Origin of the sequence: Streptomyces sp. NPDC059003, from assembly GCF_042740445.1 — a bacterium.
Lineage (GTDB): Bacteria > Actinomycetota > Actinomycetes > Streptomycetales > Streptomycetaceae > Streptomyces.
In genome coordinates this window covers 1-47,781 of sequence record NZ_JBHYJH010000068.1, presented here as the reverse complement: position 1 = coordinate 47,781, position 47,781 = coordinate 1, and the positions used below count along the sequence as shown (strand labels likewise).

Below are 47,781 nucleotides of genomic sequence, written 5' to 3'. Positions count from 1 at the left end.
GAGCCGGACCGGCTCCGTGCCCGCACGCCCACAAGCCACCTGCTACCAGGGCAGGTTGTGGAAGCCGACGCTCTCCTTGATCGGCCCGTCGTAGCGGATCTTCTTGGTGATGCCGTCGAAGATCAGCAGACGGGTCTGCTTGAAGAGGCAGATGTTGTTCTCGTTGATGTACAGCGCCGCGTCGAGGTCGGTCTGGTAGTACGGCGGGATGTCCTCGAAGAGGGGGTGCTGCGCGATCAGGCCGTCGTAGATGAGCTTGTTGTTGTCGACGGGGCTGATGACGGACACGCGGTTGGCGACCTCGCTGGAGCCTTCGGGCTTCCCCGCGAACAGGAAGAGCTCGTAGATGCTCCGGGACAGGATGGCCTCGATGAGCTCGACGTCCTTCGGGACGTTCTGGAAGGTCGAGTACTCCTTGAAGGGGCCGTCGAAGCCGGTCTCGGCCGTCTCCAGGTTGAAGACCACGAGGTTGTCCTTGTTGAAGAGGCGCACTTCCTCCTCGCTGACGAACTGGGCCGTCTCGACCGAGGAGGCGACGGTGGGCGGCAGGTCGCGGTAGGGCGGGTAGCCCGTGATGGGACCGTCGTAGACGAGGTTGTAGTTGTTGCCGGGGTCGATGATCGCGAGCCGGTTGTCCCGGTACTTGAAGACCTGGAGTTCGCGACTGCTGCGGAGTTTCGCTGTGTCGATGCGTGTCACGGTCTTCTCCCTCTTTGCTGCTTCGCGGAAGTGGAAGGTGCGACGCTACGGAGCGGACGGTTCTCCTTGCAGAGGCAGAGCGGAATGGGCGGGAACAGGTCGGCACCTTTCCTGAACCCAGAACTGGCAGTACTCCCACCGAATTCAAGAACATCCCGCTCTTCAGGCAACGGAATGGACACTACTGCGCACCGTCCGCACCGCCAGACTCGTTTTCGGCCTTCCCGCGACGGAACACGCGATACGTTTGATAATTGGTGGGCCCATTGTGCGGCTTGCGCCAACGGTTGCGTACCGCATCTGGCGTGATGAAAAAGCCCGGGCCGAAATTTTCGTGACGGGATTCCACTCCGCCGGATCAGGACTGCGGCGCGACCGGTGAAGACCGCCGGATCTTCGAGTTTGCGTTCGTAGCGGCACCGCGGACGACGGACGACCGGGCGGGACCCTCGTGATCGTCTACCCGACAACACGAATATTGACGATGCGCCATGGACCGGGCGCCCCGGCCTGCCCTAGCGTCCTTCAGCATCAGGAGGCGACTCTGCGCACCACGGTGAGGCCCTGGTGGAGATCCCCGAGCACGTACTGAAGGAGGCCGTCCGTGCTCTTGGATGGTGAGGACTGGCGCAGGTTCTTCGACACCTTCGAGCGCGAGGCCTGGCGGTTCGAGGCGCAAGCCACCTACACCATGCCCAGGGAGCAGGAGAACGTCGCCCGCTTCCTGCGGGGCGAGGACAAACCAGTCGACCACAATGCCCGCTGGCACGACCGGGTACGCGGATACGTCGAATCCGGCAAGCGCGTCGGCCGCGTCCGCATCGTGCGCCAACCGCTCACCGACTACCAGCGGTATCAATTCGCATGGGGCATCCCCGGCAACATCGCGGCCGGTGAGGACATCCGCGTCCTGGACGTGACGCGGGAGGACTACGGATTGCCGCTCACCGGGCGCGACTGGTGGCTTTTCGACGGCACCCGCATCGCCCATCTCAACTTTCGCCCGGACGGTACGCAGATCAACCGCGAGGCATACGAGGGTGATCCGGCGCCCTATCGGGAGTGGAGACGAATCGCCCTGGAACACGCCGTTCCCTTCAAGGAGTACGTAAAGGGCTTTGACGTTTGACCCTGGGCAGCTGGGCCAGTCGAAAGCTGACCTGGCGGAGAAAATCCGCACGATGCGGAAGCGAGCCGGCCGTACACAGGTCTGGCTCGCTCGACGCTGCAACATGTCCCAAACCAAGCTCAGCACCATCGAAACCGGCCGGGTCACGCCGAGCCTTGTCGATGTGGAGCTGATTCTCAGGGCCCTTGACGCGCCTCCGGAACTCGTGTCGGAGGTGGCCACGCTCGCACGACTCGCCCATACGGAGTGGCAGGGCAAGCGGGCATCGTGGCGTAGGGGGTTGGACAAGCGGCAAGCGGAATTGGCGAGCCTCGAAGCGGAGGCCACGGCACTCCGCTACTTCCTGCCCGCCATGTGACGGGCCTCCTGGCCACGCCCGAGTACATCAGGGCCAGCCTCGGCCACTCGCCGGTGGATACTTCCCGGACGGTGGCCAGGAAGCTGGAGAGGCAGGCGGTCCTTTACGACCCCACGAAGCGATTCACGTTCCTGCTGACCGAGCAAGCCGTGAAATGGGCCGTGGTCCCACATGCTGCGATGGCCATACAGATCGACCGCCTCGTATCGATATCCCATCTCCGCAACGAACGACTGGCAACCGTAGAGACCTTCACAGGGCGCATGGTGTTTCAGGATGCCAGGGACATCTCGGAACACCTGGAAGTGTTCAACCTGCACGAGGGCGTTGCCCTGTTCGGTGACGAGGCCAGAGAAGCGCTCAGGGAATGGTCTAGCGCTTTCCGCTCGTGATCTTTTACCCGGCAATGGGAGCCGACCTGTACGCGCTCGATATTTCCGGGGCCGCTTTCGTGAGGGCGTGCGGTGGCCCGTGCACCGAGGGGTGCGTGACCCTCGCCCGGATCGGTGAGGGCACGTGGGCGCTCGCCGACAGCAAGCGGCCCGGCATGGCGCTGCATCCGGACCCGCCACCCTCACCGGCCCCCGGCGACGCCGCCGCCCAACGCCTCGCGGAGCGGTATCGCGAGGTGGTGGCGGAGTTCCGTACGACAGGTCTGCCGCCGCTGGAGACCTCGTACTGGCTCATCAAGCCGCGCTCGCTGGTGAGTGGTACGTGGGACGAGGCGAAGAAGGCCGCGGCCTGGCTGGCGGAACGGCTCGCGGAGTACGCGCCCCGGTTCGCCTCGGCGGCGGAGCGGGACACCGCGTACTTGGCGATGCTGGCCAACTCCGCTGCCGAGCGGCTCTGCCGGGGCGGCGACGTATCCCACGGCTTCTACCTCGAACGGCCCGCATTTCTGTCGGTGTCTCTGGTGTGCTGCTCCCAGAACCGGACAGTTCCTGTCCTGGATTGTCCACTCAGGTGGTGAAGCTCAACGGCGAAGAGATCCAACGAAGTGGTCCAGGCGTGCGATGACTTGCCGTACTACCTCGACGGATCCCGTTGCGTCGTGTGCGAGTTCCAGGGCGTGGTCGGCCTCGGGGATCTCCAGCACCTCGTGCTGGCGTAGGGACTCGGCCACCCGTGCGTCCCACAGTTCGTCGGCGCTCCCGCCTACGAGGAGGGTCGGTGCCTCGGCCTTCTGGAGGGCGCGGGCCACGTGGTCGACGGTCAGGACAGGCGTGAGCCAGGCCGCCGCCATGTTCCGCTCGGCCGCGAGGCCGCAGGCGAGCGAGCCCAGGGACTTGCCGACGATGAGGTCGCAGGCCCCGGCCTCGGCATCCATGGCCTGGGCGACCTCCCGCTCCACCCACGCGATCCGCTCCTCCTCCGTGAACCGCGAGAAGTCATCGGGGATCCGCCACCACAGCTCCTGCACCGTCCAGCCGTGCTGGAGGAGCACGGCCCGGGCGAAGTGCAGCAGCGGCCTGGCGGGCGAGTATCCGACACCCGGAACGACCAGTGCGACACGGTCACTTGAGCCTTCGAATCGGCTGGGCGCGGCGAAGGGCGAGGGATCAGTCATGCGCGCAGGCTACGTGCGGGACGCCCCACACACATCACACCCTCACCACACGCCGGACGGGCTATTCATAGCCCGTCCGGCGTTTGAGGACGAGCGCGCAGCGCGGATAAGAGGGGTCCTAGGGGCGGATCCCCTAGTTTCGGGAAGGGGCGGGTCAGGGGCGCCCCCGAGAGGCAAACCCGGGAACCCGGACACAGCGAAGGCCCCCTCGAAGTGAGGGGGCCTTCGTTTATGGAGCGCCCGGCAGGCCTTGCACCTGCATTTCCCATCGGATGATGGACGTCTTTCCTTGGACCACAGACGCGTGACTCCCGTGCCCTGCACCGGAGTTACACCATGATCGTACACGACTGGCGGAGCTTACGGTTTGTGGGTGACCCAGAGCAGTTCCGCCGGCCAGCGGTGTGCCCAGTCGGGTGGGTCGGTTTCGTTGTAGCCGTTGGGTGTTCCGCGTGTGGGCCGCGGCTCGATGAGGTCGTCGATGAGGAGGCCCGCGCCGCGCAGGACCCTGACCCAGTCGCCGTAGGTGAGCTGATAGCTGGTCGCGCCGTCGCCTTCGGCGATGGCGTTCAGCCCGAAGTAGTCCCGCTGGAGCCTCGTGGTCACGCGGCTTGCGGTCTCGTCGTAGCAGGCTTCGAACCAGGGGCTGGCGACGTTGAACACCAGGCGCCCGCCTCGCGCCAGGACGCGTGCGGCCTCCGGGACGGCCAGGTGAGGGGGCGCCCAGCTGAGCCCGCCGAAGTCGCAGAACACCAGGTCGAAGGTGTCGTCAGCGAAGGGGAGCTGTTCGGCGGCGCCTTGCACCAGCGAGTAGCGGTCCGCTCCCATCGCGCGCGTCGCCGCCGCGAGTTGGGCCTCTGACAGGTCGATCCCGACCACGGTCGCGCCCTCGGCGGCCAGCGCCCTTGACCACTGGCCGGCGCCGCAGCCGAGTTCGAGGACGCGCTTGCCGGTGACGTCGCCCAGGGCGTCCAGGTGCGCGTCGGGGATGGAGTACATGCCCCACAGCCGGGGCGCGGCGCCGATCTGCGGGTCGTGCTCCTGCTGGTAGGAGCTGCTGATCCGGTTCCAGAGCCGCCGGTTCGCGGGGATGCTGTCCACCCGCCGACTCCAGCACCGCCTGCCGAGGGCGGTCAACAGGATTAGGGGGTCCTGCGTCCCCTTCACGCATTCCAGGGGCCCCACGTTTCCCCTGGTCAGGGGCCATTCCAGTGTTCCGGCGTCCCACATCCCTTGTCCGGCATGGCGGCTGGGACGGATCACCCCACACGCTTCAGCCAGCCAAGACGAGGAGAAGTTGTTCATGCTCAGGAACACCATCAAGCGAGCCCTGGCCACCACGGCCACCGCCGTCACCCTGGCCGGCGGCCTGGGACTCGCCACCGCGGGCACGGCCTCGGCCGACGACCCCGGGTGCTACAGCAGCGGCGGCAAGACCGCGTGCATCGGGGAGAGCGGCGGCTACACCGTCGCGAGCGCGTACACCGATTTCGCGTCCAACGCCTGCACGGTCGACGTCGTCCTGTGGAACGAGCGGACCGGCGAGAACTGGCACCAGTGGTCCAGGTGCGGATCGGGCCACACGTACTACGCCGGTCCCAGTGTGCCCAGGGACGGCGGCGTGTACCGCCCCGAACTGCGGGTGTACTGGGACGGCGGCAGCGGCTACGAGAGCCAGACCGGCCCTGCCACCGCGGGCTGAGCCTGCCGCCAGCCACCGGATCGGCCACGGAGCTTGGGCGTGGCCGATCCGGTCGGCGAGCCGCCCTAGGCGTCGATGACGTGCGGGCCACGCACCCGGCGTATGAGCGCGGCGAGGCCCTCCGGGGTGGTGCGCAGGTGACGAGCGGGCTCGTCGCTCTCTCGGAGGAGGACGACGTCCGCCTGGGCGGCGAGCTCAACGCAGTTGGCACTCTCCTCTTCGCCGGAGAACGAGGACTTCTGCCAAGGGCGGGCATCTGCCATGTCGGGGCCTTTCACATGTGCCGAACCAGGTGGTGGACGAATTCCCTCGACTCTATGACCCCCAGCGCCAACTTCTTCACCTCGACGAACGCTGCCCGGTACCGGTCGAGCTGCGCCTCCGCATCCAGAAAGGTGCTTCCGTGCGGGCTGTCCATCAGAACGGTGTCCAGCTGTGGGACAGGGCCGCTCAGGATCAGTGGGGCGTAACCGATGTTGAAGTCGTCTACATCGAACGGTACTACCCGCAGCGTCACTTGCGGCCGTTCGGCCTGATCCAGAATGTGCAGCAGCTGCCGTCGGGCGACCCCTCGATCGGCTCTCCTGACACGTAGGGCCGCCTCATGGATAACGGCCTCGTACGCGAAGTCGTCCCGGTCAAGAACTTCCTGGCGTCGCAGGCGGAATCGCGTACGCAGCTCACGCTGCTCCGCAGCCATCTCTCGTGCACCACGGCCGTAGATCGCTCGCACTTGTTCATCGGTCTGCAAAAGGCCCGGGATGTGCACCATCTCGAATGTCCTCAAGCATGTGGTGTGGTGCTCCAGCTCAGCGATGTCGAGGAACCCTCGGGGGAGCAGTCCGCGATACTCCTCCCACCAACCGCGCCCCCGCTCAGTCGCCATAACAGCCAGCGCGTCGACGAGCGGGGTGTCCCCGACTTCGTAATGAGTGGCCAGGAACCGGACGCGTGCCGCACTCACACCCACTCGTGCGGTTTCGATGTTGGAGAGCTTGGACTCGTTGATCCCTGTCGAGCGAGCCGCCTCCCGAAGGCCGAGTCCCGCCTGCTCCCGTAGCTTGCGCAGCTCCTTACCCAGGCGCTCCTGGCGCACCGTGATGACACTCCTAGCGACCATGTGCCCCTGCTTTCACGTGAGTTGAGGCCACGATAATCCGGGAGTAGCTTGACCCGGGTCAAGCTACTCCCCTACCGTGAGTGACGCACCACACACCCGCGGAAGCGCACCACGGCACGCTGCCATGACGAGCCACCGCACCCCCACACACCTCCCCGCCCACCCGGGAGCACCCATGCCCACCAACTGGGAGTACACCCTCCACATCCCCCACGACCCCCGCGCCGTCGCCGTCGCCCGGCACACGCTCGCCCACATCCTCACCACCCACCACCTCACCCCCCTCCTCGACCCGGCCCAACTCCTCACCTCCGAACTCCTCGGCAACGCCATCCGCCACACGAACGGCCCCGCCGCAATGAAGGTCGGCCAGCGCGGCGGCGCCGGGCTCCGCCTGGAGGCGTGAGACACCGACCCCACCCCACCCGCCACACACCGGCCCCCGGGGCAGGAGAGCGGAAACGGGCTGCACCTCGTCAACGCCTACGCCGACACCTGGGGTTGGACCCGGCTCGACGCGACCCACGGCAAATACGTGTGGTGCGAGCTCGGCCCCAACTCCCCATAACGACAACATAACTTCACCCCGCCCCCACACAACCCCCACACCCCATCGGCGGTCTCCCCTACCCCAAGGTCCAGGCCAACGCACAAGCAAACGCCCGGACCACACCTCGCAAACGCATCCGCGACAACACCGCAGGAGAGATCACCGCATGGCTCAGCGCAAGCGCACCGCCTCCCGCGACACCCGCCCCCACAGACCCGGCCGCCGCGCGCTGCGACTGGCCGCCGCCACGGCCACCGTCGCCTTGACGGGGAGTCTGCTCACCGTCGCCGTACCGACCGCGACGGCGGCACCCCGCGCCGCGCTCCCGGCGTCGGACGCCGACTTCGACAACGACGGCCGCGCCGACGTCGCGACCGCGGCCTCGTTCGCGTACGTCAACGGCAAGGAGCGCGCCGGCGCCGTCGTCGTGACGTACGGGAAGGAGGGCGGCGTCGGCCGCAGCGTCTCGTACTCGCAGCACAGCCCCGGTGTGGACGGGGCCGCCGAGAGCGGGGACCACTTCGGCAGCGACCTGGCGTACGGGGACTTCGACCGGGACGGCTACGACGACCTCGCGGTCGGCGTGGCCGGGGAGGACGTCGGCCGGGACAAGGACGGCGGCTCGGTGCAGATCCTGTGGGGCTCGGCGAGCGGCCTGAAGGGCGGCAGCACGCTGAAGGACCCGCGCCCGTCGAAGCACGACTTCTTCGGCGGATACCTGGAGGCCGCCGACTTCGACGGCGACAAGAAGACCGACCTGGCCATCGGCACCGGCAGCACGGCGACCGTGGACATCCTGCGCGGCGGCTTCACGCGCAGCGGCGCGACCGGCGGCCGCTACACGGTCACGCCCCGCATCCACGGCAACGGCCAGGTCGGCGTGCAGAACCTGCACTCGGGCGACGTCAACGGCGACGGCAGCGAGGACCTGATCGTCAACGGGTACGAGAACGACACCCAGCGCGGCTACAACGCCAACTGGTGGATACCCGGCTCCCGTTCGGGCCTCAAGGTGTCCGGCGCCAAGAAGCTGCTGCCCGGCGTCATCACCGACCTGGGCGACGTCAACAAGGACGGCGAGGACGACATCGTCATCGGCAACTTCTGGGACAGCGGCATCCCGGGCGCGGCCAAGGGCGGCGCCGTACACGTGGTGCTCGGCACCTGGCGCGGCCCGAGTGCCCAGGACCGCTACCGGATCACCCAGGACACCGACGGCGTCCCCGGCAGCGGCGAGAAGGGCGACTCCTTCGGCAACGAGCTCGACCTCGGCGACATCAACGGCGACGGCCTCCTGGACCTCGTCGTGGGCGCCCCCGGCGAGACCGTCGACGGCGTCAAGGACGCCGGCGCGGTGACCGTGCTGTGGGGCAGCAGCAACGGCTCGGACGGCATCCTCATCACCGGCGACGGCGCGAAGCTGCTCACGCAGAACACGCCCGGCGTGCCGAACGCCGACGAGCGGCACGACTTCCTCGGCACCGACGTCCACGTCGACGACCTGAACGGTGACGGCCGCGGGGACGTCGTACTCGGCGCCTACGGCGAGAACCGCGGCAACGGCGCCGTGTACCCGCTCCTCACCCAGGAGGACGGCAGCCTCAGGGGCACCTCCGGCATCTACCCCGGCACGGCCGGCATCCCGGCCACGGGCACCCCCCGCCTCGGCTCCAGCTTCGCCGACTGACGCACGGCGCCACAACCTTTGGCCAACTCCGGATGTCCCACACGTGAAGACCTCGCGTCACCCGAAGAGTTGGAGCACCCGTGCGCGCAAGAACCCTCGCCCTGGCCGCCGCCACCGCCCTCGCGGCGACCGGCCTCACCCTGCCGGTCGCCGTGGCCGCGGGCGCGGCCCCCGCGGCCCCCGCGGACGCCACCAAGCCCGCGAAGGCCGACTTCAACGGCGACGGCTACGAGGACCTCGCCGTCGGCGTCCCCTCCGCGACCGTCAGCGGCAAGGCGAAGGCCGGGTACGTGAACGTGGTCTGGGGCGGGCCCAAGGGCCTGGCCGCCAAGGACAACGTACGGATCAGCCAGGCCACGGCCAACGTGATCGGCACCCCGGAGGCGGGCGACCGCTTCGGCGCTGCCGTCGCCGTGACGGACGTGGACGGCGACGGCTACACGGACCTGGCCATCGGCGCGCCCGGCGAGGACTACGACGGCAAGGCCGACGTCGGCAACGTCACCGTCGTCTACGGCAGCAAGACCGGCTTCGAGGACGCCAACAGCGCGGGCCGCGGCGCCAAGGCCAAGGACAACCTCGGCAACGCCCTGGCCGCCGGGGACTTCAACGGCGACCAGAAGAACGACCTGGCCATCGGCGCCACCGACAAGGTCCTCGTGAACTTCGACCCGCGCGCCACCAAGCTCGTGCCGGGCACCGGCGACCGCATGGGCGGCCGCGCCCCGGTCCTCGGCACCGGCGACTTCAACGGCGACGGCCGCACCGACGTGGCCGTGACGTACTACACCAAGCAGCAGCCGTACACCCAGTCCCACGTGCAGCTCCTCGGCTACTACGAGCCGGAGAAGCGCATGGCGTCCTTCTGGAACAACAGCAACGCCACCCCCTCCGCCTTCGCCGCCGGTGACTTCAACGGCGACGGCCTCGACGACCTCGCCTTCGGCAACTGCCGCGAGATCGCCGACGAGAACATCGACGACCCGTGCGGCCCCGAGGAGCTCACCAAGGGCGGCGGCGTCCACATCCGCTACGGCAGCCCCAACGGCTCCTTCGGCGCCCGCGCGCAGACCCTCAACCAGGACACCCCGGGCGTCCCGGGCGTCGCCGAAACGGGTGACGGGTTCGGCCAGGCCGTCGCGGCCCGCGACGTCAACGGCGACGGCCGCGACGACCTGATCGTCGGCGCGCCCGGCGAGGCCATCGGCGCCAAGAAGAACGCGGGCAGCGTCACCGTCCTGTACGGCGGCAAGAAGGGCATCCTCGACGCGGACGACGTGCTCGGCGACGGCGTCGCCAGCGGCTACGCGTACCAGCAGGACACGTACCAGGTCCCCGGCACCGCCGAGACCGGCGACCGCTTCGGCGCCGCCCTCGCCACCGGCGACTACGACAAGGACGGCAAGCCCGACCTGGCCGTCGCGGCCCCCGGCGAGGACGCCTCGGCCGGTGGCGTCTGGACCTCGCCCGGCGCCGTCCCGCCCGGCACCACCACCCTCACCCCCAAGTCCCTGCGCCTGCCGTCCTCTTCGACCCCGCTGACGTACGGCGGCGTCCTCGGCCGCTAGGGACACCGCAGGTCACTGACGCCACCGGGGGCCCTGGGGCCAGCACCTCAGGGTCCCCCTAGGGGTTGTTACAGGTCAGCCGCAAAGCCGCTCTCCTCCACAGGACGGACGCGGGCGCACCGCAGGACCAGGTACGTTCGATTCCGTGGCTGGATTCAGGATCGGACGCGGCGGCCGGGACAACCGCGCACAGCAATCGGGACGCCCCCAGGGACACCAGGGGGGACACCAGGGACCGGGGCAGAGCCCTCAGCAGGGTCCCGGGCAGGCCCCGTACGGACAGCGGCCCCCGCACCAAGGCGGCGGCCAGGCGCCGTACGGCTACCCGCCCGCGCCCTCGTCGCCCCAACCCCCGTACGGCGGCCGACCGCCGCACGCCGGCGGCCGCGGCCAGTACGGCGGCGGTGGCGGCCCCCAGCAGTGGCCGCAGCCCCCGGGCGGCCACGGCGAGCCCGAGTACTTCGGCGGCCAGGGCGGTCACGGTGGCCAGGGCGGGCACGGCGGTCACGGCGCCCCGCAGGGCGGCGGCGGCCACGACCCGTACGCCGCCAACAACCCCGGCCACACCCAGGCCTTCTCCCTGGGCGAGGACCCGTACCCCGGCGACGCGTACACCAGCGGCGACACCTACCGCGCGGGCCAGGCACCGGCGGGCCCCATCGGCCCGAAGCTGCACTGGAAGGACCTGCTGCGCGGCATCGTGCTGCGCCCGGGCCCGACCTTCCTGCAGATGCGGGACTACGCGATGTGGCCCCCGGCCGTCGTCGTCACGTTCCTCTATGGCCTGCTCGCCGTCTTCGGCTTCGACGAGGCCCGCGAGGACGTGCTCAACGCCACGCTGTCCACGGCGATCCCGTACGTCCTGACGACCGGCGTCGCGATCACGATCAGCGCGCTCATCCTCGGCGTCGTCACGCACTCCCTCGCCCGCCAGTTCGGCGGCGACGGCGCCTGGCAGCCGACGGTCGGCCTCTCCATGCTGATCATGGCGATCACGGACGCGCCGCGCGTCGTCGTCGCCCTGTTCCTCGGCGGCGGCAACGGCTTCGTGCAGCTGCTCGGCTGGGCGACCTGGCTCGCGGCGGGCGCGCTGCTCACGATGATGGTGAGCAAATCCCACGACCTGCCGTGGCCCCGCGCCCTCGGCGCGTCCGCGATCCAGCTGCTCGCGATCCTGTCGATCATCAAGCTCGGTACGTTCTGACGCTGCCGCGTACGGCAGCGGGGCCCCGGTGGACGCGTCCACCGGGGCCTTGCTCATGCCTGCCTCCGTCACGTACCTTGCAATGCAATGTTCCAGGCAAAGCAAGGAACCGAAGGGGGGTGAGAGGGATGACTGACCCACTGCCGAAGGCCGACTCGCTGACGAAGGCCGCGAGCCAGCTGCGCAAGGGCGTACTGGAGTACTGCGTCCTCGCCCTGATGCGCGACGGCCCGCGCTACGGCGTGGAGCTGGTGGAGGAGCTCTCCGCCGTCGCCGTGATGACGACGAGCCAGGGCACGATCTACCCGCTCCTGTCCCGACTGCGCCGCGACCGCCTGGTGGACACGGAGCTGCGCGAGTCCCCCAGCGGCCCGCCCCGCCGCTACTACACGCTCACGCCCGAGGGCCGCACGGCGCTCGCGGACTTCCACACGAGCTGGCCCCTCTTCCGGGACGCGGTCGACCACTTCCTGGCCCCGGCGCCCCGCACACCGCACGACCCGTACCACCCGTACGACACGGAGGACCCCCATGAAGGCACCTGACCACGCCCTCATCCTCGCCTACCTGACCGACGTGGCGCGGGCGACCACCGCCCTGGACCCGGCCCGCCGCGCCGAACTCCTCGCCGACCTGCGCGAGCACATAGAGGTCAGCCTCGCCGAGGCGGGCACGCGGGACGACGCGACGGTGCGCGCGGTGCTCGCCCAGCTGGGCGACCCGGTGGCCATCGCGGCGTCGGCGCTCGCGGAGGCGCCGCCGGTGCCGGCCGCCCCCGAGCAGGACCGGCTGCGCACGCGCCTGACGATCCTCGTGCTCGCCTGCACGGGCCCGCTGACCCTGATCGGCGGCCCGCTCGCGATGGTCCTCGCCGCGGCGGTGGGCGTCTATCTCCTGTCCACGTCCACCCGGTGGACCACACGGCAGAAGCTCGCGGGCGGCGCGCTGACGCTGTCGCTCCCGGCCCTGCTCCTCGTCGGCGGCGTCGCGGGCGCGGGCCGCATCGGCCCGATGGAGCTGCTGCTCCTGCTGCTCCTGAACGTGCTGCTGCCGGTGCTCGGCGCGCGCCTCCTGTGGCGCGCGACGCGGAACGCCCGCGCCGTACCGGCGCGGGCGTGATCCCTCGGAGCTCCGTACGAGGTTCCGTACGGGGCTCCGTCAGGCGTCGAGAACCTGCCCGTGCCGCTTCACGACGGGCGGCTCGACGCTCCACGGGAAATTGATCCACTCGTCGGTGCGCTTCCACACGTACTCGCACTTCACGAGCGAGTGGGACTTCTCATAGATCACGGCGGACCGGACCTCGGCGACGTGGTCGAGGCAGAAGTCGTGCACGAGCTTCAGCGTCTTGCCGGTGTCGGCGACGTCATCGGCGATGAGCACCTTCTTGTCGGTGAAGTCGATGGCGCTCGGGACGGGTGCCAGCATGACCGGCATTTCCAACGTGGTCCCCACACCCGTATAGAACTCCACATTCACCAGGTGGATGTTCTTGCAGTCGAGGGCGTACGCGAGACCGCCGGCCACGAAGACACCGCCGCGGGCGATGCTGAGGATGATGTCGGGCTCGTACCCGTCGTCGGCGATGGTCTGGGCGAGCTCGCGGATCGCGCCGCCGAACTTCTCGTACGTAAGGTTCTCGCGCACGTCACTCATGGGGGATGTCACACCTGGGTCCGATGGAAGTTGAGGAAGGAACGGGAGGCGGTCGGCCCGCGCTGGCCCTGGTAGCGCGACCCGTACCGCTCGGACCCGTAGGGGGACTCGGCGGGCGAGGTCAGCCGGAACATGCACAGCTGCCCGATCTTCATGCCCGGCCACAGCTTGATCGGCAGCGTGGCGAGGTTGGACAGCTCAAGGGTCACGTGACCCGAGAAGCCGGGGTCGATGAACCCGGCGGTGGAGTGGGTGACGAGCCCGAGCCGCCCGAGGCTCGACTTCCCCTCGAGGCGCGACGCGAGATCGTCCGGGAGGCTGATGACCTCGTAGGTGGACGCGAGCACGAACTCCCCGGGATGCAGGATGAACGGCTCGTCGCCCTCGGGCTCGACGAGCCGGGTCAGATCCGCCTGCTCGACGGAGGGATCGATATGCGGGTAGCGGTGATTCTCGAACACCCGGAAATACCGGTCGAGCCGCACGTCGATGCTCGACGGCTGCACCATGGATTCGTCATAGGGATCGATCCGTACCCGCCCGGCGTCGATCTCGGCCCGGATGTCCTTGTCTGAGAGAAGCACGCACCGAGGATACGCAGAGCGCGCGGGAAGGCCGCAATTCGCGCATTGCGCCACCCCGCGCGCTCCTGGTATCGGTCCGTCTCCGCTAGCGCTTCTCCAGCTCCACCGGCACGGCGTACCGGAGCCGCGCGCAGCGGGGACAGCGGATGAGCCGGCCGGGGCCGAGCCGGTCGGCCTGCTGCATCGGGAACGAAGCGGTGCTGAAGACGTGCCCCTCGGCACAACGGACGACGGTGCGCTCCATCAAGTCCTTGAGTCCCTTCCCCAAAGCCGTAATTGCGGACGACGAAAGCCACATTACGGGATGAAAGGGACGTCACTCCAGGCGGCACTCCGACCTCGCCGGGACCCCTCACGGGCCCCTCACACCTCCCCCGCGAAGCACCCCACCGTACGCCCCAACTCCCTTTGCGCGCAGTCACGCAGACCCCACACAGCGCAGCCGGGCCCCGGGGCGACGGCGCCCGGGGCCGGGGATGAGGTAGAGTGTGCGACAGTACGAAACCGGTTCAACCGGTGTACTTGTGCGGGTGTAGTTTAATGGTAGAACATCAGCTTCCCAAGCTGAGAGCGCGAGTTCGATTCTCGTCACCCGCTCCATGTGAAACCCCCAGGCCATAGGTCGGGGGTTTCTTTGCGTTCCGGATCCGTGGGGCCGATCCCGCCCGCCACGGCCAGGCCAGGTGAAAGCATGGTCGGGTCGGAGGGGAACAGGGGGCCGGATGGAAGACCACGGACGCGTGGCCCTGCTCATCGGCGTGGGTGAGAACCCGGGAGCGGTACACGTTCTTCCGTCTCTGCGGGCCACGGTCGACGCGGATCTGCGCGTCCTGGGCGATGCCCTGCGCGGCAGCGGCTACGCGGTGGAGACCCTGCTGGATCCCACCCGGAACGAGATCACCGAGCGCCTCTCCTACCTCTCCGCGAGCGCGCCGCCCGGCAGCACCCTGCTCCTCTACTTCACCGGACACGGCGTCCGGATCGGCACCACCGACTACTTGGTGCCGTCCGACGCCCGCGCCCCCGCCGACGACGGCGGCGGCGCGGCCGGGTGGGAGCGGCCCCACGTACAGGAATCGCTCCTGCGGGCGGACATCAGCCCGTACCTGGCCAACTGCTCGGCCGGCACCGTGCTGTGGCTGATCGACGCCTGCCGCGGGGCGGTGGACGAGCAGACCCCCGCCTTCGGCAGCACCATCGTCCACGGCCCGCCCCACAGCGGCTTCGCCATGATGACCAGCTGCAGCCCCGGCGAGCTCAGCAGCTTGGCGGAGACCGGCAGCTTCTTCACGTCGTCGCTCGCCCGGGCCTTCGACCCGCTGACCGAGGCCACGACCGTGGAGCAGGTGTACGAGGCGACCAGACGCGAGACCCAGGCACTCGCGGCGCGGGCGGCGGCCGGGCCGCAAGCGGTGCTGATCCGCTACGGGAACGACCTGGCGGAGAAGACCCGGTCCCTGGAGGTCGCCCGGGGCAGACGGCTGCTGCAGGCCTGGCAGGACGCCGTTCGCACACCGGCCCTGTGGGAGCGGGTCCCGGACTGCGACACGGACACCGTGGCTCATCTCCAGGACTGCCTGTCCGCCCTGGCCACGCAGGCCGCCCGACACGTCCACCGGGCTCAGGAACGGCTGCCCGATCCGTGGGCCGACGACGAGTACCCGGTGCGGCTGCTGACCGACCGCCTCCCGCTGCTGCTGCCCAAGGGCGCGGAACTGTCCGCCCTGGAGGTCACCGCGCTGATCGCCGGCGTCCTGCTGCACGAGACGGCCTGGGCCGCGCGGCTGAGCCAGGCAGCCGAGTTCCATCCGCGACTCGTGCGGCGCAGAACCAAGGCCGACGCCCAACGGCGGCACTACGAGCAGATCACCGAGCACTACCCCCAGATCGCCGAGAAGCTCTCGGACGCGTACCTGTGGCTGGGGGACCCCGAGGACGATCGGCACGCCGTCGCGCTCTGGCTGGTGCACCGCTGGATCGAGGAACGGTTCGCGACCGACGAGGAGGCCGTGCCCGCGGTCCTTGTCGACAGCTTCGTGGCCCGGCTCCTCGACGTGGCACCGCCGACACCGGGCGAGCGGCTCGGCAGCCGGGCGGAGGCGCTGTCCACCGCGCTGCGCGCGATCGCCGCGGGCCTCGCCCTCGGGGCTCCGCCGGACGACCAGCGGCTGCCGCCGGACCGGCACGTCGTCCGCCGAACGGCGTGGCGCCTGCGCGTACGGCCCCTTGCGGCGCTGCTGCGGCTCGCGGGACTGCTGGCCTTCGACGCCCGGTGCCTGCCGGAGGTCCTCGCCGAACATCTCGCCGTCTCCGATCCGGTGGCGCCCCGCGAGGTGATCACCGTGCTCCGGGACGCCCTCTGGGACCTCGACCAGGACGGGAGCGCACCCTCGTATCTGCATCTGGACGCGGTCTGCCCGCATCCGGCGATCCACGCGGCACTCGCCTCCGTCGTCGAGGACGCCGACGACCTCGGGTACGTGCTGCGGGAGACGGCCCGCCAGCTCCCGCAGGACGAGGCCGCGCTGCTCCGGGGGCTGCCCGCCCGGCTGTCCGACCACCGGCTCCGGCCGGACCGTGAGCGCGGCACGGACGCCTACGACGTACCGCTCGCCCGCTTCTCGCTGGCACAGACCGAGATCCGTCGCCTGCTGATGGGCGAGAAGCTGTACGACGGCGAGCCCGAACTCGCCCTGCGGGAGCTGTACCAGAACGCCATGGACGCCTGCCGCTACCGGGAGATGCGCGTCCGGTACCTGCGGGCGCTCGGCCGTGAGCCGGCACCGTGGGCGGGCCGGATCCGCATCGAGGTGGGTGAGGACGGCCGCGGCACGTACGTCGAGTGCGTGGACAACGGCGTCGGCATGACCGCCGACCAGCTGAAGAGCACGTTCACCCGGGCCGGCCGCCGCTTCGACCAGTCGCACTCCTTCCGCCGGGAGCAGGCCATGTGGCTGCGGCACGACAGCTCGCTGCGGCTCTACCCCAACAGCCGTTTCGGCATCGGCGTCTTCAGCTACTTCATGCTCGCCGACGAGATGACGATCGTGACCCGGCCGGTCGGCCAGGACGGCCGCCCGGCCGACAAGGCGTTGCGCGTCGAGATCCCGGTCAGCGGCAGCCTCTTCCGGGTACGGGAGGACGACGAGCGCGACGGCACGGCGCTGCCCGACGGCGGCACCCGCGTCCGCCTTCACCTGCGCCGCGCGGGGGCGCTGCCCGGGGGCTCCGCCGTGTCGGTGCTGCGCTCCCTGGTCCTGCTCAGCGAGTTCCGCCTCGAGGTGTGCGACCAGGACGGTGCCGAGGAGACCTGGCTTCCCGGGCGGCTCAAGTCCGGTGACGAGCCGGGCTCCTTCTCCACCCGGTTCGCCGTCGAGGCGGTGCCGGGCACGTTGTGGTGGGTCTCGGGCGACGGAGCGATCGTGTGCGACGGGATCGCCACGGACAAGCGGACGTTCGGGTACGTGCTCAACCTGTCGGGAGCGCACGCGGGCGAACTCAGTGTCAACCGCAAGACGCTGGAGCGCTACGACGTCCTCTGGGCCGAGGAGCGGCTGCGGGAGGGCGCCCACGCGTTCGTCGCCGGGGCGGGACTGGACCTGGAGTGGCTGTGGAGCATGGAGTCGCGCGACCCCTCGACCGCCCGGGTTCTGTGGGAGGTCCTGCGGGGACGCGGGGTGCCGGCGTCGGTCGGCACCGGCCGGCAGGTGAACCTCGACGAGGTCGGCTGCTTCAGGCTGGACGCCTCCCTGGGCAGCCCGTCGGGGCGGCGTGAGAGCAAGGAGGAGACGCTCTCCGAGACCGTCCGGCCCTGGCGCCTCGCCGCCCTGCGCCCCGGGGTCCGGGGCCGCAAGGAGGCGCTGCCCTCGTCCCTCTCGGGCCACCCCGTGCCGCAGGCCGGATGGTCGGACATCGCGGCCAAGGTCGACGGCGACTGGCGTACGGCAGTCCTGATGGCCTATGAACAGCAGACAACGGTGGCGGAGGTGCTCCGCGCGACGCGGGGCATGCGCATCGCCCATCCGCGGCTCGCCGGTCCTGCCGTCCTCGGCGGCGGCGATCTGGACTGGACGCCGGACTTCACCGACTGGTGCATCGTGAACGGGCTCCTGGGCAGCAAGCCCGATCCGCTGAACCGTCACTTCGACATCACCGTCTGGGGGCGCCCCCTGCGGCGCAGGGAAGAGCCCGCCCCGACGATGTACTACCGGCACCCGCCCGACGACCTCTCCGGCATCACTCGCGCCTCCGCCAAGTTCCGCAAGCCGCTGGGCGAGCTCGCCGAGGCATGCTCCCGGTACGCGCCGTTCGTCGGCGGGGAACTGGGCGCCGCCCCGGCCCGGCACCGCGACCACGTCTGCACGGACGCCGAGTTGAGGATCCTCTACCTCCAGGAGGACGAGGACCACTGGCGGCCCGCCGTACATCCCTGGGACGTACCGGTGGTGGCCGCCGCGACAGGCGTCGACGTCGGCGAAGTGCACCGGCGGATGGCCGAGTTCGCCTGGCTGGGCCGCCCCGTGCCCGATCCGGTCCTGGCCGCCCGGTGGGGCGCCGTGCCGCCCGACGTCCTTCCCGTCCTGCGCCGCTACATCGAGCACGGCGCCGACGGCCGTCCCGTGCTGCCCTGGGCCGCCACCGTCGAACTGGCCGCGGAACACGAGATCTCGGTGCGGGAGGCCGAACGCGCCCTCGCCCGCGAGGCCGAAGCCCTCAGCGTGGTCCACCGTCGGCGCTACACCAAGCGCTCGCCCGGACGGGACGTGGTCCCCTCACCGGACACGGGCAACCTCGTACGGTGGCTGCACGAGACGGACATCCGCCTGGAGGACGGGGTCTCTCTCAGAGATCTCGCGTTCGCGCGCTCCCACGAGACGTCGTGGGAGGAACTCTCCTGGTCTGCGGACGAGTTGCGGGAGGCCGGAGTGGACCTGCCGGACGCGGCGAAGCTGCTGTGCTCCTGGGACGACCTGCCCACGCCCAGCAGGTACGCGTTCTCCGGGGAGGATCCCAGCTGGGACGGCGCCGACTATCCCGTACCGGCGACCTCGGCCGTGCTGTTCACCGGCAGCCAGCGGCTCCGGCAACAGCTGTCGGTCCTGTGGGACACCGCGTACCAGGAAGCCCGGAACCTGGGGCTGAGCGCCGGTCTCGTGGCCCCGCGACCGCCCGGGGAGCTGAGTACGTTCGTCCCGACGTGGGAGGAGACGGCGGCGCTGATCGCCGACGGGCCGCACGAGGACGTGGGCTACGAGTGGTTCGAGACGCCCCGCTGGGCTCCGCTCACCGCGCAGCGGCTCGTGGCGTACGCCCGTGTCCGCACTCTCGGTGCACGGGCCGCGTACCGGGCGATGGCCCCCTTGCGGGCCATCGGCGCGCTCGTACCGGAGCTGTCCGCCGAGGCGGAGGCCGCCCTGCCGGACGACGTGCCCACCGTCCACGATGTCGTGGCGGTCGATCCGGCGTACCGCGTCTCCGCTCCCGGATCCCCGCTGCTGCCGCTCGACCTGGTCAGCGTCGCCGGCCGCCTCGGCGAGTCCGTACGCCACACCTGGCGGCGCGTCGTGCCCTACCTCGCCCTGGAGGCAACACCGCCGCCGTTCACCGACGTGCCCGACGCCGTGCCCTGTTGGCAGGATCTCGCGATCCTCTCCGAGTGCCTCGACGGCACGCTCCCCGCGCTGACAGGACCGGTGGGGCAGGACCGGATCGAGCACTGCGCCCGGGCGGTGGGCGAGCCGCCCGAGTGGGTGCGCCAGCGCCTGGAGGTCTACGCGGGCCTGTTCGGACTCCGGCTGGCGCCCGCCGGCGAACAGGGCCCGCTCGCGCGCGGCGGTGGTCAGGCTCCGGACGCGCGGACGTGACCGACTGCCGACGGTGCCGCGCTCCACGGCTGCGAGATCTCGCCGTCGGGCTCCCAGCCGTACCGCAGCATGCGCCGCGCGTCCTCCGTGCGACCGGCTGACCGCAGCAGTTCCGCGTACTGGTGCCAGGCGTCCGGGTCGCCGGCGTGCGCAGCGCGGCGGAGGCGGTCGAGTGCCTCGTTCATGTGCCGAGTGGTGTGGAGGACCTCTGCCCCGGCGGGCCGCTGATCCGGGCGGCCCTGCTGCTGCCCGGGCGCATCGGCGACGCTCGGGCCCCGGGCCTGGTCGCCCTTGGCGAGCTCCTCCGCCTGATCCAGCACGGCGGTCAACTCCCCCCGCACCGGGTCGTCCTGTGCCTCCTGATCGACAAGACTCCGCAAGCGGTGCCGCAGCGTCGCGTCCACGGCCAAGTGCTTGAGCAACGCGCCCCACGCCCACGGAATCCTGGGACCGTCCTTCCCGTCCTCCTCCGCTACGCGCGGCAGCAGCCAGGACAGGACGGCGGCGCCGCTGTCGCCTCGCTCCCGCATCAGGGCAGCCGTCTGCATCACGGCGTACCCGCCGTTGGCCTCGGCCTCCTGCCGGTGATGGGCGAATGCCTCTTCCGTACGCCCCACCCTGTCCAGCAGGTAGGCCAACGACCCGTGTCCGCTGGTGACACCGGCAGCGATCGCGCGGCGGTAGCAGGCCTCTGCGTCCAGGTGTTCTCCGGCCTGGTGCTGGAGCATGCCCGCGTAGAGCCAGCCGTTGTGATGGCCCGCTTCGGCCGCTCTCTCGTACCAGGCGACGGCCTCGGCCCGTCGGGGCTTCTCCATGAGCCCGGCCGTCTGCACCATGGCCTGGGGGTCCCCGGCTTCCGCGAGAGGCAGGGACCACAGCAGCGCCTCGTCGTGCCGCCCCACCCCCTCCAGGAGTCGGGACGCCGATAGGGCAGCCCCCGGCACCCCCGCTTCGGTCGCGGCCGCGAGCAGCCGCAGAGCGATCCGCAGGTGCCCCCGTTCCCGGGCCGACTCGGCCAGGGCGGTCAGCGACTCCCCCGCGGCGTGGTCCGTCAGGGCGTCCCACAGCCCGGCCGGTGGGGCCTGGGCGTGCCGTTCCTTCCTGCCGTACTGGTCCAGGTAGTCCGCGAGCCTGACCTTGTCGGTGGTCAGGCGAGGCCGGCCGGGTTCGCGGAGGGTGACGGGCGTGAGGGGGCCGCGGGCGCCGTGCGACGGCTCGGCCAGTTCCGCCAGGGCGTGCTCGATGTCGCCGTCCGCCACCATGTCGTACTGATGGCGGGTGAGGTAGCCGCGGAGCGCCGCTTCCAGCAGGAGCTGGGGGAGAGCCGTGTCGTGCCCGAGGCGGCGGGCGTCCATGGCCGACTCGATGAGGGCCCGCTGCAGGGCCGTGGCGGTTTCGTACCGGTCGACGAGAGCGCGGCCACCGGCGAGGTACTGGGTGATCTGCCCCTGCTCGCCGTGGGCCAGCGCCTCCTGGAGCCGGAGGTCCGCGGCGGCGAGGCGCCGCAGCTCGGGCAGGTCCGCACCCTCGAAGGTGTCGGGTACGCGATGGTGTCTGCCGGTGAGCAGAGCACGCGCCTGTGCGTGCGGATCCCTGCGGTCGCCGACCCTGCGCGGCTTGACCAGGTCCCGCCACAGGACGGGCCAGGTCGTGCCCAGGGCCAGCAGCGGGCCCCGCCGCGGGTCGGCGAGCACCTCGCGCAACCGGGCGGCCGCCTGCTCGCCCCGGTCGCCGCCCAGGAAACGGTGGATCTCGTCGAGCCACAGGACCGTGCGGGGAGCGATGCCGTCCAGCGCGGCGAGCAGTGCTTCGGCGGGACTCGGTACGAGGGGATACACCAGCCGCCAGTCGGGGGGAAGCAGGCCGAGCGTCTCCCAGCACGCTCTTGTCTTTCCCGTGGAGGACTCACCGACGAGAACGGCGAGGGCGCTGGTCGGCTCCCCTGCGCCCTGCCCGGTGACGCCGTCCACCACGCCGGACAGCCACCGGTCGTGCCTGCGGCGGGCGTACAGCGGCAGCAGCGGCAACTCCGGTGCACCGCCGCCGTCGATGGCCTCGTGCACCTCCAGAGCGAACGGATCGGTGACCTCACGGACCGGCCGCCCGGGTCGGGCCGGCGTCGCGCGGAGACTCCGCGCCGGCTGCGCCCTCTCCAACAGGTCCCGCCAGTCACGCTCGTTGAGGACCTCGCCCGCCCAGGAACTCCACAGCCGCACCAGCGCCACTACGTCGTCGCTGCTCCTGTCGCTCGGGACCTGAGGGTCCCTGTCCGCGGTGAGCGGCACCCAGGCACTGATCCGCTGGTTGTCGACCGCCCTGTTGTACGGCGGCTTGCCGAGCGCCTGGCTCACCTCCCGCCGTGAGTACGCCCGACCGGCCCTGCGGCGTGCGGTCCGCGCCCGCTGTTCCAGTGCGCGCAGCTGCTCGACCAGTTCCCGTGCCCCCCGGGAGCGTGCCGTCACCCGCGGTCCCCCTCCTGCCCGCCGCCCCGTGCCCGCCCGCAGCGGGCACGGCGGGCACCTCGTCGAACAGCAGCGTAGGACGAATACGCCCGGCCCTCCCGCTCATCCGGGCCTCTTTCACGGCAACCGCAGAAGACTCCGGCCGACAGCTCGAAGCAGCAACACGACTGACCGGAGGAGCAATTGATGAGCAGGCCCGAGCAACGAAGGCGACGGCGCACCGCCCGCCACGTGGGGCGTGCCGCCCTGTTCGGCGCCGTACGCGGGATCGCCACCGCGGCGGGCTCGGCTCTCGTCGCGTGTGGCCTGGCGTGGTGGCAGAGCCGATGAGCGCACCGGTTCAGGGCCACGCCCCGGAGAGGCGTCGTGTGACGACCGCGCTGAGGATGCGGACGCCTCGGGTCGACGTCGGGGGGATGCCGGTGAGTTCGCGGACTCGGCGGAGGCGGTAGTCGAGGGTGCGGGGGTGGACGTTCAGGGCCGCTGCCGTGGTGGCGCGGTTCATGTCGTGGCGGTAGTACGCGTCCAGGGTGGCGACGAGGTCGGGGCCGGGGTCGAGGCGGCGGGCGACCGCCCTGAGCCAGTCGTCGACGTGCGGGATGTCCGCGGTCGCGAGCTCGACGAAGACGTCCGCCATCGTGTGCGCCTCCAGGGGGGCGGGTGCCCGGCGCAGCGGGGCCGCTCTGCTGATCCGTCTGGCCCGGTCGAGGGCGTCGGCGAGGTCGGAGAGGGGTGCGGTGGCGGTGCCCGCGGCGCAGGGGCGGCCGAGGGTCTGGGCGAAGTCGTGGACCAGGTCGTGGACGAGGGGGGTGGGGGTGAGGGGGTCGGGCACGAGGTTGTGCGGGCCCGGCGGCAGGGGGATCAGGGCTATCAGTTCGCCGCCCCTGCCGTTGCTCCTTCCATTGCCGGTGCCGGGGCCGGTGTCGGTGGCGGTGGCGGTGGCGGGCTGTGGGCACCACATCAGGGGGACCTGGTGGGTCTTGGCCAGGGCCTCGATCTCGTGGTCCAGGTCGTGGTCGCCGGTGGGGCGGTCCGGGGCTCGGATCACCGTGACCGCGCAGCGCTCGGGGAGTTCCATGCCCACGGATGCGGCGAGCTCCGCCGCCATGGCGTCCGCGGTCAGGAGCGACCTGGTGAGGAGGGCGACCTGTTCGCCGTACGGCAGGCGGCGGCGCAGGGCCGTCACGAATCCCCTGCGGTACGCGCCGATGCCGCGCTCGCCCTGCGGAGCGAACCAGCTCATCATCCGCAGGAGTTCCTCGGCGTCGCCGCCGCGCTGCGCGTCGGTGGCCTCGTTGATCTCGCGCAGCATGAGCGCGGTGTGCAGGCGCAGGATCCGCTGCCGTGAGTCCAGGGACAGGCCCGTCCCGCCCCGCGCCTCGCCCATCGACGCGATGCAGTCGAGGTCGGCGTCCGTCAACGCGCTGTTGGTCGGGGCGAGTTCGTTCGTTCGGTGGCGCAGCCACACCGCGTACTCCAGCGTCTCGGCCCTGGCCCGGGGGTTCGCGTCCAGGAGCGCGAACTCCGGAATCTCGCGCGCGTACGTCTCGACCTCGCGGCGCGCGTTCATCGCCGCCTTCCGGGCCAGCTCGGCGAAGAGGCTCCCCATGATGGCGAGCATGACATTCCGGGTGGTCGGTCAACAGATGAAAACCGGACGGGATTTGTCACTCCGGGTGAATCGGGTGCTGCGTATCGTCCGTGCTTTTATCACGGGGCGCAAACTTGCCGGACCTGGGCCTTCTTGACGCCCCATCCGCTTGTCGGGCCACGGTGGCGCCCGCTTAATGGGAAGCCAGCAGCCATATTTCATATGGGCACGCCGCGCTCATATGCGTACGCCACGCACTGACTTTCTTTCAGCCTGGGAGGGGAAAATTCAATGAACGCGAAAGCGCTGTCCAAGAGAATCATGGCGGCGGTCGCCGTCCTGTCCGCGTCGGCCGCGCTCCTGGTGAGTGCCCCGGGCACCGGCTCCGCCGCCCCCGACCGCGCCGCCGTCCCCAGCCTGCGGGCGTTCGGGATCTCCGGGGACGGCACCCTGATGGCCATGTTCACCACCGACCGGCCGAACGTGCTCGACTGGGTGCGGACCATCAACGGACTCTCCGGCGACCAGAAGCTGATCGGCATCGACTTCCGCGTCCAGGACGGTCTGCTGTACGGCGTCGGCGACAAGGGCGGCATCTACACGATCAAGACCCCGCCGGCCACCCCGGACGTCGTCGTCACCAAGGTCTCCCAGCTCCAGATCGCGCTGTACGGCACCAACTTCGGCGTCGACTTCAACCCGGCGGCCGACCGGCTCAGGGTGATCAGCGACAACGCCCAGAACCTGCGGCACAACCTCAACGACCACACCACGACCGAGGACGGCATCCTCACGACGCCGCCCTCGCCCTCGCCCGCCCGGGGCGTCACCGCGGCCGCGTACACGAACAACGACCTGAACGGGTCGACCGGGAGCGTCCTGAACGACATCGACACCCGCGTCGACCAGCTCGTCATCCAGGCCCCGGCCAACAACGGCACCCTGTCCCCCGTCGGCGCCCTCGGCTTCGACGCGGGCGCCAACGCGGGCCTCGACATCTTCAGCACCGTGGTCAACGGCAAGACGACCACGAACACCGCCTTCGCCGCGCTCACCCCGTACGGCGCGAACAACCCGTCCCTCTACACCGTCAACCTCTTCACCGGCGAAGCGACCCAGATCAACCAGTTCCCCCTGAGCATCACGGACTTGGCCATCTCCCTCACCGGCAGCTGAGCCCGTCCCCGGGGCCCTGGCCGTCACCGTCCAGGGCCCCGGCGCTCACCCCAGCGTCACAGACCCGCGTACTCGCGTACCACGCGGCGGGCCTGGGCGAAGAGCATTCCTGCGTTGACCGACTTGCGGCAGACGGCTACCGCTACCACGTCCTGGCGGTCGTTCATGCGGATGAACAAGTGGGTCAAGTGGTCGCTGTTCACCAGGATTTCCTGGAAGTAGTGCTGGTCGCTGTCGACGCCCCTGCGCTCCTTGAAGACGTCCTCGATCATCACCACCGTGCGGCCCTGGAACAGGTCGAGGGTCGCCCCGGCCAGCAGGTCGAGGACCTCCGGCGGGTGGCTGTCCACCGTCTCGCAGGACAGCAGCATGCCCGTGGACATGTCGACGACCCCGCTGGCCAGGCAGTCCGGTGTCTCCGAGCGGAGGGCCTTGGCCAGGGCCATGCACTGGTCCGAGAAGCCCTGCGGCATTCGTTTGCCCGCCATGTCTCTCACGCCCCGTCGGTCAGGATGGTCTCGATGCGCCGCAGCGCCGGCTGCGACTCCCGGTGCAGCCGGTCGAGGTCGAGGCCCTCGTCGCCCAGGACGACGACCAGCGCCTTGTCGCCGGCCGCGTACACCGCCGCGCAGCCCCTGCTGCCGTACGACACGGTCCGGCGCAGCATGCCCCGGTCGGTCGCCGAGGTCAGGCGCTGGGACACCGCCAGGCTCGCCGCCGCGAGCGCGGCGAGTCCGTCCGGGTCGATCGCCTCGTCCGTGTCGGACGCGATGAGCAGTCCGTCGGCGGCCGCCACCGCCGTGTCCGTGATCCCCGCCAACTGCTCGCGCAGGTCCCGCATTTCCGTTGTCAATGCCTCGTGGTTCATTCCATGGCCCCTCGCCCATATGCGGTTTGTGTGCTCGGTACGTTGTGTCTTCTTGGTGCGTTGTGTTCTTCGTGGCTCTTCCGGGAGGGGGCTTCAGGTGCCGGGGTCCGTCGAGCGGTTCCGGCTGCCCCATCGGAGGAGCCCTTTCCAGCTCGCTGCGGGGTGGCCCGCGGCGAGAGTTCCGGTCATGCCGCTGGCCCCGGGGCTGCGGCGTGGGAGGTCGTCGGCGGGCGGTTCCGGCGCGCGGGTCGGCGCTCGGCGGGAGAGGGGCGCGGGGGACGGGCCCGGGGCGGGTGCGGGGGTGCTCGGGCCCGCCCGTTCCAGGAGGCCCTCGCCGAGCATCCGGGACGCCTCCACCGTCACCGTGTAGACGCCCCGGCCCGATGTGAACGCGATGTCCCTCGGGGTGCGGCGGCCGTCGGCGAAGTAGAGGATCTCCCTGCGTACGGGAGCCAGGGTCTCGGCGCGGGTGGCGGCGTGCGCGCCGATGGCGGTGGTCTGGCGCAGGCGGTGCCGGTCGGGGAGTACGGCCCCGGGGAGCGCGGCGAGCGCCGTGAGCTTGCGCGCGGCCTCCTGGAGGAGTCGGGCCGGTTCCTCGCCCCGGGCGGCACTCGGCGGGGGCGGTGCGGGCCGGTTCCGTTCGGTGGCTGCGCACCGCTCCCGGTCGGCGGCTGCGCACCGCTCCCGGTCGGCGGCCGCGAACCGCTCCCGGTCGGCGGCCGCGAACCGGTCCCGGTCCGCGGTCAGCACGCGGTCCGGCGTGGTCGCGCACTCCGATATCTCCCCCGCGAGCACCGCGAACACCGCGTCCCGCAGCGCCATCACCGAGAGGACCCGCAGCTCCGCCGCCCCGATCGCGCCGCGCGCCACCAGCTCGGCGCCGGGGTCCCCCGCCACGCGCCCGACCCCGCCTGCCCCGGTGCCGCCACCGCCCCGCCCCGACGCCACCGCCTCCTCCCACGCCTCGTCGCTCAACCGGCCCGAGCGCAGCAGCAGCACCTCAAGACCGGGAGCGCCGGGGCTCACGACGGCGACGACGCGCCCCCGCGACAGGTGGAACACCCCGCCGGGGCGGCCGAGCACCCGTACCGCCCCGGTGACCGCGTCGGCCTCGCACTGGGCGAGCGTGCGGGACAGGAGGGCGTGCCCGGTCGTGCCGAGGAGGCCGTGCAGGTCCGACATCGCTCCCCTTGGCTGCCGAGCCGTGGTGGACGAAAGGGCCGGTCCGGATCCGGGCATCCCGACGCACGGCATGCCGAATTCCCGTACTGGGCACGTGAATTCACACTGATGCCCGACGTGGGCATCGAGGGGGCATGTCTACCAATCAGCACGCACATTCCCGTGGCACTCGCGCAATGTGACGGATTGTGGTCCCGCATGGCCTGCGCGTACCCCTTTCCGACCGGGTCGGGGACCGAGTACTTGACGGTCACCGATCCGTGGTCCGGCCATTCGCGCGTGCTGCCGAATTACGTCACCGAACGGGCACCCGACAGCACGGTCCTGTCGTCATCCGGCACGTTCCGATGGATTCCGACGGAATGCGCCAGGCCCTTCCGCCGGTGCCGTCGCCGTGCATAACCTTCCGCGTCATCGCGGCGCCGCGGGCGCGTCGGGGCGCCGCGTGGGGAGGGGAGTCCGCGTGCCCGGTATCGACGTGTGTCTGGGTGAAGTCATGGCCTTGCCGGGCGCGCGGGGCGCCGCCCTCGTGGACTGGACCTGCGGGCTCGCCCTGGGCTCCGCCGGGCGGCCGCCGCACGGCAGGACCGACGCGGCCGCGGCCGAGACCGCCGACCTCGCCCGCCTGTCCGTCGAGTACGGCACGTTCCATCCACCCGCCCCCGACGGGCGCGGCACGGCCGACGGCAGCGTCCTGCTGCACGTGTGGCTCGACCGCCACGCGGGCAACCTCGCCGTCGCCCGGCTCCGCCTCCAGGTCGTCGCCCGCAGGCTGGTCCTCGAATGAGGCCCGGAAGCCGGTCCCGGAATGAGGACGGCGGCCACCGAAGCCGCGCTGCCCACGCGGTACCCGATGCTCCTTCGCCTCGCCGCGGCGCCGGGCGTCGACGTGCTGCTCACCCCGGGCGGCGGCCTGTCCCGCGCGGCCTGGGACGAGGCGGCGAGCCGGGCGGGGCCGCGCCGCGGGCTCGGCCAGATCCTCGTCGCCGAGGGGCATGTGACGTACGGGGAGTTGGAGATCTGTCTGCTCACTGCGCTGTTCGACCTCGCCGACCCCGCCCCTGCCCCTGCCCGACGTCGACGGCCATGTCCTCGCCGTCGACGCCACCGACGAGGGGGCACAGCGCCTCGCCGCCCTCACCACGGATGCCCTCGGCGGCAACAAGGAACTCGACCCGTCGGTGGCCGCCGCGGGCAACTCCGACGTGGTCCGCGCCAAGGTGCGCACCATGGAAATGCCGGGCTCAAGAGCGAGATCGAGGACATCCTCAGCACGCTCAACGGCCAGTACCACCTGATCCGGCTGATCAAGTCCCGTAACAGCAGCGGGCTTTCCTCGATCCGGCGCTCGACCGGGACGAGGCGGAGCTGGACGTCTGACGTCCACCCGGTTCCACCCCGGCCGGGGGCCGACGTCACCGGCCTCCGGCCTCATCACGCCCCGTCGGGCCGCAGCGACCGCCAGATCCGGTCCGGCAGGACCCGCGCGGCCTCGTCCAGGTCCACCTCGTACGTGCTGGAGAGCCAGCGGTGGGCCGTCTCCGCGACCGGGCCAAGCACCAGGACCTCGATGAGGTGGGCGGGCAGCGGGACCACCTCGCCCGCGGCGACGCGGGGCTGCATCCAGGCCGCGATGGGGGCGAACTTGGTCTCCTTGACCGCCATCACCTGCCGCGCGTGCGCCGTCAGATAGCCGGAGTAGGCCGAGCCGTGCAGGAACAGGGCCTCGTCGCGGTGCTCGCGGGTGAAGTCGAGGTACGCCGTGACGAAGGCCCGGATGCCGGTGCGGGCGGTGCGGCAGCGGGTGACCGCGGCCACCACCGGGTCGCAGAGCCGGTCCACGCAGCGCAGGTAGAGCGCCGCCGCCAGGCCGTCGAAGCTGCCGAAGTGGTGGTACAGGCTGCCGAAGCTCACGCCGCTGGCCGCGGTCACCGCGTTGACCGTGAAGCCCTGTTGGCCCGACTCCGCGTACACCTGCAGCGCGCTGTCGAGGAGCAGGTCGACCGTTGCCTCGCCCCGCTGCTGTTTCGCCGCCATGGCGTCAAGCGTAGAGCAGATCGGGCAGGTCCAAGGGGGTTGCAGGGGCTTCGAGTTGGATTTCTTTTCTAGAAAGTATCTCCAAGTCCGGCGTCGTTCGTGCACACTTTCGGCATGGCAAGTCCCCTGCCCCGGCGGCCACATGGCGCTGCTCCGGTACGCGTCGTACGCCTGTCCCTGGAGACCCGATGAGTCAGCAGTTCCCGCCGCCCGAGAACACACCGCGGGGCAGCTTCGGACCGCCGCCGCAGATACCCGGTCCCGGTCCTGGTCCCGGATCCGCTTCCACTCCCGCTCCCGGTCCCGGTTTCGGTCCGCCCGTGCCTCCGCCGCCGGAGGGCTTCGGGCCCCCGCAGGCCCCGCCCACCGGCGGCGGGGGCGGGCGCCGCCGGGCCGCCGCCGTCGTCGCGAGCGTCGTCGCGCTCGCGCTCGCCGCCGCCGGCGGGGCCTGGTACGTCGCGTCGTCCGGTGACGACGAGGACGGCGGCGGCAAGGGCGCGCGCAAGAAGCCCGCGGCCGCCAAGCCCCAGGAGACCGTGCCCAAGAACCCCGAGGCCACCTTCCACGGCGGCGCCCCGGTGCCGAAGCTGCCCAAGAAGGAGAGCACCTGGCCCGTCGGCGGCTCCTGGCTCACGGACAAGGTGTACGTGAAGTCGTCGGTGTCCAAGGTCATCGGGCTCGACGCCGGCACGGGGAAGAAGCGGTGGGCCTTCGACAAGCCGGGCCAGTCGTGCGCGGGGTCGCCGGAGGTCGGCGCGGGCGGGATCGCCGTGGTGGTCACCGCCCCCACCCCGCACGACGATCGCGGGTTCCGCGCGCCCTGCACGCAGATCACCGCGTTCAAGGTCGACACCGGCGACAAGCTGTGGACCAAGTCGGTCACCATCGGCTACCAGAAGGACAAGGCGGAGTTCAACCAGGCCGCGATCAGCGGGAACACCGTCGCCGTCGGCGGCATCCGCGGCGGTGCCGCCTTCGACCTGCGCACGGGTGCGCTGCGCTGGAAGCCGCGGGCGGGCGCGAAGTGCTGGGACGTGGGGTACGGCGGCGGGGAGCGGCTCGTCGCGGTCCGCGCGTGCGGCGACATCGTCAGGCCGTCGTACCGGATCCAGCTGCTCGACCCGACCTCCGGCAAGCCGCGGTGGAGCCACCGGCTGCCCGAGGGCGTCCGCGGCCCCAACGTGATCTCCACCAAGCCGGTGGTGATCGGCCTGGACTCCGGGGAGATCAGCGACTCCGGGGCCAGCGACGTCTTCTCGCTCGACGAGCGCGGCAAGCTGCGCGCGCGGATCACGCTCGAGGACCGCAGGTACCTGCACGACTGCGACACCGCGTCGATCGTCAACGACTGCATCGGCATCGTCGTCGGCAACGGCCGCCTGTACGTGCCGACCGCGCGCCGCGACGCGCCGGACGGGATCAGCTCGCTGAACGACATCGTCGTGTTCTCCCTCGCCACCGGGAAGATGACGGGCCAGCGGGTCTCGTCCGGCGCGGGCGGCAGCCCGATGTTCCCACTGCGCATGGACGGCCCCAACATCCTCGCGTACCGCAGTCGCCTCGGCACGCAGGTGCTGTCCCTCGACGGGCGGACCCTGAAGCCGACGACGCTCCTGACGACGAAGAAGTCGGCGAGCGCGATTCCCCCGCTGATGTCCGAGGTGCGGTACGGCCACGGGCGGCTCTACGTCAGTACGGATCTGGTGTCGAAGCCGTACTCGAAACGACCGCAGCCGATGATGATCGTCTTCGCCCGGGAGTAGCCGGAGTAGTAGGGAGCAGCCGGGAGCAGCAAGGAGTAGTCCACCGCCGGGCGGGCCGAATCGGGGTACCCGTACGAGCATGGAACCCATGGATCACACGGTCGCGCCCGTGCTCGACGCTCTCGACGCGTTCCACGCCCGCGGCCGTCTTTCCTTCACGCCGCCGGGGCACAAGCAGGGGCGGGGGGCCGATCCGCAGGCGCGGCGGGTGCTCGGGGACGCCGTGTTCCGGTCGGACGTGCTCGTCGTCGGCGGCCTCGACGACCGGCTCGAGCGCGGGCACGTGCTGCGGCACGCGGAGCGCCTGATGGCCGACGCCGTGCACGCCGAGCACACGTACTTCACGACGTGCGGCAGCTCCCTCTCGGTGAAGGCGGCGATGCTGACGGCGGCGGGGCCCGGCGACCGGCTCCTGATCGGCAGGGACGCGCACAAGTCGGTGGTGGCCGGTCTGATCCTGTGCGGCATCGACCCGGTGTGGGTGGAGCCGCGGTGGGACGTGGAGCGTGCGCTCGCGCACCCGCCGTCCGCGGCCGCGTACGAGGAGGCCTTCGCCCGGCATCCGGACGCGCGCGGCGCGCTCGTCACCAGCCCGACGCCGTACGGCAGTTGCGCGGATCTGCGGGCCATCGCCGACGTGTGCCACGCCCGCGACCTGCCGCTGATCGTCGACGAGGCGTGGGGCGCGCACCTGCCGTTCCACGACGACCTGCCGGCGTGGGCGATGGACGCGGGCGCCGACGTCTGCGTGACCAGCATCCACAAGATGGGCAGCGGCCTGGAGCAGGGCTCGGTGTTCCATCTGCGGGGCGGGCGGATCGACCCCGCCGAACTGGCGTCGCGCGCCGACCTGCTCGGCACCACAAGCCCCTCCGCCCTGATCTACGCGGGCCTCGACGCCTGGCGCCGCCAGATGGTCCTGCACGGGCAGCGGCTGCTCTCCGACGCGCTGCGGCTCACCGCCGAGGTGCAGGCCGGCATCGAGGAGATCCCCGGCCTGCACGTCAACGGCCGCGCCGACCTCACCGGGCCCGGCCTCGCCGCCGACCTCGACCCGCTGCCCACGGTCATCGACGTGTCGGGGCTCGGTACGACCGGCTACCGGGCCGCCGACTGGCTGCGCGAGCACCACGAGCTGGTCGTGCACATCAGCGACCACCGGCGGATCGGCGCGCAGCTCACCCACGCCGACTCCCGCGAGACCACCGACCCGCTCCTCGAAGGCCTGCGCGACCTCGCCGCGCACCGGGACGAGCTCGCCGGCGCGCCGCGCGTGGCCGTGCCGACCCCGGCCGAGCTGCGGATGGAGCAGGTGTGCCTGCCGCGCGACGCGTACTTCGGCGACGTCGAGGCGGTGCCGGTGGCGGCGGCGGAGGGGCGGGTCGCCGCCGAGATGGCCACGCCGTATCCGCCGGGCATCCCGGCGGTGCTGCCCGGGGAGCGCCTCACCCGGCCGGTCCTCGACTACCTGCGCAGCGGGCTCGCCGCGGGCATGGACATCCCCGACACCGCCGATCCCGGCCTGCGCACGATCCGCGTACTCAGGAACTGAGCCGGGAGCGGCGCGGGAGCGACCGGTCACGCGCCCGAGGCATGTTCCGCCCCCGCTGGGTACTCGCCCGCGCATGCGGATGAGCGTGGTGGACGTGGGCTCGAACACGGTGCGGCTCGTGATCGCCGACGCGGCGGACGGGGTGCCGCTGCCGGTGCACACGGCGAAGTGGAAGCTGCGGCTCTCCGAGCACGTGGTGCCCGGCGGGCCCATCGGTGAGGAGCCGGTGCGGCGCCTGGTCAAGGCCATGGCATCGGCCGCCGCGACGGCCGCGCGCTGGGGCACCGAGAGCCCGCTCGCCTTCGCCACGGCCGTTCTGCGCGACGCCCCGAACCGGCTCGAAGTGCTGCGGACCGTCCGGGCGGAGACCGAGGTGCGGCTGTGCACGCTGCCCGGCGAGGTGGAGGCCGAGCTGACGTTCCTCGGGGCGCGCAGGTGGATGGGGTGGCGGTCCGGGCCGCTCGTCCTCTTCGACATCGGCGGCGGCTCCCTGGAGGTGGCCTTCGGGCGCGGCCGCCTCCCCGACTTCATGGCGTCCCTGCCGCTCGGCGCGAACCGGCTCACGCACGAGTGCTTCCACGACCAGGACCCGCCGTCCGACGCGGCCCTCAGGGCGCTGCGCCGCCGGGCCCGCCATCAGCTGCGGGACGTGGCGGCGCGGATCCGCTGGGAGGGGCCGCACACCGGGGTGCTCACCTCGCGCACGTTCCAGCAGCTCGCGCGGCTCGCCGGGGCGGCGCCGGGGCGGCAGGGACCGTTCGTACGGCGGGAGTTGACGCGTTCCGGTCTGCACGAGGCCGTCGAACGGCTCGCCGCGCTGCCCGCCGCCGAGCGGGCCCGGCTGCCCGGCATCTCCGCGCCGCGCGCCACGCAGAGCCTCGCCGGGGCGATCGTCGGCCATACGGCGATGAAGCTGACCGGCGTCCGGTCCGCCGTCGTCTGCCCCTGGGCGATCCGCGAGGGGGTGCTGCTGCGGCATCTGGAGGACGGCAGCGCGTGGTGGGACGGGGTCTCGCGGGAGGCGGACGACGCGGCCGCGCCCAACGCGGTGCCGCTCCGCCGGGCTGCCGCGCCCTGACCCGATCGCTTAGCCTGGCCCCAGTAGAACAAATGTGTGCGAAGGGCCGACTCATGGGCGGGACCAGGCGCGTCCTGCGTCAGGAGTGGCGGAATGTGGGCGTCGGGGCCTGGCGGGAACTGCGGTCCCGTGGGGTCGCCGGGGTCTGGCTCGCGGTGCTCGGCACCCTCGCGATGATCGTTCTGCACGAGCTCCAGCAGGTGCCGGCGAGCGACGAGGTCGTCCGGTTCGTCGGGGAGGTGCGGGCCGACCAGCCGCTGTGGCAGTCGCTTCTGCGCACCCCCGTGTCCGTCTTCGTGCCGACCCGGGACCAGCCGGTGTGGGGCGGCATCCCCCGGCTCGTCCTCTCCTTCGGCCTGGCCCAGCCGCTCGTCGGGCCCGGGCGGACGCTGCTCGTGGCGTACGGGGCCACGCTGGCCGGGACGCTCAGTGCGCGCGTGATGGTGGCGCTCGGGCCCGACTGGCCCGGGGGCCTGTCGGAGGAGTACGCGCACTCGGTCGATACCGGGGCCTCCGCGGCCGTCGTGGGGCTCTTCGCCTATCTGTCGGTGCGGATGCGGGCGCCCGTCCTGTGCCTGGTCACCGTCGTCCCGACGGTGATCGGCTCCCTCCTCAAGCCGAACCTTGCCGGGCGGGAGCATCTGGTGGCGGTGGGTGTGGTGGTGGGGGTGGCGGTGGCTGTGGAGGTGGTGCGGGTGCGGCGGGGTGCCTCGCGGGTGCGCCCCTGACCCGCCCCTTCCCGAAACTAGGGGCTCCGCCCCTAGGACCCCTTTTATCCGGCGCTCCGCGCCTCGTCCTCAAACGCCGGACGGGCTGAATTTTCTCGCCGCTGCCGGCTGGTATCTGCGGGGGGTCTGGGGCGACAGCCCCAGTGGAAAGGGCGGGTGGGTGGGGGAAATTAGCCCGTCCGGCGTTTGAGGACGAGCGCGGAGCGCGATGAGAGGGCGGGCGGGTGGGGGAATCGAGCCTGCCCGGCGTTTGAGGGCGAGCGCGTGAGCGCGATCGACGGTCGGCCGGGGACCACGGCGGCGGACGGCCCGGCAGGACGCGGTAGCGTCGGCGCACGCGTCGCCCGCACAGGGCGCCCACGCCAGACCACGCCAAGAAGGAGCCACCGTGAGCAAGACCGTGCGTCCGGCGGACGAGGGCACCGATCCGTTCGGCACCGCCCGTCTGCGCCGCTCCGTCCTGGACGCCTGGGCGGCGAGCCCGGCCCGGTTCCGGGAGGACGCCAACGCCGAGGAGGACCTGGCTCTCGGCGGCTACCGCGACCGCCTGGTCGTCGAGCTCGCGCAGAACGCGTCGGACGCGGCCGCCCGCGCGGGCGTACCCGGTCGGCTCGCCCTCACCCTTCAGGACGGCGTCCTGGCGGCGGCGAACACCGGCGCCCCCCTGGACGCGGCCGGCGTGGAGTCCCTGTCGACGCTGCGGGCCTCCGCGAAGCGGGAGACGGCGGCCGAGGGCCGGACCACGGGACGGTTCGGCGTCGGGTTCGCCGCGGTGCTCGCGGTGTCGGACGAGCCCGCCGTGGTGGGCCGCACGGGCGGCGTCCGCTGGTCCCTCGCCGAGGCCCGCGAACTGGCCGCCGAGACCGCCCGCTTCAGCCCGGGACTCGGTGACGAGATGCGCCGCCGCGACGGCCACGTACCGCTGCTCCGGCTTCCGCTGCCCGCCGAGGGCACCGCCCCCGACGGCTACGACACCGTCGTCATCCTGCCGCTGCGCGACGCCGCCGCCGAGGACCTCGTCGCCCGGCTGCTCGACGGCATCGACGACGCGTTGCTCCTGGCCCTGCCGGGGCTCACGGAGGTCTCCGTCCGCACCCCGGACGGCGCGACCCGCACCCTGCGCCGGTCGGACGACGCCCCGTCCGCCCCGTACACGACCGTCGAGGACACCCGCGACGGCACGACGCGCTGGCGCACCGTCACCCACCAGGGCCCGCTGGAGCCGGCGCTGCTCGCCGACCGGCCCGTGGAGGAGCGGCTGCGCCCGTACTGGCAGATCACCTGGGCCGTGCCCGCGGACGCCGACGGCGCCCCTGGCGCACCGCGCACCACTGCCGTCGTGCACGCGCCGACGCCCAGCGACGAGCCGCTCGGCGTGCCCGCGCTGCTCATCGGAACGTTCCCGCTGGACACCAGCCGCCGCCACGCCGCCCCCGGACCGCTCACGGACTTCCTGGTGGAGCGCGCGGCGGACGCGTACGTCGAACTCCTCGCCGGGTGGCGGCCGGTGGGTGAGGGAATCATCGGGCTCGTGCCCGGGCCGCTCGGCCACAGCGCGCTCGACGGGGCGCTGCGCCACGCGATTCTGGAGCGGTTGCCGCGTACGGAGTTTCTGCCGCCCGCCCTTGCCCGTGCGGCATCCGACGACGAGGACGCGCCCGTCGCGCTGCGGCCGCGGGACGCCGAGGTCGTGGAAGGTGCGGGTGCCGACACGGTGCGGGTCCTCGCCGAGGTGCTGCCGAGCCTGCTGCCCGCGGGCCTGGAGCGGCGCGGTGAGCTGCGTACGCTCGGGGTGGCGCGGGTGCCGTTGACGGAGGCGGTCGACCGGCTCGCGGGCCTCGAGCGCGAGCCGGGCTGGTGGCGGCGGCTGTACGACACGCTCGCGGGTGTCGACCCCGAGCGGCTCTCCGGCCTGCCGGTGCCGCTGGCGAGCGGGCGGACCACCATCGGGCCGCGGCAGGTCCTGCTGCCCGCGCCCGGCGAGGGCCCGGCGCCCGAGACCCTGGCCCGGCTCGGCCTGAAGGTCGCGCACGCCGACGCCGCCCATCCGCTCCTGGAGAAGCTGGGCGCCCTGCCCGCCACGCCCCGCGCGGTCCTGACGACCCCGCAGGTGCGGGCGGCCGTCGCCGCGTCCCTCGACGACGACGCCTGGTACGACGGCGTCGGCGACGACGCGGCGGTGGACGCCGACGAGCTCGCCGACCTCGTCCTCACCCTCGTACGCGACGCGGACCTGGAGCCGGGCGACGAGCCGTGGCTTGCCGCGCTCGCGCTGCCCGACGAGGACGGGGAGCCTGCGCCCGCCGGTGAACTGGTCCTGCCCGACAGCCCGTTCGCGCAGGTCATGCGGGAGGGCGAGCTGGCCTTCGTGGACGCCGAGCTCGCCGGGCGGTGGGGTGCGCGGCCGCTCGCCGCCTGCGGGGTCCTCGCCACCTTCACCCTCGTACGCGCCACGGACGTCGTCCTCGACCCCGACGAACTGGAGCCCCGCGACGGGGACTTCGCCGAACCCGACGACGCGGGCCTGCTCGACGCCGTCGACGTGTGGTGCGAGGACGTGCTCGACCGCCTCCCGGACACGCCGGTGCCGCCCGTGGCGACGGAGCTCGTCGCCGTGCGCGACCTGGACCTGGTCGACGACGACCGCTGGCCGCAGGCGCTCGCGCTCCTGTCGCAGCCGCCGCTGCGGGACGCCCTCACGCAGCCGGTGCGGGTGCTCCTGCCGGACGGCACGACGGAGACCGTGCGGCCGTACACGGCGTGGTGGCTGCGCGGGCACCCGGTTCTCGACGGCCGCCGCCCCGCGGGTCTGCGGGCCGACGGCGGGGATCCGCTCCTCGAAGGCCTCTACGACCCCGCCGACGCGACCGGCTTCGACGACGAGCAGGTCCTGCGGGCCCTCGGCGTCCGTACGTCCGTGGGCGCGCTGCTCGCCGAGCCCGGGGGCGCCGCCGAGCTGCTCGACCGCCTCGCGGACCCCGGCCGGACCGTTTCCGCGCCCCAGCTGCACGCCCTGTACGGCGCGCTCGCCGACCTGGACCCGGAGCAGGTGACGCTGCCCGACGAGGTGCGGGTGGTCCTCGGCGGGGAGGGCAGCGGCGAGACCATGTGCGTCGACACCGGTGACGCGGTGGTCGCGGACGCGCCCGACCTGCTGCCGCTGGCATCGGGGCTGCCGCTGCTTCCGGTGGCGCCGTCGCGGGCCGGGGACCTCGCCGAGCTGTTCCAGGCGGAGCGGCTGAGCGAGTTCGTACGGGCGGAGGTCGACCCCGGGTCCGGCGTGGAGCACGAGGTCCCCGAGTCCGTGCGGGTCCTGCTCGGCCCCGCGACCCCGGCGACGTATCGCGAGCACGAGGAGCTCGTCGTGGACGGCGTCGACCTGGAGTGGCGCCGTACCCCCGACGGTACGGTCCACGCGGCGACGGTGGAGGGCGTGGCGGCGGGCCTCGCCTGGGCGACCCGGCAGTGGCCGCGGCGCTTCGAGGTGGCGGCCCTCCTGGAGGACCCGTCGAGGACGGCGGAGCTGGCTCGGGACCGGTGGTTCGACTAGGGCCGCGCACGGCTTTCGCGGGGGCGGCTTCACGGGGCCGCCTTCACAGGGCGTACAACCTTTGGCCATAGGTGGGGGTCTGATCCTCGGAGTCAACAGACTCCTGGATCACTTGGCCTCGCGTGACGGCTCAGGCACCGCGAGGCCCCTTCTCCACCTGGGGAAACGCATGCGCATTCGTGCCACCCTGGCCGCCGTGTCCGGCGCCCTGGCTCTGTCCGCGTTCGCTGTTCCGGCCGCGCAGGCCGATGACGCCGCGGGCGAGACGCAGATCACGGACGTCACCGTCAACGGCGGCAAGGACATCGTGGTCGGCACCTCTGTGAAGAAGAAGGTCACCATCGAGCTGACCGCGACGAACCCGACCGGCATCTCCAAGGCGAAGGCCATGCTGTGGCACGGCACGGACTTCAGCCGCACCGGCATCGACGGCTCCATGGTGCCGAGCACCCCCTACGGTGACTGCACGGCCGCCGACGAGACCACCTCGACCTGCACGTTCACCGTGTACGCGGACCCGGCCGACACCGTCTACCGCAACGCACTCGCGGGCAAGTGGAAGGTGTGGGCGGCCGCGTACGACAAGGACGAGGTGCGCACCGTCGAGGAGGCGTACAAGACTGTCAACGTCCAGCGCGCCGCCAAGCTCACGGTCAACGCGTCCCCGGAGCCGGTGAAGAAGGGCAAGGCGATCACGGTTGCCGGTGCCCTGACGCGGGCGAACTGGGACACGCACAAGTACGCGGGCTACACCCGGCAGCCTGTGAAGCTGGAGTTCAAGAAGAAGGGCGCGAGCGCCTGGTCCACCGTCAAGACGGTGACGTCGGACGGCAAGGGCAACCTGCGGACGACCGTGAAGGCGTCCGCCGACGGGACCTTCCGCTACGTCTTCGCCGGGACGTCGACCACCCCGGCCGTGACGTCCGCGGGCGACGCCATCGACGTCCGCTGACCCCCCTGCACCCCCACGCACCACCACCTGAGGAACCACCCATGCGCACCCGCACCGTCGTCGCCGCCCTGTCGGGCGCCGTCGCCCTGTCCGCTCTCGTCGTGCCGGCCGCCCAGGCGGCCGACAAGGTCCAGGGCGACACCAAGATCACGAGTGTCACCGTCAACGGCGGCAAGGACATCGTGCTCGGCACGACCGCGAAGAAGAAGATCACGATCACCGTCACGGGCACCGACCCGAAGGGGATCAAGGAAGGCATGGCCGTGCTGTGGCACGGCAAGAAGTTCGAGCCGGAGCACCTCGACGGCGTCATGGCCCCGCCGCGCGAGTCCAAGTGCACCAAGGTGAACGCGACCACCGGCACCTGCAAGATCGTCATCGACGCCAACCCGCGCGAGATCTGGAACGGCACCGCGGGCAAGTGGAAGGTGATGGCCGGTCTGCTCGCCAACGGCCGCGCCGAGGACCACATCATCGTGAACGCGTACAAGACCGTCAGCGTCAAGCGCGCCGCCCGCCTCACGGTCAACGCCTCGCCGGAGCCGGTGAGGAAGGGCAAGGCGATCACGGTTGCCGGTGCCCTGACGCGGGCGAACTGGGACACGCACAAGTACGCGGGCTACACCCGGCAGCCTGTGAAGCTGGAGTTCAAGAAGAAGGGCGCGAGCGCCTGGTCCACCGTCAAGACGGTGACGTCGGACGGCAAGGGCAACCTGCGGACGACCGTGAAGGCGTCCGCCGACGGGACCTTCCGCTACGTCTTCGCGGGGACGTCGACCACCCCGGCCGTGACGTCCGCGGGCGACGCCATCGACGTCCGCTGACCCCCTGCACCCCCACGCACCACCATCTGAGGAACCACCCATGCGTATCCGCGCCACCGTCGCCGCCGTCTCCGGCGCCCTCGCCCTGTCCGCCCTCGTCCTCCCGGCCGCCCAGGCGGCCGAGGGCCCGGACGTCCCGCAGTTCGCCCCGCGTGCCGCCGCGGCGCCGGACCCGGGGAAGGACGCGCAGAAGGGCGACATCAAGATCACGAACGTCGTCGTCAACGGCGGCAAGAGCATCGTGGTCGGCACCACCGCCAAGAAGAAGTTCACCGCCGCCGTCACCCTGACCGACCCGTCCGGCATCAAGGAAGGCGGCGCCTTCCTGTGGCACGGCACGAAGCTTGCCGAGGGCTACGTCGACGGCGTACTCACACCCGCGGACAACGCCGTGCCCACCTGCAAGAAGCTGAACGCGACCACGTCGGCCTGCTCGATGCCCATCACGGTGAACCCGAAGGCGGGCCCTGACAAGAACGGCCTGCGCAACCACCTGGCGGGCGGCGGCTGGAACGTGTACGGCGGCGGGGAGGCCAAGGACGGCGACTACGTCGTCAAGCACAAGCTCAAGACGGCCGTCCGTTTCCAGCGCGCCGCCCGCCTCACCGTCAACGCCTCGCCGGAGCCGGTGAGGAAGGGCAAGGCGATCACGGTCGCCGGTGCCCTGACGCGGGCCAACTGGGACACGCACAAGTACGCGGGCTACACCCGGCAGCCTGTGAAGCTGGAGTTCAAGAAGAAGGGCGCGAGCGCCTGGTCCACCGTCAAGACGGTGACGTCGGACGGCAAGGGCAACCTGCGGACGACCGTGAAGGCGTCCGCCGACGGGACCTTCCGCTACGTCTTCGCGGGGACGTCGACCACCCCGGCCGTGACGTCGGCCGGGGACTTCGTCGACGTGCGCTGACCCCGCGCAAGGCCCGGGGCTACGCCGCGAAGCGGCGGTCGACCCAGCGGAAGGCGAACTCCGTCGCCGCCGCCGCGACCGCCGCGATCGCGACCGCCGCCCACGGCATCGTCGTGCCGACCAGCTTCAGGGCGAAGAAGTCCTGGAGGTAGGGGACCGTCAGGACGATCAGGAAGCCGAGACCCATCGCGGCCACGAGCGCGATCCGCCACCACGTGTACGGGCGGGCGATGATCGCGAGCACCCAGATCGACACCAGGAACAGGGTCAGCGTGGCCGCGCTGGTCTCCGCCTCGCGGGCGCCGTCGCCCGCGTAGTGGTGCCGGGCGAGCAGATACGTCGCGAAGGTCGAGAGCGCCGCGATGATGCCGCCCGGGAGGGCGTACCGCATGACTCTGCGGACGAAGTGCGGCTTGGCCCGCTCCTTGTTGGGCGCGAGGGCCAGGAAGAACGCCGGGATGCCGATCGTCAGGGTGGAGAGCAGCGTCAGGTGGCGCGGCAGGAAGAGGTACTCGACCTGCGAGCAGACCACCAGGAGCGCGATCACCACCGAGTAGACCGTCTTCACGAGGAACAGCGTCGCCACGCGCGTGATGTTGCCGATCACGCGGCGGCCCTCGGCCACCACGGACGGCAGCGTCGCGAAGCTGTTGTTGAGCAGCACGATCTGGGCGACGGCCCGCGTCGCCTCCGAGCCCGAACCCATGCTCACGCCGATGTCGGCGTCCTTCAGGGCGAGCACGTCGTTCACGCCGTCGCCGGTCATCGCGACCGTGTGGCCCTTGGACTGGAGCGCGCCCACCATGTCCCGCTTCTGCTGCGGGGTGACGCGCCCGAAGACGGAGTTGGCGTCCAGGGCCTCGGCCATCTCGGCCCGGTCGGTGGGCAGCCGCCGCGCGTCCACCGTGTTCTTGGCGCCGGGCAGGCCGAGCTTGCCCGCGACCGCGCCCACGGAGACCGCGTTGTCGCCGGAGATGACCTTCGCCTGGACGTTCTGCTCCTCGAAGTAGCGCAGGGTGTCGGCGGCGTCGGGGCGCAGGCGCTGTTCGAGGACGACCAGGGCCGTGGCGCGGGCGCCCTGGGCGACGTCCGGGGCGTCGAGCTCACCGGCCGCGCGGGCGAGCAGCAGCACCCGCAGACCCTGGTGGTTGAGCTGCTCGATCTCGTCGAGCGCGGGGTCGCCCGCGGGAAGCAGCACGTCGGGCGCGCCGAGCAGCCACGTGGAGCTCTCGCCGTTGCCCTCGCTGAAGCTGGCGCCGCTGTACTTGCGGGCGGAGGAGAACGGCAGTGACTCCGTGCAGCGCCACTCCTCGCTGTCGGGGTAGGCGTCGATGATCGCCTGGAGGGAGGCGTTCGGGCGCGGGTCCGATTCGCCGAGCGCGCCGAGGACCGTGCGGACGTAACCCTCGTCCGAGCCGTTCAGGGGCCGCAGTTCGGTGACGTCCATGCCGCCCTCGGTGAGCGTGCCCGTCTTGTCGAGGCAGACCGTGTCGACGCGCGCCAGGCCCTCGATGGCCGGGAGCTCCTGCACCAGGCACTGCTTGCGGCCGAGCCGGATCACGCCGATCGCGAAGGCCACCGAGGTCAGCAGGACCAGGCCCTCGGGGATCATCGGGACGATGCCGCCGACGGTGTAGGCGATCGACTCCTTGAAGTTGTCGTCCTTGACGACCAGCTGGGAGATGATCAGGCCGATCGACGTCGGGACCATCAGCCACGTCACGTACTTCAGGATCGTGGAGATGCCCGAGCGCAGCTCGGAGTGGACCAGCGTGAAGCGGCTCGCCTCCTCCGCGAGCTGCGCCGCGTACGCCTCGCGGCCCACCTTCGTCGCGGTGAACGCGCCGCCGCCCGCGACCACGAACGAGCCCGACATCAGCTTGTCGCCGGGCTTCTTCAGGACGGGGTCGGCCTCGCCGGTGAGCAGGGACTCGTCGACCTCGAGGCTGTCGGCCTCGACGGTCTCGCCGTCCACGACGATCTTGTCGCCGGGGCCGAGCTCCACCAGGTCGCCGAGGACGATGTCGGAGGTGGAGATCTCGGCGGCCACGCCGTCGCGCCGGACCGTCGGCTTGGCCTCGCCGATGACCGCGAGCCCGTCGAGGGTCTTCTTGGCGCGCAGCTCCTGGATGATGCCGATGCCCGTGTTGGCGACGATCACGAAGCCGAAGAGGCTGTCCTGGATCGGCGCGACGAAGAGCATGATCACCCAGAGCACGCCGATGATCGCGTTGAAGCGCGTGAAGACGTTGCCGCGGACGATCTCGGCCGTGGACCGGCTGCTGCGCAGGGGTACGTCGTTGACCTCGCCGCGGGCGACCCGCTCGGCGACCTCGGCCGCCGTCAGGCCCGTGGCGCGCCCCGTCGGGGGCGCCACGGGGTGGACCGGGTCGAGTTCGGCGCCCGCGTCGATATGCGTCATGCATTCGACGGTAAAGCGGGAGGAAGGGGTTCACCCCTTGAATGTCCGAAAGATCCGACCACGGGAGGAGGGGGTCTGCCCTCAGGTCGCATCCCGTACTGCGGAGGTACGAGATGCCTCCGCGCCCTCGGAGGCCGCCGCGGCCCGCTTGATCGCGGCGTCGCGCCCCCGCACGTACCAGATGCCGATCAGGCCGAGACCGCCGCCGGCCAGGCAGGTCCACACCCACCACGTGGAGCCGCGGTCGTCGAACCAGCCGTAGAACGGCAGCTGCACGAGGAAGAGGACGAACCAGAGGATCGTGCCGCCGGTGATGGTGGCGACGACAGGCCCCTCCAGGGGCTCGGGCGCCTCGTGCTTGGGGGTCCACTTCGCCATGCGACCACCTTATTCCTGGCCTGGGGGCCTTGGGCAGGGCGGGTCGGGTGCCCGCTCCCGCAAGGGTCTACGCGCGGAGATAGCAATCTTGGACTCATGTCTTCATACTGAAACCGCTCGTTTATGGCCACTTTGCTTCGTATGAAGACACAACTGGGGCGTGACGAGGATGAAACATGGGAGCGAGACGATCAGTCTTCGCTCCGAGCCGCCAGTACGAGATCCACGAGGTTCCCGCATGCCCTCCTCGGCCACGCCCGTCGACGACGCCGCCAAACTGCCCTCGGGCAGGCCCCCCTCGGGGGGCCTGGACGGCTTCTTCAAGATCTCGGAGCGGGGCTCGACCCTGGCGCGGGAGATCCGTGGCGGCTTCGCCACCTTCTTCGCGATGGCCTACATCATCGTGCTCAACCCGATCATCCTCGGCAGCGCCAAGGACATGTACGGTCACCAGCTCGACAACAAGCAGCTGGTCACCGCCACCGTCCTGACCGCGGCGTTCACCACGCTGCTCATGGGCGTCATCGGCAACGTGCCGATCGCGCTCGCCGCCGGGCTCGGCGTGAACACGGTGGTCGCGCTCCAGCTCGCGCCGCGCATGTCCTGGCCGGACGCCATGGGCATGGTGGTGCTCGCGGGCTTCGTGGTGATGCTGCTCGTCGCAACGGGCCTGCGGGAGCGGGTGATGAGCGCCGTGCCGCTCGGCCTGCGCAAGGGCATCGCGATCGGCATCGGCCTGTTCATCATGCTGATCGGCCTCGTCGACGCCGGCTTCGTCTCGCGCATCCCGGACGCCGCGCACACCACGGTGCCGCTGCAGCTCGGCGGTGACGGGCACCTCAACGGCTGGCCGGTCCTCGTCTTCGTCCTCGGCGTGCTGCTCACCCTGGTGCTCCTGGTGCGCAAGGTGCCGGGCGCGATCCTGCTTTCGATCGTCGTGATGACGATTCTCGCCATGATCATCCATGCGGTCGCGGACGTGCCCTCCTGGGGCCTGACGACGCCCAAGTGGCCCGGCAACCCGGTCTCGGCCCCCGACTTCGGGCTCGTCGGCGAGATCAGCCTGTTCGGCGGCTTCGAGAAGGTCGGCGTCCTCACCGGCGTCCTGTTCGTCTTCACCGTGCTGCTTTCGTGCTTCTTCGACGCCATGGGCACGATCATGGGCATCGGCGACGAGGCCCACCTGACCGACGACAAGGGCAACATGCCCGGCATCAACAAGGTCCTGTTCGTCGACGGCATCGCGGTCGCCGCGGGCGGCGCCTCGTCCTCGTCGGCCACGACCTGCTTCGTGGAGTCGACGGCGGGCGTCGGCGAGGGCGCGCGCACCGGCTTCGCCAACGTCGTCACCGGCGCGCTGTTCGCCGTGGCCCTCTTCCTCACCCCGCTCGCCACGATGGTGCCCTCGCAGGCGGCCACGCCCGCCCTGCTCGCGGTCGGCTTCCTGATCCTGTCCGGCTCGATCGGGCAGATCGACTGGAGCGACTACACGATCGCGATCCCGGCGTTCGTGACGATGCTGATGATGCCGTTCACCTACTCGATCACGAACGGCATCGGCATGGGCTTCATCACCTTCACGGTCCTCAGGGTCGCGGCCGGGCGCGGCCGCGAGGTGCCGATCGCGATGTACGCGGTGTCGGCGGTCTTCGCCTTCTACTACCTGATGCCGGCGCTGGATCTCACGTAGGCCCCCCGCCCGGCCGCGAGGGGCACGGCCTCAGGCGTAGAACTTCTCTGTCCTCTCGACGGACGACGCGAACCGTTCGTCGAAGTCGTCCCGAATGAGCGTCCGGACCACATAGTCCTGGACGCTCATTCCTCTTTTGGCGGCATGCTGCCGGAGCCGGTCGAGCAGCTCACCGTCTATCCGCAGGCTGAGCACAGTCGATCCCATGGACAAAGGGTCGCGGCCCTCCGTCGGGGGATGCGTCACTTTCCGAATCCGGCTCACTCATATGGGTGACGAGGGGGTTCCGTGCCCCTGGTCGCGGGCAGGGCGTGCGGCTGCACGTGCATAAGCGGTGGTACTTAGCCTGGGTAATGAGTTACGCTAACAAACATGCCGGACCTCTCCCATGGCGACGACGACGCCGCCGTGAACTCGCTGCGCTCCGCCGTGATGCGCCTGTCCCGTCGACTCAAGCACCAGCGGGTCGACGAGTCGCTGAGCCCCACCGAGATGTCGGTGCTCGGCACCCTCGCCCGCTGCGGCAGTGCGACACCGGGCGAGCTCGCCCGCAAGGAGCACGTGCAGCCGCCGTCGATGACCCGCATCGTCGCGCTCCTCGAATCCAAGGGCCTGGTGCGGCTCGAGCCGCACCCTGACGACCGCCGCCAGAAGGTGGTCACACAGACAGAGCAGGCCGAGGCCATGCTCGAGGAGAGCCGCCGCAAGCGAAACGCTTGGCTCGCGAAGCTTGCGGAGGAGCTGGACGACGACGAGTGGGCGCGGCTGCGTGCCGCGGCGCCCGTCCTGGAGAAGCTTGCGCATCTCTGAGCGTTCGGGCCCCTTCGGGGCCCGGACCTCCCGCCCACCCGCCCATGAGTTGCCCCCTGCTCGGGCAGGGGGTGACCGCCGAAGGAGGCGAACCCCTTTGAGTACGGGATCCGGAGCAGACTCCGCCCCCGCACCAACCGCCCTCGACACATCCGTCCGCACCTCCAAGACCTCGATGTTCAGCTCGCTGAGGATCCGGAACTACCGGCTCTTCGCGACCGGCGCCGTCGTGTCCAACACGGGCACCTGGATGGCCCGCATCACCCAGGACTGGCTGGTCCTCAGCCTCACCGGCTCCTCCGCGGCCGTGGGCATCACGACCGCCATGCAGTTCCTGCCCATGCTGCTCTTCGGCCTGTACGGCGGCGTCATCGCCGACCGGTTCGCCAAGCGGAACCTGCTCTTCTTCACCCAGGGCGCGATGGGCCTCGGCGGCCTGTTCCTGGCCGCGATGACCCTGTCAGGACATGTCCAGGTCTGGCACGTGTACGTCACGGCGTTCTTCACCGGCCTGGTGACCGTCGTCGACAACCCGACGCGGCAGTCCTTCGTGTCCGAGATGGTCGGCCCCGACCAGTTGCGCAACGCCGTCAGCCTGAACTCGGCCAACTTCCAGTCGGCCCGGCTCATCGGCCCGGCCGTCGCGGGCGTGGTCACGGCGGCCGTCGGCCCCGGCTGGGCGTTCCTCGCCAACGGCCTGTCCTTCATCGCGCCGCTGACCGGCCTGCTGCTGATCCGCACCAGCGAGCTGACCCGCACCCCGCTCGCGCCGCGCGGCGGCAAGGGCCAGCTGCGCGAGGGCCTGAACTACGTGTCCCGGCACCCGGAGCTGATCTGGCCGATCGTCCTCATCGGATTCATCGGCACGTTCGGCTTCAACTTCCCGATCTGGCTGAGCGCGTACGCCGACGACGTCTTCCACGGCGGCTCCGGCATGTACGCGGCGTTCACCACGCTGATGGCCGCGGGCTCGCTCATCGGCGCGCTGCTGTCGGCGCGGCGCCGCTCCGCGCGCCTGCGGATGCTCGCGGGCGCGGCGGGCCTGTTCGGCGTGCTCCTGATCGCGGTGGCCGCGGTGCCGAACGTGTACGTGTTCGCGGCGCTGCTCGTCCCCGTCAGCGCGATCGGCCTGACCGTCAACGTCACCGCCAACTCGTCCGTCCAGATGGCCACCGACCCCGAGATGCGGGGCCGCGTGATGAGCCTGTTCATGATGGTCTTCGTCGGCGGCACCCCGCTCGGCGGCCCCCTCTTCGGCTGGCTCGCCGACACCTACGGCGTCCGCGTGAGCTTCGCACTCGGCGGCCTGGTCGTCGCGGTGGCGTCGCTGGGCGTGGGCCTGATGCTGGGGCGCGCGGCGAACCTGAGGCTGAAGGTGGACCTCCGACGGGGACAGCCGCATGTCCGGTTCGTCCCGCGCGAGCGGGAGCGGGAGCTGGCGCCTGCGGCCTGATGGCCGGGGCCATGGGGGCAGGCTGGCCCTATGAGACTCTTCGCCGCGGTGCTGCCCCCGGAGCCGGTGACGGCCGAACTCGCCCTGTCCGTCGAGCGGTTGCGGGCCCTGCCCGGGGCGGACCGGCTGCGCTGGACGGACCGTGCGGGCTGGCACTTCACGCTCGCGTTCATGGGCGAGGTCGCCGACGAACTCGTGGCCCCGCTCGGCGAGCGGCTCGCGCGTGCCGCGCGGCGCACGGATCCGTTCACGCTCGCGCTGCGGGGCGGCGGGCGGTTCGACGGGCGGGCGCTGTGGGCCGGGGTGGGCGGCGAGGTGGCGGCGCTGCGGATGCTGGCCCGGCGGGCCGACGCGGGGGCCCGCCGGGCGGGGGTCGTGATGGCGGACGAGCGGGGCTACCGGCCGCATCTGACGCTGGCGCGGGGGCGGGGGGAGGTGGATCTGCGGCCGTACGTGGGTGCGCTCGCGGAGTTCGAGGGGCCGGCGTGGGAGGTGGGCGAGCTGGCGCTCGTACGCAGTCATCTGCCGGGGGGCGGGGTGGCGGGGGAGCGGCCGCGGTACGAGGTGGTGGGGGCGTGGGACCTCGCGGGGCGCCCCTGACCCGCCCCTTCCCGAAACTAGGGGGCTCCGCCCCCTAGGACCCCCTTTTTCCCCACCCACCCGCCCTTTC

Annotated in this window: 42 protein-coding genes, 1 tRNA gene and 3 pseudogenes; 29 read left to right on the top strand and 17 right to left on the bottom strand. The window is 71.4% G+C overall.

Annotated features, from left to right (window positions below; all coding sequences use genetic code 11):
- Positions 1-42 precede the first annotated feature (42 nt).
- Entirely contained in the window at positions 43-699 is a 657-nt protein-coding gene (locus tag ACFWZ5_RS23480; protein WP_384804645.1) for a hypothetical protein, read from the bottom strand.
- Positions 700-1,303: 604 nt separating this feature from the next.
- On the opposite strand from ACFWZ5_RS23480, the gene ACFWZ5_RS23475 reads away from it, so the two are divergent.
- The 4 genes and pseudogenes from ACFWZ5_RS23475 to ACFWZ5_RS23460 all read left to right on the top strand — a co-directional run bounded on the left by ACFWZ5_RS23475 (position 1,304) and on the right by ACFWZ5_RS23460 (position 3,156).
- The gene (locus tag ACFWZ5_RS23475) at positions 1,304-1,828 is read left to right on the top strand and encodes a DUF6879 family protein (RefSeq protein WP_384804647.1); all 525 of its coding nucleotides are present in this window, start codon (positions 1,304-1,306) and stop codon (positions 1,826-1,828) included.
- Positions 1,818-2,578: pseudogene (locus tag ACFWZ5_RS23470) on the top strand (Scr1 family TA system antitoxin-like transcriptional regulator). Before ACFWZ5_RS23475 ends, ACFWZ5_RS23470 begins: the two are co-directional and overlap by 11 nt.
- Before the next feature lie 14 nt (positions 2,579-2,592).
- Positions 2,593-2,730 (top strand): annotated as a pseudogene (locus tag ACFWZ5_RS23465) (DUF397 domain-containing protein); the annotation flags it as partial.
- A gap of 3 nt (positions 2,731-2,733) precedes the next feature.
- Positions 2,734-3,156, top strand: coding sequence for a hypothetical protein (locus ACFWZ5_RS23460; RefSeq protein ID WP_384804663.1), 423 nt, complete (start codon positions 2,734-2,736; stop codon positions 3,154-3,156).
- Positions 3,157-3,159: 3 nt separating this feature from the next.
- Here the strand turns inward: ACFWZ5_RS23460 and ACFWZ5_RS23455 are convergent, their stop codons facing one another.
- Together ACFWZ5_RS23455 and ACFWZ5_RS23450 are read right to left on the bottom strand one after the other, a co-directional pair.
- Positions 3,160-3,753, bottom strand: a complete 594-nt coding sequence (locus tag ACFWZ5_RS23455) for an alpha/beta hydrolase (protein ID WP_384804649.1) — start codon at positions 3,751-3,753, stop codon at positions 3,160-3,162.
- A 360-nt stretch (positions 3,754-4,113) separates the two neighbouring features.
- The gene (locus ACFWZ5_RS23450; RefSeq protein ID WP_384804651.1) at positions 4,114-4,854 is read right to left on the bottom strand and encodes a class I SAM-dependent methyltransferase; all 741 of its coding nucleotides are present in this window, start codon (positions 4,852-4,854) and stop codon (positions 4,114-4,116) included.
- Between the two features lie 202 nt (positions 4,855-5,056).
- Here ACFWZ5_RS23450 and ACFWZ5_RS23445 point away from each other — a divergent pair, with 202 nt between their 5' ends.
- Complete coding sequence (locus ACFWZ5_RS23445; protein WP_384804653.1) at positions 5,057-5,455, top strand: hypothetical protein; 399 nt, start codon at positions 5,057-5,059, stop codon at positions 5,453-5,455.
- Positions 5,456-5,520: 65 nt separating this feature from the next.
- On the opposite strand, the gene ACFWZ5_RS23440 is transcribed toward ACFWZ5_RS23445, so the two are convergent.
- Both ACFWZ5_RS23440 and ACFWZ5_RS23435 read right to left on the bottom strand, forming a co-directional pair.
- Positions 5,521-5,718, bottom strand: a complete 198-nt coding sequence (locus tag ACFWZ5_RS23440) for a DUF397 domain-containing protein (protein WP_384804655.1) — start codon at positions 5,716-5,718, stop codon at positions 5,521-5,523.
- An 11-nt stretch (positions 5,719-5,729) separates the two neighbouring features.
- Complete coding sequence (locus ACFWZ5_RS23435) at positions 5,730-6,551, bottom strand: helix-turn-helix domain-containing protein (protein WP_384804657.1); 822 nt, start codon at positions 6,549-6,551, stop codon at positions 5,730-5,732.
- 199 nt (positions 6,552-6,750) lie between these two features.
- Between ACFWZ5_RS23435 and ACFWZ5_RS23430 the strand changes: the two genes are divergently transcribed.
- From ACFWZ5_RS23430 to ACFWZ5_RS23405, 6 genes are all read left to right on the top strand, one after another.
- The gene (locus ACFWZ5_RS23430; protein ID WP_384804659.1) at positions 6,751-6,981 is read left to right on the top strand and encodes an ATP-binding protein; all 231 of its coding nucleotides are present in this window, start codon (positions 6,751-6,753) and stop codon (positions 6,979-6,981) included.
- A 310-nt stretch (positions 6,982-7,291) separates the two neighbouring features.
- Positions 7,292-8,812, top strand: a complete 1,521-nt coding sequence (locus ACFWZ5_RS23425; protein ID WP_384804661.1) for a VCBS repeat-containing protein — start codon at positions 7,292-7,294, stop codon at positions 8,810-8,812.
- Between the two features lie 80 nt (positions 8,813-8,892).
- Positions 8,893-10,380, top strand: a complete 1,488-nt coding sequence (locus ACFWZ5_RS23420) for an FG-GAP-like repeat-containing protein (protein WP_384891254.1) — start codon at positions 8,893-8,895, stop codon at positions 10,378-10,380.
- 145 nt (positions 10,381-10,525) lie between these two features.
- Positions 10,526-11,584 (top strand): Yip1 family protein, encoded by a 1,059-nt coding sequence (locus tag ACFWZ5_RS23415; RefSeq protein ID WP_384797658.1) that lies wholly within the window; start codon positions 10,526-10,528, stop codon positions 11,582-11,584.
- A 128-nt stretch (positions 11,585-11,712) separates the two neighbouring features.
- Complete coding sequence (locus ACFWZ5_RS23410) at positions 11,713-12,129, top strand: PadR family transcriptional regulator (protein WP_384797655.1); 417 nt, start codon at positions 11,713-11,715, stop codon at positions 12,127-12,129.
- A complete protein-coding gene (locus ACFWZ5_RS23405) occupies positions 12,116-12,703 on the top strand; it encodes an HAAS signaling domain-containing protein (RefSeq protein WP_384797652.1) in 588 nt (195 codons plus the stop codon). The genes ACFWZ5_RS23410 and ACFWZ5_RS23405 overlap by 14 nt, the downstream gene beginning before the upstream one ends.
- A 39-nt stretch (positions 12,704-12,742) precedes the next feature.
- Here ACFWZ5_RS23405 and ACFWZ5_RS23400 read toward each other — a convergent pair whose 3' ends face one another.
- The 3 genes from ACFWZ5_RS23400 to ACFWZ5_RS23390 form a co-directional block, all read right to left on the bottom strand.
- The gene (locus ACFWZ5_RS23400; RefSeq protein ID WP_384797649.1) at positions 12,743-13,240 is read right to left on the bottom strand and encodes a phosphoribosyltransferase; all 498 of its coding nucleotides are present in this window, start codon (positions 13,238-13,240) and stop codon (positions 12,743-12,745) included.
- Between the two features lie 8 nt (positions 13,241-13,248).
- On the bottom strand, positions 13,249-13,824 hold the full coding sequence (dcd, locus tag ACFWZ5_RS23395) for a dCTP deaminase (protein ID WP_121787742.1): 576 nt from the start codon (positions 13,822-13,824) through the stop codon (positions 13,249-13,251).
- An 85-nt stretch (positions 13,825-13,909) separates the two neighbouring features.
- Complete coding sequence (locus ACFWZ5_RS23390) at positions 13,910-14,092, bottom strand: hypothetical protein (RefSeq protein ID WP_384797646.1); 183 nt, start codon at positions 14,090-14,092, stop codon at positions 13,910-13,912.
- Positions 14,093-14,350: 258 nt separating this feature from the next.
- Here ACFWZ5_RS23390 and ACFWZ5_RS23385 point away from each other — a divergent pair.
- Both ACFWZ5_RS23385 and ACFWZ5_RS23380 read left to right on the top strand, forming a co-directional pair.
- A tRNA-Gly gene (locus ACFWZ5_RS23385) sits at positions 14,351-14,424 on the top strand.
- A 122-nt stretch (positions 14,425-14,546) separates the two neighbouring features.
- Complete coding sequence (locus ACFWZ5_RS23380; protein ID WP_384797643.1) at positions 14,547-19,688, top strand: caspase family protein; 5,142 nt, start codon at positions 14,547-14,549, stop codon at positions 19,686-19,688.
- Here the strand turns inward: ACFWZ5_RS23380 and ACFWZ5_RS23375 are convergent.
- Positions 19,664-22,150 (bottom strand): hypothetical protein, encoded by a 2,487-nt coding sequence (locus ACFWZ5_RS23375; protein WP_384797640.1) that lies wholly within the window; start codon positions 22,148-22,150, stop codon positions 19,664-19,666. The two genes, ACFWZ5_RS23380 and ACFWZ5_RS23375, sit on opposite strands and share 25 nt — an antisense overlap.
- A 186-nt stretch (positions 22,151-22,336) precedes the next feature.
- Between ACFWZ5_RS23375 and ACFWZ5_RS23370 the strand changes: the two genes are divergently transcribed.
- Positions 22,337-22,480, top strand: a complete 144-nt coding sequence (locus tag ACFWZ5_RS23370) for a hypothetical protein (RefSeq protein WP_384797637.1) — start codon at positions 22,337-22,339, stop codon at positions 22,478-22,480.
- Positions 22,481-22,490: 10 nt separating this feature from the next.
- On the opposite strand, the gene ACFWZ5_RS23365 is transcribed toward ACFWZ5_RS23370, so the two are convergent.
- Complete coding sequence (locus ACFWZ5_RS23365; RefSeq protein WP_384797634.1) at positions 22,491-23,759, bottom strand: PucR family transcriptional regulator; 1,269 nt, start codon at positions 23,757-23,759, stop codon at positions 22,491-22,493.
- A gap of 303 nt (positions 23,760-24,062) precedes the next feature.
- Here ACFWZ5_RS23365 and ACFWZ5_RS23360 point away from each other — a divergent pair, with 303 nt between their 5' ends.
- Entirely contained in the window at positions 24,063-24,917 is an 855-nt protein-coding gene (locus ACFWZ5_RS23360) for a DUF4394 domain-containing protein (protein ID WP_384797664.1), read from the top strand.
- A 56-nt stretch (positions 24,918-24,973) separates the two neighbouring features.
- On the opposite strand, the gene ACFWZ5_RS23355 is transcribed toward ACFWZ5_RS23360, so the two are convergent.
- From ACFWZ5_RS23355 to ACFWZ5_RS23345, 3 genes are all read right to left on the bottom strand, one after another.
- On the bottom strand, positions 24,974-25,405 hold the full coding sequence (locus tag ACFWZ5_RS23355; RefSeq protein ID WP_384797631.1) for a hypothetical protein: 432 nt from the start codon (positions 25,403-25,405) through the stop codon (positions 24,974-24,976).
- 5 nt (positions 25,406-25,410) lie between these two features.
- Positions 25,411-25,785, bottom strand: a complete 375-nt coding sequence (locus tag ACFWZ5_RS23350; RefSeq protein ID WP_384797628.1) for a roadblock/LC7 domain-containing protein — start codon at positions 25,783-25,785, stop codon at positions 25,411-25,413.
- A 93-nt stretch (positions 25,786-25,878) separates the two neighbouring features.
- Positions 25,879-26,967: a MarR family transcriptional regulator gene (locus tag ACFWZ5_RS23345; protein ID WP_384797625.1), complete on the bottom strand. Its 1,089-nt coding sequence runs from the start codon at positions 26,965-26,967 to the stop codon at positions 25,879-25,881.
- Positions 26,968-27,430: 463 nt separating this feature from the next.
- Between ACFWZ5_RS23345 and ACFWZ5_RS23340 the strand changes: the two genes are divergently transcribed.
- Together ACFWZ5_RS23340 and ACFWZ5_RS23335 are read left to right on the top strand one after the other, a co-directional pair.
- Positions 27,431-27,754 carry a hypothetical protein gene (locus ACFWZ5_RS23340; RefSeq protein ID WP_384797622.1) on the top strand — a complete coding sequence of 108 codons (324 nt, stop codon included), beginning with the start codon at positions 27,431-27,433 and terminating at the stop codon, positions 27,752-27,754.
- A gap of 280 nt (positions 27,755-28,034) precedes the next feature.
- A pseudogene (locus tag ACFWZ5_RS23335) lies at positions 28,035-28,300 on the top strand (hypothetical protein); the annotation flags it as partial.
- Positions 28,301-28,401: 101 nt separating this feature from the next.
- Here ACFWZ5_RS23335 and ACFWZ5_RS23330 read toward each other — a convergent pair.
- Positions 28,402-29,004, bottom strand: a complete 603-nt coding sequence (locus ACFWZ5_RS23330) for a TetR/AcrR family transcriptional regulator (protein WP_384797619.1) — start codon at positions 29,002-29,004, stop codon at positions 28,402-28,404.
- A 320-nt stretch (positions 29,005-29,324) separates the two neighbouring features.
- Between ACFWZ5_RS23330 and ACFWZ5_RS23325 the strand changes: the two genes are divergently transcribed.
- The 8 genes from ACFWZ5_RS23325 to ACFWZ5_RS23290 all read left to right on the top strand — a co-directional run bounded on the left by ACFWZ5_RS23325 (position 29,325) and on the right by ACFWZ5_RS23290 (position 40,358).
- Positions 29,325-30,767 (top strand): PQQ-binding-like beta-propeller repeat protein, encoded by a 1,443-nt coding sequence (locus ACFWZ5_RS23325; RefSeq protein WP_384891251.1) that lies wholly within the window; start codon positions 29,325-29,327, stop codon positions 30,765-30,767.
- 88 nt (positions 30,768-30,855) lie between these two features.
- Positions 30,856-32,319, top strand: a complete 1,464-nt coding sequence (locus ACFWZ5_RS23320) for an aminotransferase class I/II-fold pyridoxal phosphate-dependent enzyme (RefSeq protein ID WP_384797613.1) — start codon at positions 30,856-30,858, stop codon at positions 32,317-32,319.
- A 73-nt stretch (positions 32,320-32,392) separates the two neighbouring features.
- Positions 32,393-33,397 (top strand): Ppx/GppA family phosphatase, encoded by a 1,005-nt coding sequence (locus ACFWZ5_RS23315; RefSeq protein WP_384797610.1) that lies wholly within the window; start codon positions 32,393-32,395, stop codon positions 33,395-33,397.
- A gap of 53 nt (positions 33,398-33,450) precedes the next feature.
- A complete protein-coding gene (locus ACFWZ5_RS23310; RefSeq protein WP_384797607.1) occupies positions 33,451-34,125 on the top strand; it encodes a hypothetical protein in 675 nt (224 codons plus the stop codon).
- 388 nt (positions 34,126-34,513) lie between these two features.
- Positions 34,514-37,675 (top strand): sacsin N-terminal ATP-binding-like domain-containing protein, encoded by a 3,162-nt coding sequence (locus tag ACFWZ5_RS23305; protein WP_384805675.1) that lies wholly within the window; start codon positions 34,514-34,516, stop codon positions 37,673-37,675.
- A 169-nt stretch (positions 37,676-37,844) separates the two neighbouring features.
- The gene (locus ACFWZ5_RS23300; protein ID WP_384805673.1) at positions 37,845-38,627 is read left to right on the top strand and encodes a calcium-binding protein; all 783 of its coding nucleotides are present in this window, start codon (positions 37,845-37,847) and stop codon (positions 38,625-38,627) included.
- 41 nt (positions 38,628-38,668) lie between these two features.
- Positions 38,669-39,451, top strand: coding sequence for a calcium-binding protein (locus ACFWZ5_RS23295; protein ID WP_384891248.1), 783 nt, complete (start codon positions 38,669-38,671; stop codon positions 39,449-39,451).
- 40 nt (positions 39,452-39,491) lie between these two features.
- Positions 39,492-40,358: a calcium-binding protein gene (locus ACFWZ5_RS23290; protein ID WP_384804909.1), complete on the top strand. Its 867-nt coding sequence runs from the start codon at positions 39,492-39,494 to the stop codon at positions 40,356-40,358.
- A gap of 19 nt (positions 40,359-40,377) precedes the next feature.
- Here the strand turns inward: ACFWZ5_RS23290 and ACFWZ5_RS23285 are convergent, their stop codons facing one another.
- Complete coding sequence (locus tag ACFWZ5_RS23285; RefSeq protein WP_384804907.1) at positions 40,378-42,780, bottom strand: HAD-IC family P-type ATPase; 2,403 nt, start codon at positions 42,778-42,780, stop codon at positions 40,378-40,380.
- Between the two features lie 81 nt (positions 42,781-42,861).
- Positions 42,862-43,158, bottom strand: a complete 297-nt coding sequence (locus tag ACFWZ5_RS23280) for a DUF2530 domain-containing protein (protein ID WP_384804905.1) — start codon at positions 43,156-43,158, stop codon at positions 42,862-42,864.
- Between the two features lie 238 nt (positions 43,159-43,396).
- Here ACFWZ5_RS23280 and ACFWZ5_RS23275 point away from each other — a divergent pair, with 238 nt between their 5' ends.
- Positions 43,397-44,848 (top strand): NCS2 family permease, encoded by a 1,452-nt coding sequence (locus tag ACFWZ5_RS23275; protein ID WP_384804903.1) that lies wholly within the window; start codon positions 43,397-43,399, stop codon positions 44,846-44,848.
- A gap of 30 nt (positions 44,849-44,878) precedes the next feature.
- Here ACFWZ5_RS23275 and ACFWZ5_RS23270 read toward each other — a convergent pair whose 3' ends face one another.
- Positions 44,879-45,055 carry a ribbon-helix-helix protein, CopG family gene (locus tag ACFWZ5_RS23270; protein WP_384804901.1) on the bottom strand — a complete coding sequence of 59 codons (177 nt, stop codon included), beginning with the start codon at positions 45,053-45,055 and terminating at the stop codon, positions 44,879-44,881.
- A gap of 165 nt (positions 45,056-45,220) precedes the next feature.
- Here ACFWZ5_RS23270 and ACFWZ5_RS23265 point away from each other — a divergent pair, with 165 nt between their 5' ends.
- From ACFWZ5_RS23265 to thpR, 3 genes are all read left to right on the top strand, one after another.
- On the top strand, positions 45,221-45,658 hold the full coding sequence (locus tag ACFWZ5_RS23265) for a MarR family winged helix-turn-helix transcriptional regulator (protein ID WP_384804899.1): 438 nt from the start codon (positions 45,221-45,223) through the stop codon (positions 45,656-45,658).
- 97 nt (positions 45,659-45,755) lie between these two features.
- Positions 45,756-47,111, top strand: coding sequence for an MFS transporter (locus ACFWZ5_RS23260; RefSeq protein ID WP_384804897.1), 1,356 nt, complete (start codon positions 45,756-45,758; stop codon positions 47,109-47,111).
- Positions 47,112-47,141: 30 nt separating this feature from the next.
- On the top strand, positions 47,142-47,711 hold the full coding sequence (gene thpR / locus ACFWZ5_RS23255; protein WP_384804895.1) for an RNA 2',3'-cyclic phosphodiesterase: 570 nt from the start codon (positions 47,142-47,144) through the stop codon (positions 47,709-47,711).
- The last annotated feature ends 70 nt before the right edge of the window (positions 47,712-47,781 follow it).

What these genes read in the sequence shown, in the direction of transcription:
- ACFWZ5_RS23460 (WP_384804663.1), top strand. Translation starts at nt 2,734, where the DNA reads ATGGCGCTGCATCCGGACCCGCCACCCTCACCGGCCCCCGGCGACGCC.
- ACFWZ5_RS23455 (WP_384804649.1), bottom strand. Translation starts at nt 3,753, where the DNA reads ATGACTGATCCCTCGCCCTTCGCCGCGCCCAGCCGATTCGAAGGCTCA.
- ACFWZ5_RS23445 (WP_384804653.1), top strand. Translation starts at nt 5,057, where the DNA reads ATGCTCAGGAACACCATCAAGCGAGCCCTGGCCACCACGGCCACCGCC.
- ACFWZ5_RS23440 (WP_384804655.1), bottom strand. Translation starts at nt 5,718, where the DNA reads ATGGCAGATGCCCGCCCTTGGCAGAAGTCCTCGTTCTCCGGCGAAGAG.
- ACFWZ5_RS23430 (WP_384804659.1), top strand. Translation starts at nt 6,751, where the DNA reads ATGCCCACCAACTGGGAGTACACCCTCCACATCCCCCACGACCCCCGC.
- ACFWZ5_RS23425 (WP_384804661.1), top strand. Translation starts at nt 7,292, where the DNA reads ATGGCTCAGCGCAAGCGCACCGCCTCCCGCGACACCCGCCCCCACAGA.
- ACFWZ5_RS23410 (WP_384797655.1), top strand. Translation starts at nt 11,713, where the DNA reads ATGACTGACCCACTGCCGAAGGCCGACTCGCTGACGAAGGCCGCGAGC.
- ACFWZ5_RS23405 (WP_384797652.1), top strand. Translation starts at nt 12,116, where the DNA reads ATGAAGGCACCTGACCACGCCCTCATCCTCGCCTACCTGACCGACGTG.
- ACFWZ5_RS23400 (WP_384797649.1), bottom strand. Translation starts at nt 13,240, where the DNA reads ATGAGTGACGTGCGCGAGAACCTTACGTACGAGAAGTTCGGCGGCGCG.
- ACFWZ5_RS23380 (WP_384797643.1), top strand. Translation starts at nt 14,547, where the DNA reads ATGGAAGACCACGGACGCGTGGCCCTGCTCATCGGCGTGGGTGAGAAC.
- ACFWZ5_RS23370 (WP_384797637.1), top strand. Translation starts at nt 22,337, where the DNA reads ATGAGCAGGCCCGAGCAACGAAGGCGACGGCGCACCGCCCGCCACGTG.
- ACFWZ5_RS23365 (WP_384797634.1), bottom strand. Translation starts at nt 23,759, where the DNA reads ATGGGGAGCCTCTTCGCCGAGCTGGCCCGGAAGGCGGCGATGAACGCG.
- ACFWZ5_RS23360 (WP_384797664.1), top strand. Translation starts at nt 24,063, where the DNA reads ATGGCGGCGGTCGCCGTCCTGTCCGCGTCGGCCGCGCTCCTGGTGAGT.
- ACFWZ5_RS23355 (WP_384797631.1), bottom strand. Translation starts at nt 25,405, where the DNA reads ATGGCGGGCAAACGAATGCCGCAGGGCTTCTCGGACCAGTGCATGGCC.
- ACFWZ5_RS23350 (WP_384797628.1), bottom strand. Translation starts at nt 25,785, where the DNA reads ATGAACCACGAGGCATTGACAACGGAAATGCGGGACCTGCGCGAGCAG.
- ACFWZ5_RS23345 (WP_384797625.1), bottom strand. Translation starts at nt 26,967, where the DNA reads ATGTCGGACCTGCACGGCCTCCTCGGCACGACCGGGCACGCCCTCCTG.
- ACFWZ5_RS23330 (WP_384797619.1), bottom strand. Translation starts at nt 29,004, where the DNA reads ATGGCGGCGAAACAGCAGCGGGGCGAGGCAACGGTCGACCTGCTCCTC.
- ACFWZ5_RS23320 (WP_384797613.1), top strand. Translation starts at nt 30,856, where the DNA reads ATGGATCACACGGTCGCGCCCGTGCTCGACGCTCTCGACGCGTTCCAC.
- ACFWZ5_RS23315 (WP_384797610.1), top strand. Translation starts at nt 32,393, where the DNA reads ATGCGGATGAGCGTGGTGGACGTGGGCTCGAACACGGTGCGGCTCGTG.
- ACFWZ5_RS23310 (WP_384797607.1), top strand. Translation starts at nt 33,451, where the DNA reads ATGGGCGGGACCAGGCGCGTCCTGCGTCAGGAGTGGCGGAATGTGGGC.
- ACFWZ5_RS23300 (WP_384805673.1), top strand. Translation starts at nt 37,845, where the DNA reads ATGCGCATTCGTGCCACCCTGGCCGCCGTGTCCGGCGCCCTGGCTCTG.
- ACFWZ5_RS23295 (WP_384891248.1), top strand. Translation starts at nt 38,669, where the DNA reads ATGCGCACCCGCACCGTCGTCGCCGCCCTGTCGGGCGCCGTCGCCCTG.
- ACFWZ5_RS23290 (WP_384804909.1), top strand. Translation starts at nt 39,492, where the DNA reads ATGCGTATCCGCGCCACCGTCGCCGCCGTCTCCGGCGCCCTCGCCCTG.
- ACFWZ5_RS23285 (WP_384804907.1), bottom strand. Translation starts at nt 42,780, where the DNA reads ATGACGCATATCGACGCGGGCGCCGAACTCGACCCGGTCCACCCCGTG.
- ACFWZ5_RS23280 (WP_384804905.1), bottom strand. Translation starts at nt 43,158, where the DNA reads ATGGCGAAGTGGACCCCCAAGCACGAGGCGCCCGAGCCCCTGGAGGGG.
- ACFWZ5_RS23275 (WP_384804903.1), top strand. Translation starts at nt 43,397, where the DNA reads ATGCCCTCCTCGGCCACGCCCGTCGACGACGCCGCCAAACTGCCCTCG.
- ACFWZ5_RS23270 (WP_384804901.1), bottom strand. Translation starts at nt 45,055, where the DNA reads ATGGGATCGACTGTGCTCAGCCTGCGGATAGACGGTGAGCTGCTCGAC.
- ACFWZ5_RS23265 (WP_384804899.1), top strand. Translation starts at nt 45,221, where the DNA reads ATGCCGGACCTCTCCCATGGCGACGACGACGCCGCCGTGAACTCGCTG.
- thpR (WP_384804895.1), top strand. Translation starts at nt 47,142, where the DNA reads ATGAGACTCTTCGCCGCGGTGCTGCCCCCGGAGCCGGTGACGGCCGAA.